General features: G+C 65.0%; 50 protein-coding genes (1 of these 50 cut by a window edge). 22 read left to right on the top strand and 28 right to left on the bottom strand.

What is annotated here, in order from left to right:
• Positions 1–122: 122 nt before the first annotated feature.
• The 5 genes from ACZBJS_RS17280 to ACZBJS_RS17260 form a co-directional block, all read right to left on the bottom strand.
• Positions 123–3,356 carry a bifunctional cytochrome P450/NADPH--P450 reductase gene (locus ACZBJS_RS17280; RefSeq protein ID WP_463438925.1) on the bottom strand — a complete coding sequence of 1,078 codons (3,234 nt, stop codon included), beginning with the start codon at positions 3,354–3,356 and terminating at the stop codon, positions 123–125.
• 115 nt (positions 3,357–3,471) lie between these two features.
• On the bottom strand, positions 3,472–4,467 hold the full coding sequence (locus ACZBJS_RS17275; protein ID WP_463438924.1) for an alpha/beta fold hydrolase: 996 nt from the start codon (positions 4,465–4,467) through the stop codon (positions 3,472–3,474).
• 12 nt (positions 4,468–4,479) lie between these two features.
• Positions 4,480–6,030, bottom strand: a complete 1,551-nt coding sequence (locus tag ACZBJS_RS17270) for a WS/DGAT/MGAT family O-acyltransferase (protein ID WP_456814131.1) — start codon at positions 6,028–6,030, stop codon at positions 4,480–4,482.
• A 59-nt stretch (positions 6,031–6,089) separates the two neighbouring features.
• On the bottom strand, positions 6,090–6,881 hold the full coding sequence (locus ACZBJS_RS17265) for an alpha/beta fold hydrolase (protein WP_076827229.1): 792 nt from the start codon (positions 6,879–6,881) through the stop codon (positions 6,090–6,092).
• 8 nt (positions 6,882–6,889) lie between these two features.
• On the bottom strand, positions 6,890–7,138 hold the full coding sequence (locus tag ACZBJS_RS17260) for a DUF6489 family protein (RefSeq protein WP_141340837.1): 249 nt from the start codon (positions 7,136–7,138) through the stop codon (positions 6,890–6,892).
• Between the two features lie 372 nt (positions 7,139–7,510).
• On the opposite strand from ACZBJS_RS17260, the gene ACZBJS_RS17255 reads away from it, so the two are divergent.
• The 12 genes from ACZBJS_RS17255 (at position 7,511) to ACZBJS_RS17200 (ending at position 21,253) form a co-directional block, all read left to right on the top strand.
• A complete protein-coding gene (locus ACZBJS_RS17255) occupies positions 7,511–9,109 on the top strand; it encodes an ABC transporter substrate-binding protein (protein WP_463438923.1) in 1,599 nt (532 codons plus the stop codon).
• A gap of 103 nt (positions 9,110–9,212) precedes the next feature.
• Positions 9,213–10,193 (top strand): ABC transporter permease, encoded by a 981-nt coding sequence (locus tag ACZBJS_RS17250; RefSeq protein WP_028331828.1) that lies wholly within the window; start codon positions 9,213–9,215, stop codon positions 10,191–10,193.
• A gap of 11 nt (positions 10,194–10,204) precedes the next feature.
• Positions 10,205–11,164: an ABC transporter permease gene (locus ACZBJS_RS17245; RefSeq protein WP_463438922.1), complete on the top strand. Its 960-nt coding sequence runs from the start codon at positions 10,205–10,207 to the stop codon at positions 11,162–11,164.
• Positions 11,161–12,144 (top strand): ABC transporter ATP-binding protein, encoded by a 984-nt coding sequence (locus tag ACZBJS_RS17240; RefSeq protein ID WP_141340834.1) that lies wholly within the window; start codon positions 11,161–11,163, stop codon positions 12,142–12,144. The genes ACZBJS_RS17245 and ACZBJS_RS17240 overlap by 4 nt, the downstream gene beginning before the upstream one ends.
• Positions 12,141–13,133: an ABC transporter ATP-binding protein gene (locus ACZBJS_RS17235; protein WP_456815838.1), complete on the top strand. Its 993-nt coding sequence runs from the start codon at positions 12,141–12,143 to the stop codon at positions 13,131–13,133. The genes ACZBJS_RS17240 and ACZBJS_RS17235 overlap by 4 nt, the downstream gene beginning before the upstream one ends.
• 111 nt (positions 13,134–13,244) lie before the next feature.
• Entirely contained in the window at positions 13,245–15,050 is a 1,806-nt protein-coding gene (locus ACZBJS_RS17230) for a gamma-glutamyltransferase family protein (RefSeq protein WP_456816640.1), read from the top strand.
• 15 nt (positions 15,051–15,065) lie between these two features.
• A complete protein-coding gene (locus ACZBJS_RS17225; RefSeq protein WP_141340832.1) occupies positions 15,066–15,776 on the top strand; it encodes a DUF1028 domain-containing protein in 711 nt (236 codons plus the stop codon).
• Positions 15,773–16,762, top strand: coding sequence for an ABC transporter ATP-binding protein (locus ACZBJS_RS17220; RefSeq protein ID WP_141340831.1), 990 nt, complete (start codon positions 15,773–15,775; stop codon positions 16,760–16,762). Before ACZBJS_RS17225 ends, ACZBJS_RS17220 begins: the two co-directional genes overlap by 4 nt.
• The gene (locus tag ACZBJS_RS17215; protein WP_141340830.1) at positions 16,759–17,856 is read left to right on the top strand and encodes an ABC transporter ATP-binding protein; all 1,098 of its coding nucleotides are present in this window, start codon (positions 16,759–16,761) and stop codon (positions 17,854–17,856) included. Before ACZBJS_RS17220 ends, ACZBJS_RS17215 begins: the two co-directional genes overlap by 4 nt.
• Positions 17,857–17,873: 17 nt before the next feature.
• Positions 17,874–19,385, top strand: a complete 1,512-nt coding sequence (locus ACZBJS_RS17210) for an ABC transporter substrate-binding protein (protein ID WP_456815836.1) — start codon at positions 17,874–17,876, stop codon at positions 19,383–19,385.
• A gap of 31 nt (positions 19,386–19,416) precedes the next feature.
• Positions 19,417–20,358: an ABC transporter permease gene (locus ACZBJS_RS17205; protein ID WP_016842919.1), complete on the top strand. Its 942-nt coding sequence runs from the start codon at positions 19,417–19,419 to the stop codon at positions 20,356–20,358.
• A gap of 4 nt (positions 20,359–20,362) precedes the next feature.
• On the top strand, positions 20,363–21,253 hold the full coding sequence (locus ACZBJS_RS17200) for an ABC transporter permease (protein ID WP_456814126.1): 891 nt from the start codon (positions 20,363–20,365) through the stop codon (positions 21,251–21,253).
• A 274-nt stretch (positions 21,254–21,527) separates the two neighbouring features.
• Here ACZBJS_RS17200 and cnbZ read toward each other — a convergent pair whose 3' ends face one another.
• The 6 genes from cnbZ to ACZBJS_RS17170 all read right to left on the bottom strand — a co-directional run bounded on the left by cnbZ (position 21,528) and on the right by ACZBJS_RS17170 (position 28,668).
• The gene (gene cnbZ, locus ACZBJS_RS17195) at positions 21,528–22,271 is read right to left on the bottom strand and encodes a 2-amino-5-chloromuconate deaminase CnbZ (protein WP_456815835.1); all 744 of its coding nucleotides are present in this window, start codon (positions 22,269–22,271) and stop codon (positions 21,528–21,530) included.
• Between the two features lie 132 nt (positions 22,272–22,403).
• Positions 22,404–25,505 (bottom strand): multidrug efflux RND transporter permease subunit, encoded by a 3,102-nt coding sequence (locus ACZBJS_RS17190; protein WP_057017603.1) that lies wholly within the window; start codon positions 25,503–25,505, stop codon positions 22,404–22,406.
• Between the two features lie 81 nt (positions 25,506–25,586).
• Positions 25,587–26,780 (bottom strand): efflux RND transporter periplasmic adaptor subunit, encoded by a 1,194-nt coding sequence (locus ACZBJS_RS17185; RefSeq protein WP_076827115.1) that lies wholly within the window; start codon positions 26,778–26,780, stop codon positions 25,587–25,589.
• 1 nt (position 26,781) lies between these two features.
• Complete coding sequence (locus tag ACZBJS_RS17180) at positions 26,782–27,483, bottom strand: TetR/AcrR family transcriptional regulator (RefSeq protein ID WP_076827113.1); 702 nt, start codon at positions 27,481–27,483, stop codon at positions 26,782–26,784.
• A gap of 64 nt (positions 27,484–27,547) precedes the next feature.
• Entirely contained in the window at positions 27,548–28,138 is a 591-nt protein-coding gene (locus tag ACZBJS_RS17175; protein ID WP_463438921.1) for a thiamine pyrophosphate-dependent enzyme, read from the bottom strand.
• Entirely contained in the window at positions 28,135–28,668 is a 534-nt protein-coding gene (locus ACZBJS_RS17170; RefSeq protein WP_463438920.1) for a phosphonopyruvate decarboxylase, read from the bottom strand. The genes ACZBJS_RS17175 and ACZBJS_RS17170 overlap by 4 nt, the downstream gene beginning before the upstream one ends.
• A 204-nt stretch (positions 28,669–28,872) precedes the next feature.
• On the opposite strand from ACZBJS_RS17170, the gene ACZBJS_RS17165 reads away from it, so the two are divergent.
• Complete coding sequence (locus ACZBJS_RS17165) at positions 28,873–30,096, top strand: cytochrome P450 (protein ID WP_253609676.1); 1,224 nt, start codon at positions 28,873–28,875, stop codon at positions 30,094–30,096.
• Positions 30,097–30,221: 125 nt separating this feature from the next.
• The gene (gene rocD / locus ACZBJS_RS17160; RefSeq protein WP_168857811.1) at positions 30,222–31,436 is read left to right on the top strand and encodes an ornithine--oxo-acid transaminase; all 1,215 of its coding nucleotides are present in this window, start codon (positions 30,222–30,224) and stop codon (positions 31,434–31,436) included.
• Positions 31,437–31,961: 525 nt separating this feature from the next.
• Here the strand turns inward: rocD and ACZBJS_RS17155 are convergent.
• Complete coding sequence (locus tag ACZBJS_RS17155) at positions 31,962–32,417, bottom strand: hypothetical protein (RefSeq protein WP_233475670.1); 456 nt, start codon at positions 32,415–32,417, stop codon at positions 31,962–31,964.
• A 51-nt stretch (positions 32,418–32,468) separates the two neighbouring features.
• On the opposite strand from ACZBJS_RS17155, the gene ACZBJS_RS17150 reads away from it, so the two are divergent.
• Complete coding sequence (locus ACZBJS_RS17150; protein WP_463438919.1) at positions 32,469–33,392, top strand: Spy/CpxP family protein refolding chaperone; 924 nt, start codon at positions 32,469–32,471, stop codon at positions 33,390–33,392.
• Between the two features lie 144 nt (positions 33,393–33,536).
• Entirely contained in the window at positions 33,537–34,214 is a 678-nt protein-coding gene (locus ACZBJS_RS17145; protein WP_225160765.1) for a potassium channel family protein, read from the top strand.
• A 42-nt stretch (positions 34,215–34,256) separates the two neighbouring features.
• Here ACZBJS_RS17145 and ACZBJS_RS17140 read toward each other — a convergent pair whose 3' ends face one another.
• The 9 genes from ACZBJS_RS17140 to ACZBJS_RS17100 form a co-directional block, all read right to left on the bottom strand.
• Positions 34,257–35,120 (bottom strand): sugar phosphate isomerase/epimerase family protein, encoded by an 864-nt coding sequence (locus ACZBJS_RS17140; RefSeq protein WP_168857796.1) that lies wholly within the window; start codon positions 35,118–35,120, stop codon positions 34,257–34,259.
• Complete coding sequence (locus ACZBJS_RS17135; RefSeq protein WP_463438918.1) at positions 35,120–36,313, bottom strand: dihydrodipicolinate synthase family protein; 1,194 nt, start codon at positions 36,311–36,313, stop codon at positions 35,120–35,122. Before ACZBJS_RS17135 ends, ACZBJS_RS17140 begins: the two co-directional genes overlap by 1 nt.
• Positions 36,314–36,327: 14 nt before the next feature.
• Complete coding sequence (locus tag ACZBJS_RS17130) at positions 36,328–37,479, bottom strand: Gfo/Idh/MocA family protein (RefSeq protein ID WP_463438917.1); 1,152 nt, start codon at positions 37,477–37,479, stop codon at positions 36,328–36,330.
• Entirely contained in the window at positions 37,476–38,882 is a 1,407-nt protein-coding gene (locus ACZBJS_RS17125; RefSeq protein ID WP_316397738.1) for a hypothetical protein, read from the bottom strand. Before ACZBJS_RS17125 ends, ACZBJS_RS17130 begins: the two co-directional genes overlap by 4 nt.
• Before the next feature lie 14 nt (positions 38,883–38,896).
• The gene (locus ACZBJS_RS17120; RefSeq protein WP_253587456.1) at positions 38,897–39,742 is read right to left on the bottom strand and encodes an ABC transporter ATP-binding protein; all 846 of its coding nucleotides are present in this window, start codon (positions 39,740–39,742) and stop codon (positions 38,897–38,899) included.
• Positions 39,743–39,866: 124 nt separating this feature from the next.
• Positions 39,867–40,865 (bottom strand): ABC transporter substrate-binding protein, encoded by a 999-nt coding sequence (locus tag ACZBJS_RS17115; RefSeq protein WP_463438916.1) that lies wholly within the window; start codon positions 40,863–40,865, stop codon positions 39,867–39,869.
• A 136-nt stretch (positions 40,866–41,001) separates the two neighbouring features.
• A complete protein-coding gene (locus ACZBJS_RS17110; RefSeq protein ID WP_057017593.1) occupies positions 41,002–41,811 on the bottom strand; it encodes an ABC transporter permease in 810 nt (269 codons plus the stop codon).
• A 284-nt stretch (positions 41,812–42,095) separates the two neighbouring features.
• The gene (locus tag ACZBJS_RS17105; protein ID WP_057017592.1) at positions 42,096–42,752 is read right to left on the bottom strand and encodes a TetR/AcrR family transcriptional regulator; all 657 of its coding nucleotides are present in this window, start codon (positions 42,750–42,752) and stop codon (positions 42,096–42,098) included.
• A gap of 218 nt (positions 42,753–42,970) precedes the next feature.
• The gene (locus tag ACZBJS_RS17100) at positions 42,971–43,819 is read right to left on the bottom strand and encodes a VOC family protein (RefSeq protein ID WP_316397733.1); all 849 of its coding nucleotides are present in this window, start codon (positions 43,817–43,819) and stop codon (positions 42,971–42,973) included.
• Between the two features lie 226 nt (positions 43,820–44,045).
• Between ACZBJS_RS17100 and ACZBJS_RS17095 the strand changes: the two genes are divergently transcribed.
• On the top strand, positions 44,046–44,939 hold the full coding sequence (locus ACZBJS_RS17095; protein WP_463438915.1) for a sugar kinase: 894 nt from the start codon (positions 44,046–44,048) through the stop codon (positions 44,937–44,939).
• Between the two features lie 21 nt (positions 44,940–44,960).
• Positions 44,961–45,896 (top strand): ribokinase, encoded by a 936-nt coding sequence (gene rbsK / locus ACZBJS_RS17090; protein WP_168857803.1) that lies wholly within the window; start codon positions 44,961–44,963, stop codon positions 45,894–45,896.
• A 102-nt stretch (positions 45,897–45,998) separates the two neighbouring features.
• On the opposite strand, the gene ACZBJS_RS17085 is transcribed toward rbsK, so the two are convergent.
• Complete coding sequence (locus ACZBJS_RS17085) at positions 45,999–47,222, bottom strand: NAD(P)/FAD-dependent oxidoreductase (protein WP_463438914.1); 1,224 nt, start codon at positions 47,220–47,222, stop codon at positions 45,999–46,001.
• A 250-nt stretch (positions 47,223–47,472) separates the two neighbouring features.
• Here ACZBJS_RS17085 and ACZBJS_RS17080 point away from each other — a divergent pair, with 250 nt between their 5' ends.
• Positions 47,473–48,267: an enoyl-CoA hydratase/isomerase family protein gene (locus ACZBJS_RS17080; RefSeq protein WP_057017572.1), complete on the top strand. Its 795-nt coding sequence runs from the start codon at positions 47,473–47,475 to the stop codon at positions 48,265–48,267.
• 8 nt (positions 48,268–48,275) lie between these two features.
• Here the strand turns inward: ACZBJS_RS17080 and ACZBJS_RS17075 are convergent, their stop codons facing one another.
• From ACZBJS_RS17075 to ACZBJS_RS17060, 4 genes are all read right to left on the bottom strand, one after another.
• Positions 48,276–49,616 carry a TRAP transporter large permease gene (locus ACZBJS_RS17075; protein ID WP_316397731.1) on the bottom strand — a complete coding sequence of 447 codons (1,341 nt, stop codon included), beginning with the start codon at positions 49,614–49,616 and terminating at the stop codon, positions 48,276–48,278.
• Entirely contained in the window at positions 49,613–50,197 is a 585-nt protein-coding gene (locus tag ACZBJS_RS17070) for a TRAP transporter small permease (RefSeq protein WP_076826996.1), read from the bottom strand. The genes ACZBJS_RS17075 and ACZBJS_RS17070 overlap by 4 nt, the downstream gene beginning before the upstream one ends.
• Before the next feature lie 153 nt (positions 50,198–50,350).
• On the bottom strand, positions 50,351–51,352 hold the full coding sequence (locus ACZBJS_RS17065) for a TRAP transporter substrate-binding protein (RefSeq protein ID WP_057017493.1): 1,002 nt from the start codon (positions 51,350–51,352) through the stop codon (positions 50,351–50,353).
• Between the two features lie 154 nt (positions 51,353–51,506).
• Positions 51,507–53,210 carry an IlvD/Edd family dehydratase gene (locus tag ACZBJS_RS17060; RefSeq protein WP_316397730.1) on the bottom strand — a complete coding sequence of 568 codons (1,704 nt, stop codon included), beginning with the start codon at positions 53,208–53,210 and terminating at the stop codon, positions 51,507–51,509.
• A gap of 172 nt (positions 53,211–53,382) precedes the next feature.
• Between ACZBJS_RS17060 and ACZBJS_RS17055 the strand changes: the two genes are divergently transcribed.
• Both ACZBJS_RS17055 and ACZBJS_RS17050 read left to right on the top strand, forming a co-directional pair.
• Entirely contained in the window at positions 53,383–54,075 is a 693-nt protein-coding gene (locus tag ACZBJS_RS17055) for a GntR family transcriptional regulator (RefSeq protein WP_057017495.1), read from the top strand.
• Between the two features lie 34 nt (positions 54,076–54,109).
• Complete coding sequence (locus ACZBJS_RS17050) at positions 54,110–54,676, top strand: invasion associated locus B family protein (RefSeq protein WP_141340326.1); 567 nt, start codon at positions 54,110–54,112, stop codon at positions 54,674–54,676.
• Here the strand turns inward: ACZBJS_RS17050 and ACZBJS_RS17045 are convergent, their stop codons facing one another.
• Positions 54,677–55,498, bottom strand: coding sequence for an NAD-dependent epimerase/dehydratase family protein (locus ACZBJS_RS17045; protein WP_316397727.1), 822 nt, complete (start codon positions 55,496–55,498; stop codon positions 54,677–54,679).
• 113 nt (positions 55,499–55,611) lie between these two features.
• Between ACZBJS_RS17045 and ACZBJS_RS17040 the strand changes: the two genes are divergently transcribed.
• Positions 55,612–56,574, top strand: coding sequence for an SMP-30/gluconolactonase/LRE family protein (locus ACZBJS_RS17040; protein ID WP_076827002.1), 963 nt, complete (start codon positions 55,612–55,614; stop codon positions 56,572–56,574).
• 219 nt (positions 56,575–56,793) lie between these two features.
• Here the strand turns inward: ACZBJS_RS17040 and ACZBJS_RS17035 are convergent, their stop codons facing one another.
• A protein-coding gene (locus ACZBJS_RS17035) for an aldehyde dehydrogenase family protein (protein ID WP_076827004.1) crosses the window boundary here: on the bottom strand, positions 56,794–57,065 show its 3' end. It continues 1,162 nt past the right edge of the window; the window shows 272 of its 1,434 coding nt (coding positions 1,163–1,434); the start codon falls outside the window, past its right edge; the stop codon is at positions 56,794–56,796.

The raw sequence follows: 57,065 nt of genomic DNA, 5'->3' as shown, positions 1-57,065 counted from the left end.
TGAACACCATCAGTTTGAGGGACGACCGCCTTCCAACCAACAGGCCGCTCGCGAGCGCGCTTCCAAATTGCGCCGTAGCGAGCGGGCGGCCGGCCCGTTACCCCATCTACGAAGGCGTGAGCCTACCCACCTGCCCAGACGTCGAGCACGTAGCGGTTCCTGGTGCCCATTTCCTCGATCCAGCGCGCGGCGGCGTCAGTGTCGACACCGGTGCGCTCGCGATAGATCGACATCAGGGTCGCCTTGACGTCGGGCTCCATCCTGCCGCCGTCGCCGCAGACATAGACGATCGCGCCCTTCTGGATCAGCTCCCAAACCCGGTCCTTCTGCGCGGCAACGAGGTGCTGCACATAGGTCTTCGGGCCATCGGCACGCGAGAAGGCGGTGTGGAGTTCACTGACGCCGTCGGCTGCGAACGCCTTCAGCTCATCCGCATAGATGAAGTCCTGCTCGGGGTGCCGGCAGCCGAAGAACAGCATCGCCGGGCCCAGCGTCGCGCCCTGCGCCTTGCGCGCGGCGCGCTCCTGCAGGAAGCCACGGAACGGTGCGAGCCCGGTGCCCGGCCCGATCATGATGATCGGCACGGCGTTGTCGTCCGGCAGGCGGAAGCCGGCCTTGGTCTCCTTGATGGTGGCGTGGACGGTGTCGCCGGCGCGGCGGCGCGCCAGGTAGTTCGAGCAGACGCCCTTGTAGATGCCGCGGCCGGAACTTGCCGGCGCCTCCACCACGCCCACGGTGACGCTGCAGCGCTGCGCCTCGCCGGCCGGAGACGACGAGATCGAATAATAGCGCGGCGCCAGCAGCGACAGCATTTCGAGATAGAGGTGGAACGGCAGCTCGCAGGCCGGATATTCCTCGAGCAGGTCAAATACCGATTTGCGCTTCGCCAAGACGTCGGCGCGATAGCGCGCGGCCGAGGCATCGTCGTCCCCGACATAGGCCATCAGCTTCGGCTTGGTCACCGGGCAGCGAGTGTGCTCGGCCATGATCTGGATCTGCTTGCGGGTCGCGACCTGCTGCAGCTCGACGAACTCGGTGAGCAGCCGTCCGACCGACACGGCGTTGCCGATCGGCAGTTGCGCGCGGCGGCCTTCCGAGACCTGCAGACGGATCTGGTCGGCCGGCAGGAAGCCGAAGCGGCGCGCAACGGAATCGACCAATGTAGGATCGTTGCGCGGCACCACGCTGAGATGATCGCCGACGCGGTATTTCAGACTGGACGGCAGCTCGACCTCGATATGCCGGGTCGAACGCTCCGACGGATGAGCGCCTGCCTTGGTCTGCAGCTCGCTGTTGGCGAGCACCTTCATCGGCACCGCGCCGCCTTGCGTCACGATGGTGTTGACCGCACCCTGCGCCACCGGCTCGATCGCATAGAGCGGCTCGTCCTCGGCGGTGCGGGTGAAATTCCAGTCGATGCCGAATTCCTTGGTCGCGACCTTCGCCGCCTCCGGGAACCATTTCTGGAACTGGCCGTCGAGATCGCTGCGCGCATCGCCCTCGCCGCGCGGATAGACCGCGCGCGCGCCATGTTTGGTGAGCTGCTCGTCGATGAAGCGCGGCACCGACTGGTAGGTCGCCGCCCAATCGCTGTTGCCGCAGCCGAACACCGCGTAGCGGACCTTGGCGAAGGCATCCTTCGGCAGGTCGCTGTCGAGCCATTTGACGAACTGCGTCGCGTTGTCGGGCGCCGCGCCATTATAGGAGGCGCAGATGATCAGCACGCCGCCCTCCTCCGGCAGCTTGCCCACATAATCGTCCAGCGGACCCAGCCGCGTCGCGAAGCCGTTGATCTCCGACAGATCGGCCATGCGGGTCGCCAGTTCCTCGGCGGAGCCGAGATTGGAGCCGTAGAGCACCAGCATCGGCGTGTTGTGGCCGGGACGCGTGGTCGGCGCGCGCGGAGCCTTCGGCGCGGCCGCAACCGCGCCCGTGCTGCCGGCGAACGCGCCGCGGTCCTTGTCGTCGCGCGGCCGCACCTTGATCCTGAAGCCATCCGGCTTGACGGTCAGCGTCTCCTTCAGATGCATCTGGTAGCGATGCACGTCGATCAGCTTGAAGCGTTGCAGGATCATCCCCATCGCCAGCGCCGCCTCGTGCATGGCAAAGCCGCGGCCGATGCAGGCGCGCTGGCCGTTGCCGAACGGCTTCCAGGCATTGATCGGGCGCTTGGCCTCCGCCTCACGGCTGAAATTCTCGGGATCGAACACGTCGGGGTTCAGGCCCCAGACGCTGGGATCGCGATGCAGCGCCATCACCAGGATGGTGATGAAGGTGTTCTTCTTCAGCTTGTACTTGCCGCCGATCATCTCATCGTTGAGCGGCGCGATGCCGTAGGCCGGCGCCGGCGGCCACAGCCGCAGCGCCTCCTTCAGGCATTGCGTGATGTAGGTGAGTTGGGTCACCTGCTGATAGGTCGGCCGCGCATTGACGTCGGGACCGAGGACGCGATCGACCTCCTCATAGGCCTTCTTCAGCACCTCCGGGTGCTTCAGCAGCGCGTAGATCGTGCACGACAACAGGCCGCTGGTGGTCTCGTGGCCGGCGATCAGGAAGGTGTTGATCTGGTAGCGGATGTTGACGTCGTCGAGCTGCTCGCCGGTGGCGCGGTCGACGCCGGTCATCATCGCCGCCAGCATGTCCTTCTTGTCGTCGGTCGCGGCGGTGCTGCCGCGCCGCTCGGCGATGATCTCGTCGACCATCTTGTTCATGAAGGCGACGTCGTCGGCGAGCGTCCTGCGCCGCTTCTGCATCCACAGACCCTCGAGCGGCAGGCCGCGGGTCATCATGATGGTTTCGAGCGAGCGCACCAGCGATTCCACGAACGGGTGGTAGTCGCGGCGGTAGAATGAATTGAAGCGGTAGTCGAAGCCGCAGAGGCCGATGGTGTCGAGGGTGAGCGCCGTCATGTCGTGGACGACCTCGATCTCCTCGTCGGCGTTGAGGCGCTCCCATTTCTTGACCAGCTGCTCGGCGATGTCGACCATGCTCGGGTGGTACGACTGCATGGCGCGGTTGCCGAACGGCTGCATCAGGATGTTGTGCGCCTTGCTCCAGTTCGGCTCCTTAGTGTCGGCGGTGAACAGGCCGTCGCCGCCGACCGCACGCACCCGGCGCAGCGAGCCGCGCACCGCCTTGTCGAAGCGCTTCTCGTCGGAGAGCTCGTCGACGAGATCGTGGCCGGACACGATCACGAGCGGCGCGCCCATCATGTCGAGCCAGAAGATCGGTCCGAACTCCTTGGAGAGCTTGACGAGATGCTGCACCGGCGCGGTCGAGTCCAGCGACAGCATATTGCCGACCACCGGCTTCGTCGGCGGATGCGGAATCGGACTCAGTCTGTTGCCGGACGCCATTTTCGAAGTGCCCCCTCTAACCTCAGTCATTCCGGGATGGTCCGAAGGACCAGACCCGGAATCTCGAGATTCCGGGTTCGATGCTGCGCATCGCCCCGGAATGACGACGCCGTCGTCAGCCAAACCGCTTTCTGCGCCATTCGATCAGCTTCGCGCTGACTTCGTCAGGCTTTTCCTGCTGCGTCCAATGGCCGCTGTCCTTGACCAGGTACTTCTCGAGGTCCGGCACCAGCCGCTCCATGCCGTCGGCGGCCGAGGGCGGCAGCACCGCGTCGTTCTCGGCCATGATCATCAGCGACGGCACCCGGACGTGATGGTCCAGGCCGGCCGAGCGCTCCCAGTTGCGGGTGAAATTGCGATACCAGTTGATGCCGCCGGTGAAGCCGGTCTTGATGAAGGTGTCGACGAACACCTTTTTTTCGTCCGCGGACAGGACCGGCGTGCGCGGGTCATGCTTGGCGTCGTAGTTCGCGATCATCTGCGGAAACGCCAGGTTGAGCCGCGCCGAGGCGCCGACGCCGGCGATCGGCTGTTCGGGCGGCGCGTCCGCCGGACGCGGCACCGGCTTGCGCATGAAGGCGTCGAAGGTCTGCTCGACGCGGCTGCCGAAGATGCGGTCGGGCTCGCGCGCCGGATCCTGGAACTGGACGATGTACATGTGATCGCCGAAGCGCTGGCGGAACAGCGCGATCGGGTCCATCGGCGCGCGGTCCCAATGCGGCGTGTTGACGCCGACGACGCCGGCGACCCGCGCAGGATGCCTGAGCGGCATCTGCCAGACGACAAAGCCGCCCCAGTCGTGACCGACGAAGATCGCCTTGTCGATCTTGAGATGGTCGAGCAGGCCGACGAGGTCGCCGGTCAGGTGCTCCATGTCGTAGGCCTCGACCGGCTCCGGCCGGTCGGTCGCGCCATAGCCTCGCTGATCCGGCGCAATCACCCGGATGCCGGCCTCGCCCAGCGCCTTGACCTGGTGGCGCCAGGAGAACGCCAGTTCAGGCCAGCCGTGGCACAGCACCACCGGCGGCGTGTCGGTCTTGGGGCCTGCTTCATAAAACCCCATGCGGATGCCGTTCGTCTCGGCGAACTGCAGCGGTGGCATCTCAATCATCGACAGGGATCCTTATTCGGCTGCGCCCTTGATGTCCGCGGGCGGGGGAGCGAACGCCGCCTCGAGGACATCGAACTCGAGCGGCAGCATGTCGCACATCACCTGCACGTGGGGAATGATGTTGGCGCCCACGATGAAGCCGAAATCGAGCTGATCGCGGTAGCTCTGCACGGTGATGTTGAGCGCCACGCCGTGGGTCGAGATCGAAACCGGGAAGATGTGCAGCAGCTCGGCACCGGCCGCATACAGCGTCTGCCGCGGCCCCGGCACATTCGAGACCGTGATGTTGGTGGCCGGCGGCAGCACGTTGGAGAGGTCGGAGCGGCTGTAGAGCAGCGCCATGATCTGCACCAGGATCGGCGCGCCCAGCAACGAGATGTTGGTGACCTGCGGCACCAGGGCGCGCAGCGGATGCGACATCTCCTTGGACTTGGTCGACTGCGCGATGATGGTTTCGAGCCGCTTCCTTGGGTTTTCGATGTCGGTCGCGATCGAGCAGATCATGCCGAACACCTGGTTGTTGGATTCGGCGTTGCCCTCCTCGCGCAGCGAGATCGGAACGCCTGCCGTCAGCGACTTGTTCGGCAGCGCGCCCTGGCTGATCAGATAGCGCCGCACCACGCCGGAGGCGAGCGCCAGCACGACGTCGTTGAGCTTGCCGCCGGACGCCTTCGCCAGTGCCTTGGCACGCGACAGCGAGATCGAGGTGCCGGCAAAGCTGCGCTCGGACGAGATCGCCTTGTTGAGGATGGTCGGCGGCGAGGACATCGCCTGCAGGCTTTCGCGCGACCTCGGATCGGCGACCTTGGCGACGACGTCGGACAGGCTCTTCATGACCGTCGGCATGGAGCCGGCGAACTTCACCGCGCTCTCGATCTGGAACATGGCGTTGTCGAACAGGATCGAGCCGAGATCGCTCTTGCCGGAACGCGGCAGCTCCAGGCTCTTCTGCGCGGCGGCGGCCGCCTCGAACGGCTGGGTCCAGAGTTGCTGATAGGCGTCGATCAGATTGGCCGCGATGTCGCGCGGCTCCTGCGCGACTTTCTTCGCGCTCGGCGGCTCGATCTCGCGCGGCACCGGCGTCAGGTCGTAGATCATGCTGGTCAGCGCCGCGCCGGCGCCGCCGTCGATGCAGGCATGGTGCATCTTGGAATAGAGCCCGATCTCGTTGTCCTTCATGCCCTCGAAGACGTAGAACTCCCAGAGCGGGCGGGCGCGGTTCAACAGCTTGGCGTGCATCCAGCCGACGATGCGCTCCAGTGTCGCGCGATCGCGCGGCGCCGGCAGGCTGGCGCGGAAGATGTGCCGGTCGATGTCGAACTGATCGTCCTCGACCCAGGACGGGTGATCGATGTCGAGCGGCGCCTTCTGCAGGCGTGCCTTGAGGATCGGCGCGATGTGCAGCCGCGAGGCGATCATCGCCTTGAACTCCTCGAAGAAGTCGCCCTTGTAGCCGTCGGGCAGGCGGAAGATCGCCATGCTGCCGACATGCATCGGCATTTCCGGCGTTTCCAGATAGAGAAACGATGCGTCCAGCGAGGACAGCTTCTTGGCGTCGCTCATGGTCTCCTCCCGAGAGCCTACTTACGCGGGCGCCTTGGGCGGCGCTTCTCGTCGTTTGGTCAGGATAGTGCCTGTTCTGCCGGCCCGTAGGCAATGGCAAAGGGGCCCGAGCGGTCAAAATGCCGGAACTCCCCTTCCGGCTGGGCCAGCCGGTCCGCAATCGCCCACAGCGCCGCAGGATTGACGCCGAGGCCGATATGGCTGGCGAAATGCACCTCGATGTTCTCGGCGGTGGCCGACGGCCGCACGCGCGAGGTCCGCCAGTTCACGATGCCATCGGTGCGGGAATAGATCGAGGTCGTCGGCACCGGCATGTCGCCGGCGATCGCGGCGCGGATCTCAGGGATGTCGTCCACAGCTTCGCCGGACAAGAGCTCATAGAGCCGCGTCGCATTGGTGGCGCGGATGTCGTCGGCGAACGGGCTGCCCAGCGTCATGATGGAGCGCACCAGCTCCGGCATCTGCGACGCCAGGTCGCGCGCATAGACGCCGCCGAGGCTCCAGCCGATGATCGAGACCTTGCGCCCGGTCGCCTCATGGACCCGCTTCAGCAGGTCGCGCAGCGCAGCCCGCCTGCTGGAAATCCCGCCGAAATTGCGGCCCATGTTCCAGGCATAGGCATCGTAGCCGAGCTCCTTGAGATAGCGCCGCATCGGCGCCATCGAAAGGTCGCTGGCAAGGAAGCCCGGCAGCGCCAGCACCGGATGACCATCGCCCTTCGGCGCCTGCATCAGGAGGGGCGACAGCAGCAGGCTCGAATTGAGTTCGAGCACGCCGCGCGCCTCCGCCAGCATCAGGAACAGGCTCGGCGGGCGCAACCGGCGTTCGGTCCCATCAACGCTCCTGTCCATGTCGGTCACTATTTCTTCTTGCTCGTGCCGCCGAAGCCGGCCATCGCCACGAACATGTCCTGGAAGCGTTCGGCGAGCTTGGGATCGAAGGTGAACCAGCTCTGCATGAGCGATTCCGGTGAGATCTTGTCGATGTTCGACGTCATCTGCTGCTGCAGCTTGTCCATCACCGCCGCCTGCATCGGCCCCACATCGGGCAGGCCGAAGAATTGCCGCGCTTCGAGGGGCGTACAATCTATCTCGACGTTGACTTTCATATCCGCCTCCTCAAATGCGCCTTGGCCCGCCACAGTATCGCCGGGACGGGGCGAGTTGCGCAAGCGAGCCGTACCTGCCCCGGGGGGCAGTCGGCCTCAATCATCCGTTATGGTCAACCAAACCGTTTGGAGCGGTTGCTCGAGGCGCGCCGGTGATCATTCCCGTGACCGACAAGCGGCACTCCGAAAGTCGAATGTCACGCGTTCGCGCCAACAGCCTACTCTCCAAGCCGGTTCATTGCGCTGCACCCGCGCGGATGGGTTAACCCTTTGGCAGATCGCGCTTGCGCGGCCGGTAAACTCTGGCAACATGGATCAATAATACCAGCCGGACAAAGCAGCCGGCGGACAAAAACGGGGACGCGGGATTACATGTCGGGACGTTGGAGTTTGTTTGCGGCCACTGTCGCCGCACTCGTCGCCTTTGCTTTGCCGGCATCGGCCCAAACGTTGAAGTATGCGAACCAGGGCGAGTTGAAGTCGCTGGATCCCTACACGCTGAAGGAAACCACGACGATCGCGCACCACGCCCACGTCTACGAAGGCCTCACCGCGCGCGACAAGGACCTCAAGATCATTCCGGCCCTGGCGGAAAGCTGGGAGACGCTGAGCCCGACCAAATGGCGCTTCCATCTGCGCAAGGGCGTGAAATTCCACAATGGCGATCCCTTCACCGCCGACGACGTGCTGTTCTCGGCCGAGCGCGTCCGCGCCAAGGGCTCCAACTTCCTCAGCAACGTCCCGGCCGACGCCAAGTTCAGTAAGGTCGACGACTACACCGTCGACGTAACGCTCGACTCGCCCAATCCCATCCTGATCTCGCAGTGGGATAGCTGGTACATCATGGACAAGAAGTGGAGCGAGGAGAACAACTCGGTTGCACCGACGCCGGCCTCCGCGACCACGCCGAGCTACGCGGCGCTGCACGAGAACGGCACCGGCCCCTTCACGATCGAGAGCCACCAGCCCGGCGTGAAGACCGTGTTCAAGGCGTTTGCCGGCTATTGGCGCAAGCCCGAGCATAATCTCAAGGAGATCATCTTCACCCCGATCGGCTCCGACGCCACCCGCGTTGCCGCGCTGCTCTCGGGCGAAGTCGACGTGATCGAACCGGTTCCGCTGCAGGACATCCAGCGCGTCAATTCCAGCGGCGTCGCCACCGTCATGACCGCGCCGGAGATTCGCACCATCTTCATCGGCATGGATACGGCGCGCGACGAGCTGCTGTATTCCAACGTCAAGGGCAAGAATCCGTTCAAGGACATCCGCGTCCGCGAAGCCTTCTACAAGACGATCGACGTCGATCTGATCAAGACCCGCGTCATGCGCGGCATGTCGACCCCTTCGACGTTGATGATCGCCCCCGAGCTCTATCCGCTGTCGAAGGAATTCACCCGGCCGAAGCTCGATCCTGATGGTGCCAAGAAGCTGCTGGCCGACGCCGGCTATCCGAACGGCTTCGAAGTCACGATGGACTGCCCGAACGACCGCTATGTCAACGACGCCGCGATCTGCCAGGCGGTGGTCGGCATGCTGGCCCGCATCGGCGTCAAGGTGAACCTGCTGGCGCAGCCGAAAGCGCAGTATTTCGCCAAGGTGCTGAAGCCCGGCGGCTACCAGACCTCGTTCTTCATGCTGGGCTGGACGCCCGCGACCTCCGACTCGCACAACGTGCTGCACGACATCCTCGGCTGCCGCGACGATCCGAAGGATGCCACAAGGGGCGAGGCCAATCTCGGCGGCTATTGCAACAAGGAAGTCGACGCGCTCAGCGACAAGGTCCTGGTCGAGGGCGACACTGCCAAGCGCGACCAGTTGATCCAGCAGGCCTACGACATCGTCATCAAGGATTACGGCTACATTCCGCTGCATCAGCAACCGCTGGTGTGGGGCGTGTCGAAAAAGGTCAAATTGACCCAGCGCGCGGACAACCAGGTGCTGCTCTACTGGGCGACCAAGCAGGGTGAATAGTGGCTTTGGCGAATTGGGTCCCGAAAGCGCAGGCTTCCGGGACCTCGCGTTTTCCGGCCGCGCAAAGCCGCGCGCCGAATGTCAAAGGCAGTGAAAGGTAGAGATGCTGGCTTTCACTCTTCGCCGCTTCCTGCAGGCGATCGGCGTGATGCTCGCCGTGGGCGTGATCGCGTTCGCGATGTTCCGTTTCGCCGGCGACCCGGTGAACCAGATCGTCTCGATCGACACCTCGGCCGCGCAGCGCGCTGAGATCCGGCACTCGCTCGGCCTTGACGATCCCGTGCTGGTGCAGTTCGGCCGCTACTTCATCAATGCGCTGCAGTTCAAGTTCGGCGTGTCCTACCAGTTCCGCCTGCCGGTCTCCTCGCTGCTGGCGGAGCGGCTGCCGGCGACGCTGGAGCTTTCGATCTGCGCCACGCTGTTCGCGATGGTGGCCGGCATCCTGATGGGGGTCTATTCGGCGCTGCGCCGCGACACCGTGCTTGCCAAATTATTCCAGGCGGTATCGCTGATCGGCATTTCGCTGCCGACCTTCCTGATCGGCATCCTCCTGATCTATCTGTTCGCGGTGACGCTGGGCTGGCTGCCCTCCTTCGGCCGCGGCGAGGTGGTGAAGCTCGGGTGGTGGACCACCGGACTGCTGACCGTCTCGGGCCTGAAGGCGCTGATCATGCCGGCGATCACGCTCGGGCTGTTCCAGATGACCCTGATCATGCGGCTGGTGCGTGCCGAAATGCTGGAAGTGCTGCGGACCGACTATATCCGTTTCGCCCGCGCCCGCGGGCTGACCACGCGCGCAATCCATTTCGGCCATGCGCTGAAGAACACCCTGGTTCCCGTGATCACGGTGGCCGGCCTGCAGTTTGGCTCGGTTATTGCTTTCTCGATCATCACCGAAACCGTGTTCCAATGGCCGGGCATGGGACTTCTGTTCGTGCAGGCCGTGCAAAATGTCGATATCCCGATCATGGCCGCGTATCTGTTGATGGTCTCGCTGATCTTCGTCACCATCAATCTCGTGGTCGACATCCTCTACACCGTGGTCGATCCGCGCTTGCGCTCGACCGTCGGCCGCGCGGCGTGAGGGGCTGACCGATGTCCGATGCCGTCGTGCCCCATCGCTCCCAAGACCACCAGGCCCCTGCCGGCTGGTTCAGGCGCGGGCTCGACAGCGACATCTTCTATTCGTTCCGCCGCTCCAGGCTGACGATGGTCGCCGCCGTGATCACGCTGCTGTTCTTTCTGCTCGCAATCCTCGCGTCGTGGCTCGCGGTGCAGAACCCGTTCGACCCGGCACAGCTGCAGCTGATCAACTCGCGGATCGCGCCGCTGTGGACCGCCGATGGCCAAAGCCCGTTCCTGCTCGGCACCGACGAGCAGGGCCGTGACGTGCTCTCGGCGATCCTCTACGGCCTGCGCATCTCGCTTGCGGTCGGCCTGGCCGGCGTGGTCTTTGCCGGCGCGCTCGGCATCGCCCTCGGGCTGATCGCAGGTTATTTCGGCGGCGTGGTGGACACCGTGATCATGCGGATCGCCGACGTGCAGCTCACCTTCCCCGCGATCCTGATCGCGCTGCTGGTCAATGGCGTCGCCAAATCGGTGCTCGGCAACCGGCTCGACGAGATGAGCACGCTCGGCGTCCTGATCATCGCGATCGGCCTCAGTTTCTGGGTGCAATATGCCCGCACCGTGCGCGGTTCGGTGATGGTCGAGAAGAACAAGGATTACGTGGCCGCGGCGCAGCTGATCGGCCTGCCGGCGCCGAAGATCATGCTGCGGCACGTGCTGCCCAACACGATGGGCCCGATCCTCGTCATCGCCACCATCAACCTCGCGCTCGCGATCATCACCGAGGCGACGCTGTCGTTCCTTGGCGCCGGCATGCCCGACACCATGCCCTCGCTCGGCACCCTGATCCGGATCGGCAACAACTATCTGTTCGCCGGCGAATGGTGGATCGTCGCCTTCCCCGGCATTGCGCTGGCCGGCCTGATCCTCTCCATCAACCTGCTCGGCGACTGGCTGCGCGACGCCCTCAATCCGAAGCTCCGATGACCAAGCCTGTTCTTTCCGTGCGCAATCTCGAGGTGGAATTCGTCACCCGCCGTGCGACCTTGCGCGCCATCAACGGCGTGTCATTCGACATCGCCAAGGGCGAGGTGCTCGGCGTGGTCGGCGAGTCCGGCGCCGGCAAATCGGTCACCGGCCTTGCCGTGATCGGGCTGATCGATCCGCCCGGGCGGATTTCTGGCGGCGAGATCGAGCTCTCGGGCACGCGGATCGACCATCTGCCGCCGGAGGAGATCCGCCGCATCAGGGGCAGGCGGATCGGCATGATCTTCCAGGATCCGCTGACCAGCCTCAATCCGCTCTACCGGATCGGCGACCAGATCATCGAGACCATTCGCACCCACAGCAATCTGAGCGAGAGCGCCGCGCGCAGGCGCGCCATCGATCTGTTGGCCGAAGTGGGCATTCCAGCGCCGGAGAAGCGCATCGACGGCTACCCGCACGAATTCTCCGGCGGCATGCGCCAGCGCGTCGTCATCGCGCTTGCGATCTGCGCCGAGCCCGAACTGATCATCGCCGACGAGCCGACCACCGCGCTCGACGTCTCCGTGCAGGCGCAGATCATCGCGCTGATCAAGCGCCTCGGCCGCGACCACGGCACCGCGGTGATGCTGGTGACCCACGACATGGGCGTGATCGCCGAGACCTGCGACCGCGTTGCGGTGATGTATTCCGGCCGCATCGCCGAGATCGGCCCGGTGCAGGAGGTGGTGCGCAATCCGCTGCATCCCTACGCCAGGGGCCTGATGGGCGCGATCCCGACGCTTGCCGGCGAGGACAAGCGCCTGGTGCAAATCCCCGGCTCGATGCCGCGGCTGTCGGCGATTCCGCCGGGCTGCCCGTTCAATCCGCGCTGCGCGTTTGCCTTCGATCGCTGCCACGTCGAACGCCCCGAGCCGATCCGGCAGGGCACGCAGTTCGTTGCCTGTCATCTGTTCGAGCCGGCGAAGGAGACGGCGGCATGAGCGGGACATTGATCGAGGTCAGGAACCTGCGCCGCGTCTTCGACGTCTCCAAGCCGTGGCTCAACCGCGTGATCGAGGGCGGCCATCTCGAATTCCTGAAAGCCGTCGATGGCGTCTCTTTCGACATCAAGCGCGGCGAGACCTTCGCGCTGGTCGGCGAATCCGGTTCCGGCAAGACCACGGTCGCGCGCATGGTGGTCGGCCTGCTGCCGCCGAGTTCGGGCGAGGTCGTCATCGACGGGGTCTCGATGACCGATCCGCGGCAGGGCCAGGCGCGCCGCCGGCTGCGCCGGCGCATCCAGATGGTTTTCCAGGATCCCTATGCGAGCCTCAATCCGCGCTACCGGGTCGCCGCCATCGTCGCCGAGCCGATCCGCGCCTTCGACCTGATCCAGGGCGAGCGCGACATCAAGGCCCGGGTCGACGAATTGCTCTCGCTGGTCGGCCTGCACCCCGACGACGGCCAAAAATTCCCGCACGAATTTTCCGGCGGCCAGCGCCAGCGCATCGCGATCGCCCGCGCGCTGGCATCCGAGGCCGAGTTCATCGTCTGCGATGAGCCGACCTCGGCGCTCGACGTCTCCGTGCAGGCGCAGATCCTCAACTTGATGCGCGACCTGCAGGACAAGTTCGGCCTCACCTATCTCTTCATCAGCCACAATCTCGCGGTCGTCCGCCACATGGCGAGCCGGATCGGCGTGATGTATCTCGGCCGCATCGTCGAGATCGCCGAAGGGCGAGAATTGTTCGAGAACCCGCGGATGCCCTACACGAAGATGCTGCTCGGCGCGGTTCCGGATCTTGCGATGTCCGGCCGGCAGCGTATTCCGGTGAAGGGCGAAATTCCCAACCCGATCGATCCGCCGCCGGGCTGCTCGTTCAACCCACGCTGTCCCCTCGCCTTCGATCTCTGCCGCCAGAAGACGCCGGAACTGATCGACGGCGTCGCCTGCCATGCCGTCAACAGTCCCGCCGTCGTTCCGGCATGATCACGAGGATGGGAGCGGCCATGTGCACCAAGCGGTTGGCATACCAGCCGGCCTGTGATCAAGTGCGGCCGCCAAAGAGGCCCAACAACAAACGACGAACGGTCAATCGCCATGAGCAACATCAACCCCGATCCGTTCACAACCCGGCCCGAGATCGAAGGCACCTTCGGCGTCGTCACCTCGACGCACTGGATCGCCACCGCGGTCGGCATGGCAACGCTGGAGAAAGGCGGCAACGCCTTTGACGCCGGAGTAGCCACCGCCTTCACGCTACAGGTGGTCGAGCCGCACCTGAACGGACCCGGCGGCGACGTGCCGATCATCGTGCACGACGTCAAGCGCGGCAAGAGCGAGGTGATCTGCGGCCAGGGCCCGGCGCCGGCGAAGGCAACCATCGCGCATTATCGCAGCGAGGGTCTCGAGATGGTGCCCGGCACCGGCCTGCTTGCGGCCTGCGTGCCCGGCACATTCGAATCCTGGATGCTGCTGCTGCGCGACTACGGCACCATGAAGCTGCGCGACGTGCTGGAGCCCGCTATCGCCTACGCGCGCGACGGCTACCCGCTGGTCGAGCGTGCATCGGCCACCATCAAGACCGTCGAACAACTGTTCCGGAAATACTGGACCACATCGGCCGACGTCTATTTGCCTGGTGGCGAGGTGCCGAAGCCCGGCACCATCTTCACCAACAGGAAGCTCGCGGAAACTTACACACGCATCCTGACCGAGGCGGAGAGCGCAGGCCACGACCGCGTGGCGCAGATCGAGCGCGCGCGGCAGGCCTGGTCGAAGGGCTTCGTCGCCGAGGCGATCGACAAGTTCTGCCGCACCCAGGAGGTGATGGACGTCTCCGGCTCGCCGCATCGCGGCGTGCTGTCGGCCGACGACATGGCGCGCTGGCAGCCAACCATCGAGGCGCCCCTCACCTACGACTACGGCCGCTACACCGTGCAGAAGGCCGGGGTCTGGAGCCAGGGTCCGGTGATGCTGCAGCAGCTCGCGCTGCTGAAGGGTTTCGAGCTCGACGGGCTCGATCCCGCAGGCCCCGACTTCATCCATCTGCAGATCGAAGCCGCCAAGCTCGCCTATGCCGATCGCGAGACGTTCTACGGCGATCCGAAATTCACCGAGATCCCGATCGAGACGCTGCTGTCCGATGCCTATAACAACGAACGGCGCAAGCTGATCTCAAAAGACAAGGCGTCGCTCGACTTCCGCCCCGGCTCGGTCGAGGGCTTCGGCGGCGTCGTGAAGTTGCGACACGCAGAAGGGCATCGCGAAGCGGTCGGCGCCATGGGCGCGGGCGAGCCGACCGTCGGCCGGTTCGGCGAAGTGCGCGGCGATACCGTGCATTTCGACATCATCGACACGGCCGGCAACATGATCTCGGCGACGCCGTCCGGCGGCTGGCTGCAGTCCTCGCCGGTGATTCCCGAGATCGGCTTCTGCCTCGGCAGCCGCGCCCAGATGTTCTGGCTCGAGGAGAACCACCCTGCTTCGCTCGCGCCGGGCAAGCGGCCGCGCACCACACTCTCGCCGACCATGGCGCTGCGCGACGGCGAACCGTATCTCTCCTGGGGCTCGCCGGGCGGCGATCAGCAGGACCAGTGGATCACGCAGTTCTTCCTGCGCCATGTCCACGCCAGGCTCAATCTGCAGGAGGCGATCGACGCGCCGGCCTGGCACTCCGAGCATTTCCCGATCTCGTTCTGGCCGCGCACCTCGCGGCCCGGCGTCCTGGTGCTGGAAAACCGCGTGCCGAAATCGACCATCGACGAATTGAAACGCCGCGGCCATGTGGTCGAGATTGGTCCCGATTGGTCGGAAGGCCGCCTCACCGCGGCCTCGAAGGTCGGTGCCCGCCGCCGCGCCGCCGCCAATCCGCGCGGTATGCAGGGTTACGCCGCAGGCCGCTAGACACGAAGGTTTGAGATGACCTGGTCGATCATCGCCCGTGACAGCGCCACTGGCCAGCTCGGCATCGCCGTCGCGACGCGGTTCTTCGCGGTCGGCGCGCTGGTGCCGCACATCGCACCCGCAATCGGCGCGGTGGCGACGCAGGCGCTGGTCAATCCTTATTACGGCATCGACGGCCTCGCGCTGTTACGCAGCGGCGACAGCCCGCATGAGGTGATCGCGGCGCTGATTGCGCCCGACAGCGGCCGCGAAAGCCGGCAGCTCCATGTCATGGACGTCAGGGGCCGCATCGCGGCGCATTCCGGCAAGGACTGCATCGACTGGTTCGGCCATATCGCCGGCGACGGGTTTTCGATCGCCGGCAACATGCTGGCCGGCCCCGCGGTGCTCGACGAGACCGCGCGCGTTTATGTCGAGAACGAGAAGCTGCCGTTCGCGGAGCGGCTGATCAAGGCGATGTTCGCCGGCGAAGCGGCCGGCGGGGACAAGCGCGGCAAGCAATCGGCGGCTCTTCTGATCCACGGCGCGGAGGAATGGCCATTGCTCGACCTGCGCGTCGACGACCACGCCGATCCCCTGCGCGAGCTTGAGCGGCTGGAGGCCGTCAGCCGAGAGCACTGGGTGCCATTCCGGAGCTTCATGCCGACCCGCGACAACCCGGCCGGAACCAGCGATCGCGCCACCATCGACGCCGGCATCGCGGCGGCAACCACGAGCCGTAAATGACAGCAGGCCCGCTGATCGAGATCGAAGGCCTGCGCGTCACCTTCCAGGGCGATGACGGCCGCACCACGCATGCCGTCGACAGCGTCGATCTCTCCGTCGCCAGGGGCGCCACGCTCGGCCTGGTCGGCGAGTCCGGCTGCGGCAAGAGCGTGACCTCGCTCGCGATCATGGGGCTGTTGCCGAAGCAATCCGCCGCGGTGTCCGGCGCGATCCGCTTCGACGGCTTCGACCTGCTCGAGGTGCCGGACGAGACGTTGCGCGACCTGCGCGGCGATCGCCTCGCGATGATCTTCCAGGAGCCGATGACCTCGCTCAATCCGAGCTTTACCATCGGCGACCAGATTACGGAGACGATTCTGCGCCATCGCGGCGGCTCCCGCCGCGCGGCGCGCGAACGCACCATCGAGCTGCTGCGCCGCGTGCATATTCCCTCGCCCGAGAAACGCATCGACGAGTTTCCGCACAAGCTGTCCGGCGGCATGCGCCAGCGCGTGATGATCGCGATGGCGCTGGCCTGCGATCCGCAGCTTCTGATCGCCGACGAGCCGACCACCGCGCTCGACGTCACCTTGCAGGCGCAGATCCTCGATCTGATGCGGGAGCTGAAGGCTGCGAGCGGCGCCGCGATCATCCTGATCACCCACGATCTCGGCGTCGTCGCCGAAGTCTGCGACGAGGTCGCGGTGATGTATGCGGGCGAAATCGTCGAGCGCGCGCCGGTCGACGAGCTGTTCGCCAATCCGCAGCATCCCTATACGGTCGGCCTGCTCGGCTCGATCCCGCGGCTCGATCGCCGCACCAGCCATCTCGCCACCATCGTGGGCATGGTGCCGAACATGGCGAACCCGCCCGCCGGCTGCCGCTTCGCCGCGCGCTGCCCGTTCGTGGAACTTGCCTGCACCCAATCGCCGCCGCCGCTCGCGATGCTGAGCCCAACCCACGCCTCGCGCTGCCTCCGCGCGCCGCTGGAGCGGCTGGTGTCATGACGGCGCTGCTCGAGGTCGAAGGGCTGGTGAAGCATTTCGTCGCCGAACGCTCGCTGTTCGGCCGGCCGACCGCCCATGTGAAGGCGGTCGACGGCGTCAGCTTCACGGTCGAGGCCGGCAAAACGCTGGCGCTGGTCGGCGAATCCGGCTGCGGCAAATCCACCGTCAGCCGGCTGGTGCTGCGGCTGATCGAGCCGGATGCCGGACGGATCCGCTTCGAGGGCCGCGACCTCGGCACGCTCAATGCCGAGCAGCTCCGCGCCTTCCGCCGCGACGCGCAGCTGATCTTCCAGGACCCCTACGCCTCGCTCAACCCGCGCATGACGGTGAGCCAGATCCTGACCGAGCCACTGGCGCTGCACAATCTCGTCCCGGCCGCGGACCGCCGCGCGCGGGTCGAGGACCTGCTGCGTCTGGTCGGGCTCGAGCCGCGCTTTGCGCGGCGCTATCCGCACGAATTCTCCGGCGGCCAGCGCCAGCGCATCGCGATTGCCCGCGCGCTCGCGGTCGAGCCGAAGCTGATCATCTGCGACGAGCCGGTGTCGGCGCTCGACGTCTCGATCCGCTCCCAGATCCTGAACTTGCTCCGCGACCTGCAGGACCGCCTGAAGCTTGCCTACATCTTCGTCTCGCACGATCTCGCCGTGGTGAAGCACATCGCCGACCGCGTCGCGGTGATGAATCTCGGCACCATCGTCGAGACGGCGGATGCCCAAGCGCTGTTCGCCGCGCCGCGCCATCCCTATAGCCGCGCGCTGCTGTCGGCGATCCCGGTGCCGAAGCCGCGTGCGAAGCGCAGCCGCATCGTGCTGGAGGGCGAACTGCCGAGCGCGCTCAATCCGCCCTCCGGCTGCCGCTTCCATACCCGCTGTCCCTATGTGATCGCGCGCTGCCGCAGCGAGGTTCCGCAATTGCGCGAAGATGGCACCGGTTATGCATCGGCCTGTCACCGGACGGGCGAGCTGCCCGACGCGGAGGCGATCGTGCCCTCCGATGGCGGGTTCTCGCCGACACTGGAAAAGCTGGTGGCGGCGTTCAATGCGGCGGAAGCCTCGGCGCAGCCCGGGGTTATTTCACAGGGAACAGAGGCGTAGGGAATAAGGGGTTGGCGATGAGATTTTGGCGCTTGGCGGTCCTGATGGCGGCCCTCGTGACATGGTGCGGAACGAGCGCGCGTGCCGAGACGACACTTCGCATCGGGCTCGCCGAGGACCCCGACATCCTCGATCCTTCAATCGGACGCACCTATGTCGGCCGCATCGTCTTTTCAGCCTTCTGCGACAAGCTGTTTGACATTGACGAGAAGCTGAACATCGTTCCGCAGCTCGCGCTGTCCTACGAGAACTCGGCCGACGGCAAGGAGATGACGATCAAGCTCCGGCCGGGCGTCAAGTTCCACGACGGTGAGCCGTTCGACGCCGAAGCCGCCAAATTCTCGCTGGAGCGCCATCTGACGCTGCCGACCTCGTTTCGCAAACCGGAATTGGCTGCGCTCGACCACGTCGACGTCGTTGATCCCCTGACCATCAAGCTGGTGCTCAAGACGCCCTACTCGCCGCTGATCGCCCAGTTGACCGACCGCGCCGGCATGATGGTTTCGCCGAAGGCGGTGAAGGAAGCGGGCGACAAATTCGGGCTGCATCCAGTCTGCGCCGGACCCTACAAGTTCGTCGAACGCGTGCAGCAGGACCGCATGGTGTTCGAGAAATTCGGGGATTACTGGAACAAGGACAACGTCTTCATCGATCGCATCGTGTTCCTTCCTATCGTCGATGCCACGGTGCGGCTCGCCAATCTGAAATCCGGCGGGCTCGATCTGATCGAGCGCGTGCTCGCCACCGATATCAAGGACGTCCGAAGTGACAAGCGGCTCGTGCTGTCGACCGCACCTGAACTCGGCTATCTCGGCCTCACCATCAACATCGGCAATGACAAGAGCAAGGGGCCGCTCAGCCAGTCGGAAAAGGTGCGCCAGGCGCTCGATCTGTCGATTGACCGCGAGGCGCTCAACCAGGTCGTCTTCAACGGCGAGTTCACGCCGGGCAATCAGTGGGTCAGCCCGACGCACCCTTACTATCAGAAAGCGTTTCCGGTTCGGGGCCGCGACATTGCCAGGGCCAAGGCGCTGCTGAAGGAGGCCGGTGTCACGCTGCCCGTCGCCATCGACTACATGGTCCCCAAAGGCGCCGAGAACGAAGCCGTAGCCCAGGTCGTGCAGTCGATGGCGGCCGAAGCAGGCTTTGACATCAAGATCCGCGTGGTCGAATTTGCGACGACTTTCAAGCAGGCCCAGGCCGGCGAATTTCAGGTGTTTCAGATCAACTGGAGCGGCCGGATCGATCCCGACGGCAATTCCTATGTCTTCCTGCACACCAAGGCGCCGCAGAACGATGGCGGCTATTCTAACGCGGAAGCCGACAAGCTGATGGAAGATGCACGGCTGATCAACGATCCCGCCCAGCGCAAGGCAATCTACGAGAAGATGACCAGGATCGTGCTCAATGACGAGCCGATCATCTATCTCTATCACCGCACACTCCTGATCGCGCATTCCACAAAAGTCGCGGGTTACCGGCAGATGCCGGACGGATTGGTGCGCGTGGTCGGGCTGAAATTGAAATGATCGCCACAGCGCAGGACACGCGGGGCCGACAATGCTGAACTTCCTCGCCAAGCGGCTGGTTCAGCTGGTCCCGACGCTGTTCTTCGTCTCGCTCCTGATCTTCTCGCTGCAACATTTGCTGCCCGGCGATCCGGCACTCGTCATGGCCGGCGAGGAGCGCGATCCGGCCGTCATCGAACAGATCCGCCAGCAATACCATTTGGATCAACCGATCCCGGTGCAATACGCCTATTGGGTCAAGGGCGTGCTCACGGGCGACCTCGGCGAGTCACTGCGCAACAAGATGCCGGTGTCGAGCCTGATCGCGCAGAAGCTGCCGGTTACGATGCAAATCGCCGGCATGGCGATCGTGGTCGCCTTCCTGATCGGCATTCCCGCCGGCATCATCTCGGCGGTGAAAATCGGCACGGCGTGGGACTATGGCGCCAATTTGTTCGCGCTGTGGGGTATCTCGACGCCGAATTTCTGGCTCGGCATCATGCTGATCTTCCTGTTCTCCGTCGAACTTGGCTGGCTGCCGGCCTCCGGCTACGTGCCGCTCAGCGAAAACTGGCGCGCGAGCCTCGCCGCATCGGTCATGCCGGCCTTCGTGCTCGGCAATGCGATCGCGGCGATCCTGATGCGGCATACGCGAAGCGCGATGCTGCAGGTGCTGGAGAGCGACTATGTCCGCACCGCGCGCGCCAAGGGCCTGTCCGAGCGCACCGTGATCCTCAAGCATGCGATGCGCAACGCGCTGACGCCGATCATCACGCTCGGCGCGCTCGAGCTCGGCACGCTGCTGTCGGGCGCGGTGCTCACCGAGCAGATCTTCTCGATCCCGGGCTTCGGCAAGCTGATCGTCGATGCCGTGTTCAACCGCGACTATGCGGTCGTGCAGGGCGTGGTGCTGACAACGGCGACGATCTACATCACGCTCAATCTGATCGCCGACATCGCCTACATTCTCGTCAACCCGCGGCTGAGGGGCTGATCGGATGACCGACGCTGCACTCAGCCCCCTCGCTCCGCTTGCCGCCGCCGAAACGCTCGAGAGCCCGGCGCGGCGCGCCTGGCGGCGGCTGATCCGGCGCAAGGGTGCCGTGCTCGGGCTCACCGTGATCGCGCTCTTCATCCTGCTCGCCGTGTTCGCGCCGTTGATCGTGCCCTATGATCCGGTCGCGACGAGCTGGTCGCTGGTACGCAAGGCGCCGTCGGCGCAGCACTGGTTCGGCACCGACGAGCTCGGCCGCGACGTGTTCGCCCGCGTCGTGTTCGGCGCCCGCGCCTCGCTGCTTGCCGGCGTCATCTCGGTCGGCATCGCGCTTGCGGTCGGCGTGCCGCTCGGCCTCTTCGCCGGCTATCGCGGCGGCTTCATCGACGCGCTGATCAGCCGCATCACCGATGCCATGCTGGCCTGCCCGTTCCTGATCCTGGCGATCGCGCTCGCAGCGTTCCTCGGCCCGAGTCTTAGCAATGCCATGATCGCGATCGGCGTCTCGGCGACCCCGATCTTCATCCGCCTGACCCGCGGCCAGGTGATGAGCGTCAAGGTCGAGGATTATGTCGAGGCGGCGCGCGCGATGGGCAATCCGCGCTGGCGCATCGCGCTGGTCCACATCCTGCCCAACATCCTGCCGGCGCTGCTGGTGCAGGCGACGCTGTCGATCGCGGCCGCGATCATCGCCGAGGCCGCGCTGTCGTTCCTCGGCCTCGGCCAGCAGCCGCCGGCGCCGTCCTGGGGCAGCATGCTCAACGCCGCGCAACGCTTCCTGACCAGCGCGCCATGGATGGCAGTCTGGCCTGGTCTTGCGATCTTCCTGGTCGTGTTGTCGTTCAATCTGGTCGGCGACGGCCTGCGCGACGCGCTCGATCCGAAGGCGCGGTAGTGGATTCGTGCCACAGCGAGCGCCTATGCTCTTTCCGTCACCCCCGCGCAACGGCTTCGCCATTGTCGCTGGAGGAGCGCGCATCTTGCGCGCGTCGCGAAGGGTCGACGGCCACCGACCGGGCCGTTCATCCTTCGAGACGCGCCACGCGCTCCTCAGGATGACGGGACACCAAGTTCTCGTCATTGCGAGCGAAGCGAAGCAATCCACCATCACCGCGCATGCGGAGCTATGGATTGCTTCGTCGCTTCGCTCCTCGCAATGACGGCGGAAGCTAAATCACCACTTCCCTGAGCACCCTGCGGCAATCCATCTCGTATTCGAGATCGACCACCGGCGGGCGGCAGAAGTGCCAGGTCAGGCCGGAGCGGGTGGCGCCGCGGCGGACCAGCTCGTCGACGAGCACCGGATGGATGTCGTGCACGGTGTAGGCCTGCACCGCCGTCGTCTCCTGCCAGCCGAAGCTGAACTCGGCGAGACGGCGTTCCATCTCGCCGGCGGTGAAGCGGACCTTCTCCCGCCACGCGCCGGGACTGAGATCGCGATAGCAGACGATGCGGTCGGGATAGCTCGCGGTGCCGCCGCGCGCCTCCGCACCGCCGGCGATCACGAAGGATGGCGACGTCGTCGTGCTCGGCCGCGTGAACGAGAACGCATGGAACGACGGCTCGGCCGGCGGATCGATCTCGGGACAGACGTTGCTGCGCGCCACCGGATTTATGGTGCCGTCGAACAGGCCCCATTCGGCGAGCGTCTTGACGTAGTGCTGGTTGAAGGCGCGGAAGCCGTCCTCGGTGAAGGCGGCCGGCGAACGCAATTCGCAGGCGCAGATCGCGGTCAGCGGCCGGCCGGCGTCGCGGATGTAGGCCGCGATCCGCGCAAAACCTTCCGCGAGCGGCAGCAGGCGATCGAAGCGCACCCGTTCGATCTCATAGCCCGCGTTCGCCTGCACGCCGCTTGAATATTGGAACACGGCCGGAATGAACCGGTAATTGCCCGCCGCAAACTCGCTCGCCATGCCTGTTTCCTCCGGATTTCCTTGAGGCGAGTATTTTCTGCCCGCCGTCGGCAAAGGCTATCACGAGACAAAGAAAAGGCGGCAGTGGCTTTTGCCAGTGCCGCCTTCCCTGCGAGCATGGGCTTGGAGGGCTCAGGTCGGTTTCAGCGCGCCGCCGCGACGGTCGAGCTCGTAGTCGGCGATCTGCTTGGCGCGATCGGAATGGGCCGCGGCCTGGTGGTCGGTCGCAATCACCGTGTAGACCATCGGCAGCACGAACAGCGTGAACAGCGTGCCGATCGTCATACCGGCGACGACCACGAGCCCGATCGAGAAGCGGCTGGCAGCGCCGGCGCCCGAGGCCGTGAGCAGCGGCAGCAGGCCGGTGACCATGGCCGCCGTCGTCATCAGGATCGGACGCAGGCGGATCCGGGCGGCCATCTCGATCGCCGCGCGGCGGTCCAGTCCCTCGTTGAGCTGCAACTCGTTGGCGAACTCCACCATCAGGATGCCGTGCTTGGTGATCAGTCCGACCAGCGTCAGCAGGCCCACCTGGGTGTAGATGTTCATGGTGGCGACGCCGAAGAACAGCGGGATCAAGGCGCCGACGATCGCCATCGGCACGGAGATCATGATCACGAACGGATCGCGCAGGCTCTCGAACTGCGCCGCCAGCACCAGGAAGATGATGATGATGGCGAACGCGAAGGTGACCAGCAGCTGGTTGCCTTCGTGGACGTATTGCCGGGAGTCGGCCAGGAAGTCGTAGCTGAAGCCGGACGGCAGCTTCTTGGCTTCACCCTGCAGGAACTCGACCGCCTGGCCCATCGAGACGCCGGGCATCGGCACCGCCTGGAAGGTCGACGAGTTGAGCTGGTTGTAGTGGGTCAGCGCGTTCGGATCGACGCCGGTCTCGACCGAAACCACGGTGGACAGCCGCACCAGCTGCCCGGTCGCGGTCGGGACGTAGTAATCGTTGAACGCCTCAGGCGCGAGCCGGCTGGCGCGCGGCACCTGCGGAATCACCTGGTAGGAGCGTCCTTCCAGATTGAAGCGGTTGACATAGTTGCCGCCCAGCAGCGTCGCCAGGGCGCCGCCGATCGACTGCATGGTGATGCCGAGGTCGCTCGCCTTCGAGCGGTCGACCTTCACCCGGACCACCGGCTGGTTGAAGTCAAGGTCGCTGTCGGTGACGATGAACAGGCCGCTCTTACGCGCCGCATCCTTCAGCTTGCTCATCTGGTCGAACACCTGCTGGAATCCGGCCGTCGAAGAGATCACCATCTGTACCGGCAGACCGCCGGGGCCGCCGGGCAGCGGCGGCAGGCTGAACGCGAACGCGCTGATGCCCTCGATCTTGGACAGCTCGGCCTGAACCAGCGGCTGCAGCGCCTGCGCGCTGCGCTTGCGCTCATCCCACGGCTTGAGCAGCATGCCCGCGAAGCCGCCCTGCGGACCGGTGATGCCGTTCAGGATGAACCGCAGGTCGGTCTCGGGAAACTTCTGGAACTCCTTGTCCATCTTGTCGCCGTAGAAATCGATGTAGTCGATGTTGGCGTATTTCGGCGCCTTGGTCACCGCGAACACGATGCCCTGGTCCTCCTGCGGCGCCAGCTCCTTCTGGATGTGCATATAGAGGAAGCCGACCAGACCGAGGATGGTCACAGCGAACAGCGCCGTAATCGGGCGGTAGTCGAGCGAACGGTCGAGCTGACGGCCATAGGCCCGCGTCAACGCGCCGAACACGCGATTGACCACCTTGGCGAAACGCCCCTCCTCCGCGCTCTTGAGGAACACCGAGCACATCATCGGCGACAGCGTCAGCGCGATCACGCCCGACACGATCACCGAGCCCGCCAGCGTGAAGGCGAATTCGCGGAACAGCGTGCCGGTCACGCCGCCGAGGAAGCCGATCGGCGCGTACACCGCCGCCAGCGTGATCGTCATGGAGACGACGGGACCGACGATCTCCCGGGCACCCTTTAGCGATGCCTGCACCGGTGGCAGGCCCTCCTCGAGATGTCGATGGATGTTCTCCACGACCACGATCGCGTCGTCGACCACGAGGCCGATCGCCAGCACCATCGCCAGCAGCGTCAGCAGGTTGAAGCTGAAGCCGGCGGCCAGCATCAGGATGCAGACGCCGATCAGCGACAGCGGGATGGTGACGACGGGAATGATCACCGACCGCAGCGAGGCCAGGAACAGGAAGATGACGACGACGACGATCAGGACCGCTTCAGTGAGCGTCTTCTCGACCTCATCGATCGACGATTGAATGAACTTCGTGGAATCGTAGGCCACCTTCATCTTCATCGACGGCGGCAGGTTGCGCTCGAGGTCGGGGAACAGCGCGCGCACGCCCTTCACCAGGGTCAGCGGGTTGCCCTGCGGCGTCGCCTTGATGCCGATGAAGATCGCATGCTCGCCGTTGAAGGCGACGCTGGCGTCCGTGCTTTGCGCGGCGAGCTCCACCGTCGCGATGTCCTCGATGCGCACGAAGCCGCCGTCCTTCGCCTTCACGATCATCCGCTTGAACTGATCGATGTTCTGAAGGTCGGTATTGGCCGAGACGTTGGAGACGATGAAGAAGCCCTTGGTCTGGCCGGCGGCCGCCTGGAAGTTGTTGGCGGCGATCGCGGCGGCGACGTCGTTGGGCGATACGCCGCGTCCGGCCATGCGGGTCGGATCGAGCCAGACGCGCATCGCGAAGGTCTGGCCGCCGAGGATGTCGGCCGAGGCGACGCCATCGACCGTCGAGAGCACCGGCTGCACGACGCGGGTCAGATAGTCGGAGATCGACGATCCGGTCAGCTCCTCGCTGGAGAAGCCGAGATACATCACGGCGATGGTGTCACCGGTCGCCTTGGTCACGACGGGATCGAAGGCTTCCTTCGGGATCAGGTATTTGACCGAGTTGACCTTGGCGAGCACCTCGGTGAGCGCCTGGTTCGGATCGTGATTGAGCTTGACGTAGACCTGAATCGTCGAGGTGCCGAGCACCGAGTTCGACGTCATGTAGTCGACGCCTTCGGCCGACGCGACGGCCTGCTCGATCGGCGTGGTGATGAAGCCGTTGATCAGCTCGGGCGACGCACCGGGATATGACGTGGTGATCGTCACGACGGTGTTCGAAAGATTCGGATATTGCCGGATCGGCAAAACCATCGCCGCGCGCAGGCCGATCAGCAGGATCAGCAGACTGACGACGACCGACAGCACCGGGCGCTTGATGAAAATATCAGTGAAGGCCATCGCCAACTCGATTCGTGTTCTGCCGGCTTGCGGCAAGATGTGGCGGAGGGCCGATGGCCCTCCGAGTTCGATGAATGAAGATCAGTAGCGCGGCGGTTCGGCCGGAACCGGCGGCGGCGGATCGGTCGAGATCGCAACCGGCATGCCCGACTGCAGCTTGATCTGGCCGACTGCGACGACCTTGTCCCCCGCCTTCAGACCCTTGAGGATCTCGACACGGCCCTCGACGCGGTTGCCGGTCTTCACGAAGGTGCGGTCCGCGGTCAGGGTGGTCTTGCCGTCGTCGCCCTTCTTCTCGGTGATCAGGAACACCGAGTCGCCGTACAGCGTGTAGTCGACCGCGGTTTCGGGAATGGTCACGACCGGCGGCTTCCCGGGCAGCACGATCGTGGTGGTCGCGAACATGCCGGGCTTGAGGATGCTGTCCGGATTCTGGATCGTGGCCTGCACCCGGATGTTGCGGGTGTCGGTCGCGATCTGCGGCTCGATGGTCGTGATCTTGCCCTCGAAGGTGCGGCCCGGATAGGCGTCGACCGAGACCCGTACGGCCTGGCCGACCTTGATCTGAGAGCTCTGCTTCTCGGTGACGGTCAGGTTGGCGTACAGCACCGACAGATCGGTCAGCGACACGATCTGCGTGCCGGCCGTCAGATACTGGCCGACTTCGACCTGGCGCACGCCGAGATCGCCTTCGAACGGTGCGCGCACCAGCTTCTGCGAGATCAGCGCTTCGGTCTTGGCAATGCCCGCCTTGGCCTGGTCGTAAGCCGCCTGCGCCGTATCGACGGTCGACTGCGGACCGAACTGGCGCGACGCGAGTTGCTTGGCGCGGTCTAGCTGCAGCTCGCCCACGGTCGCCTGCGCCTTGTAGTTGGCGAGGTCGCCCTGCTCCGGTGCGTCGAACAACTGCACCAGCGGCGTACCGGCCTTTACGTGGCTGCCGGCGGTGAACTGGATCTCGGTGATGCGGCCCGGCACGTCGGTCGTGACGTTGACCTGGTGCACGGCGACGAGATCGCCGACAGCGGTCAGCAGGTTCGGAATCACCTCAGTCTTCGCCTCGACGGCCGACACGTTCGCCGGCGGCGGCTTATTGTTGGCAAAGAACTGCGCGATCATGTGGCTGCGGAAGGCGTTGAAGCCGACCAGCGCACCGACGAGCAGGGCCAGCAACAGGCCTACGATGATGAACCAGCGCACCATGCGGACGGGACGCTTGGCTTGCTTCTCCTTGATCGGTTGCCCCGAGATGTGGCTTTCGGTCTGAATATTCATGTCATGCACTTTCTGCAGTTACCGACGGTCCTGCGATCGGCGACGGCTGGCGGCCCAAATGAGTTGAAATTGCGGCTTCGGTAAGTCCGATGCCGCGAAGGATGAATTGGCAAAGCTGCCGCTCGGCCGCAGCGGCATCGCCGTAGGGGAGACATGGTGTCGCAGGCAGCTGGGTCAGCGCACCCATCAGCACGGTATGGTGCGCAAACCAGAATAGGTTGAGCGGCTCGTCGCCGATCTTCGTGGCCTCGCCGGCGGCGATCGCCCGCTCGAGCGAGGCGGCGAAGGTCGGGCCGATCAGCTTGCCGACCTTGTCGTAGAGCAGGCGCGCAAACTCGCCGTCGTCGAGATGGCTCGTCACCATCAGCCGCATCCGCTGCGTCTCTTCCTGGTCCGGCGCATCACGCAACTGCATGAAGTGATCGACCATGCCTTGCACCAGCTCGACCAGGGTCGCGGTCGAGGGCTCCTGGCCGAGCAGATGCGCGAGATCGGGATCCGCCTCGCACTCCTCGGCAAGGATCTCGGCATAGAGCGCCGCCTTGGACGGGAAGTGCTTGAACAGCAGCCCTTCCGAAATGGCAGCCGCGGCCGCCACGCTCTTTGTCGTGGTGCCGGCAAAGCCGCTGCGGGCGAAACACCGCTTGGCGGCGCTCAGGATCAACTGACGCCGCAAGTCACTCGTCATGCGTAAGGTAGACATTTGGGTCGTGAGTAATCACTCACTTTACCAAAAGTCAAGGTTCTATTGCACCGCGAAAGCCACTTTAAATAGGAGTGTGGCCGATCGACCCTCTGATGCGGTTCACGAGGTAGGTGCCGTCGCGGCTGGACAGCACGCGCTCCAGATTGGCCCCGTCGATCTTCGCGCTGGCGAACCGCGGCCCCGCCGTAACGTATTGCAAAGACGAGGCAAAAGCCTCGACCTCAGCCATCGTGCTGATCGCCCGGCTATCCCCGATTCCGCAGGCTTTGGCAACACCCACGAGGTCGGCGGTTCCGCCGGTATGGCTGGCCTGGCCGCCGGTCTCGCCGTACGCCTCATTGTCCAGCACGATGATCGAGAGATTTTTCGGCTGCTGCAGGCCGACGGTGGCGAGGCTTCCCATCCCCATCAGCATCTCGCCGTCGCCGGTGATCACGACGACCGGCAGCGTCGGCTGGGCCAGCGCGAGGCCGAGCCCGATCATCACGGCGCCGCCCATGCCACCCCAGAGATAAAAGTTGCGGTCGTGGTCGCCGGCAGCGGCGATGTCATAGGTCGAGGCGCCGAGGCCGCCGACGGCGAACGCGCCCTTGCGATCTTTCAGCAGTTCGGAAACGACGGCACGGCGGTCGAGGAGATTGGCTTTGCTCATTTGGTGAAGACCTTTGCCCCGATCAGGCGCTGCGACAGCAGGACGGCGGTGGGCGTGCAGGCGTTAAAGGCCTGCGCTGCGCCGGCCTCGACGACTTCGCGGACTTCTTCAGGGTGCGAGGCGCGCAGCACCTTGATCCCGGACAGTTCGAGTATCCCTTGCGTGTTCGAGCCCATCGGCACCTGCCAGGGATTGAACTCGCCCCATTCGCCGCGCATCGTCACCAGCGTCAGGAACGGCAGGCGGAAGATCAGCACCAGCGACAGCATGTTGATGCAATTGCCGACCCCGCTCGACTGCATCAGCAGCACGCCGCGCTGGCCGCCGGCCCAGGCGCCCGCGAGCAGCGCCACGCCCTCTTCCTCGGTGGTCAGCGCGATGCCGCGCATCGAGGACGACCCCAGCACCCGCTCGATCAGCTCTGAATGGCCGGCGTCGGGCACGTAGGGCACCTGACGCACCTCGAAGCGCTGCAATATCGAGAAGATCTCCTCGGGCCAGGAGGCCGCAGTGTCGGCACGGGCATGCATTGGCGTTTCCGGTCTTGTTGTTTGGTCGCGACTGTAGAGGGGCGCGCGCGCTTCATCAAAGCGCAAAACCGCATATGGCTCTGCGATTTGCTCGCACCACGCGACGCCCCGGCGCGCTGTTCCCGGCCCCAGCAAATTGTGTTGCGCGGCCGCCGCCCGCGGCTTACGATAGTTGCAAATGAAACTAATTGGGTTGGATGCGCCATGAACGGACACGCGCGCGAGCTGGCTGACGGCTTCGACCTCGAGAAGCTGACGCCGGAGTTCTATGCCGACCCCTACCCGACCTATCGCGCGTTGCGCGAGAGCGCGCCGGTCAAGCGGCTGCCGAACGGCTGCTATTTTCTCACCCGCTACGACGACCTCATCGCCGCCTACAAGAACACCAAGGCATTCTCCTCCGACAAGAAGAAGGAGTTCTTGCCGAAATACGGCAACTCGCTGCTCTACGAGCATCACACGACCAGCCTCGTCTTCAACGATCCGCCGGCGCATACCCGCGTGCGGCGGCTGATCATGGGCGCATTGTCGCCGCGGGCGATCGCCGGCATGGAGCCTGACCTGATCGCGCTGGTCGACAGCCTGCTCGACCGGATCGAGACCCGCGACCGCTTCGAGCTGATCGGCGACTTCGCCTCGGCCATTCCGGTCGAGGTGATCGGCAATCTGCTCGACGTGCCGCACGACGAACGCGAGCCGCTGCGTGACTGGTCGCTGGCGATCCTGGGCGCGCTGGAGCCGGTGATCGGCAAGGAGGCGTTCGATCGCGGCAACAATGCGGTGAAGGATTTCCTCGCCTATCTCGAAACGCTGGTTGAACGCCGCCGCAAGAAGCCGGGCAACCCCGAACGCGACGTGCTGACAAGGCTGATCCAGGGTGAGGACAATGGCGAGCGGCTGACCGCGAAGGAATTGCTGCACAACTGCATCTTCCTGCTCAACGCCGGCCACGAAACCACGACCAATCTGATCGGCAACGGGCTGGTGACGCTCAGCCAAAATCCGGATCAGAAGCAACGGCTGATCGCGCAACCCGAGCTGATCAAGACCGCGGTCGAGGAGATGCTGCGCTACGAAAGCTCGAACCAGCTCGGCAACCGCATGATCGTGGAAGAGACCGAGCTCGGCGGCATCAAGCTGCCGGCGGGCACGCTGGTCACGCTCTGCATCGGCGCGGCCAACCGCGACCCCGCGCAATTCCCCAACCCCGAAGCTTTCGACGTCGCGCGCACGCCGAACCGCCACCTCGCCTTCGGCACCGGCGCGCATCAATGCGCCGGCATGGCGCTGGCGCGCCTCGAAGGCGCCATCGCGATCTCGCGGTTCCTCAAACGCTTGCCGAACTACGCGCTCGACGGCGCGCCGGTGCGCGGCGGGCGGGTGCGCTTCCGCGGCTTCCTCAGCGTGCCCTGCAGCATCAGCGCATAAGACGACACATTGTCGCCTGCGAATTTGGCTGGCGACACACTTGCCTGTGGAGGAACTGATGCCCAAATCAACTGCAGGCACGATTTGATGTAGTCTCTCGTACGCTGCAGCGGGAGTGACGCATGATGAATGCATCGGTCACTGATTTCCTCGCAACCGAAGCGCAGTTCGGCACCTACAACTATGAGCCGATCGGGGTCGTGCTGTCGCGCGGCGAAGGCGTCTGGGTCTGGGATACCGATGGCAACCGCTATCTCGACTGCCTCTCCGCCTATTCGGCGGTGAGCCAGGGCCACTGTCATCCGAAGATCCTCGCAGCCATGATCGAGCAGGCGCATCGGCTGACGCTGACCTCGCGCGCCTTCCACAACGACCAGCTTGCTCCCTTCTACCGCGAGCTCGCGGAGCTGACCGGCTCGCACAAGGTGCTGCCGATGAACAGCGGCGCCGAGGCGGTGGAGAGCGCGATCAAGTCGGTGCGCAAATGGGCCTATGAGGTCAAGGGCGTGCCGGACGGGCAGGCCGAGATCATCGTCTGCGCCAATAATTTCCACGGACGCACGCTCGGCATCGTCGGCTTCTCGACCGACCCCGGCTCGCGCGATCATTTCGGCCCGTTCGCGCCGGGCTTCAAGATCATCCCGTTCGGCGATGCCGCCGCGCTCGAGCAGGCGATCACGCCGAACACCGCGGCCTTCCTGGTCGAGCCGATCCAGGGCGAAGCCGGCGTCGTGATTCCTCCGCCAGGCTATTTCGCCCGCGTGCGCGAGCTGTGCACCACGCATAATGTGATGCTTGTGCTCGACGAGATTCAGACCGGGCTCGGCCGTACCGGCAAGCTGCTCGCCGAGCAGCACGAAGGGATCGAGGCCGACGTGACGCTGCTCGGCAAGGCGCTGTCGGGCGGCTTCTATCCGGTGTCGGCGGTGCTTTCCAACAACGCCGTGCTCGGCACGCTGCGGCCCGGCCAGCACGGCTCGACCTTCGGCGGCAATCCGCTGGCCTGCGCGGTGGCGCGGGCGGCGCTGCGCGTGCTGATCGACGAGGGAATGATCGAGAACGCCGCGCAACAGGGCGCCCGCTTTCTCGCCGGATTGCAGGACATCCGCGCCAACGTGATCCGCGAGGTGCGCGGGCGCGGGCTGATGTTGGCGATCGAGCTGCATCCCGAAGCCGGCGGCGCCCGTCGCTATTGCCTGGCGCTGCAGGCGCGCGGCATCCTCGCCAAGGACACCCATGAGCACACCATCCGGATCGCTCCGCCGCTGGTGATCACGGCCGATCAGGTCGACTGGGCGACGGAGCGGATCGCGGCGACCCTCACGCAGGACGTTTCCTGACGGTTCCCCTCGCCGGAAGACCGTAACGCCGGCCGTAGCCACAACGAACGAATCCGACGTCGGTGCGTTAAAGTACTGCGGGCGACTGTTGAACGGAGAGCTAAGCTCATGCTTTCCCGCAGCGCTTTGTTTGTTGTCTTTTCGATTGGCAGCTCGATGCTCGTGCCGCACGGCGGCGCGTCCGCCCAGCCACACGGAAAGGGCCCACCGGCGGCAAGGCCGGCTGCACCGGCCGCAATGGCGCGTCCCGCCGCGCCGATGGTACACGCCGCCCCTCCCGCAATGGCCAGGCCGCCCGCAATGGCGAGACCGCCTGCAATGGCTCGGCCACCCGCGATGGCACGGCCGGCAGCACCCGCGTTCCACGCCCCGCAGCGACCGGCGATGGCGCCGCGCCCGGCCCCGCATTTCGCCGCCCCGTCGGTGCGCCAGGCCCCCCATATCGCCGCGCCGCGTGTCGCAACGCCACGCCCCGAATTCCGTCGAGGAGCACCGCAGCGCCAGGCTCCGCATATCGCGGCGCCATCACGCCCGAGTCCACCTTCGCGCTTGAGCGAGCGGCCGTCGCCGACGGAGCGCGTTCAACAGCGCGCGCAGCAGCATCAGCAGATGATCCAGCAACGCCAGCAGGCGGCGCAGCAGCGGCAGCGTGACGCGCTCTCGCGCCAGACCACCGAGCGGCAGACCCGGATCGATCGCCTGCAGCAACGCGTGCAGCAATTGCAGTCGCAAAAGGTCCAAGGTGCACGCGCGCAACGCGTCCATGACCGTGCCCTGCAGGCGCAGAGCCGTCTGTTGCAGCGCGAGCAGCGTGCGCAGCAGGCCGACGTTGCCCGCCAGCAGAGATTGGCGCCGGCAGCAACGGTTGGAGCCGCGGTCGCGACCACAGCCGCGACGCAGGCGGCGCAGCGCGAGCGGTTTGCCGCGCACTTCCGCGAGCAGGCAGGCGCGCAAGGCCAGGCAGGGCTTGCGGCGCGCCAAGGCGGCTGGGCGCCCCGACATGCCTGGCGACGCGGCAGCCACGCGGCCTTCGTGGCGTGGCTTGGGCCGGTGTTCTGGCCCTACGCCTATTCGGACATCTTTGACTACACGTTCTGGTCCTATGCCTACGAGCCCGGCTATTGGGCCTACGCCTATGACGACTTCGTCGACACCGTGTTCTGGGACACCAACAGTCCCTACTCCGCCTATGCCAGCATCTATCCTGGCGACTATCCGGCGACCGCGGGCCGCGATCGGTCCCGTCAGCGCACCGACACGAGCCCGCAGGCAGTCAAGCAGCTCTGCGGCGAACCGGACAAGGGCGTCACGGCCTGGCCGCTTGCCGACATCGCGCGGGCGGTACGGCCGGACCAGCAGCAGCGCGCCCTGCTCGACGAGTTGAAGACATCAGCGGCAAAGGCCGCCGATATCTTCAAGGACTCCTGTTCGGACAGCTATGCCATGACGCCCACCGGCCGCTTGCGGTCGATGCAAAACCGCATCAGCGCGACGCTCGAGGCGATCAAGATCGTGCGGCCTGCGCTGGAGAATTTCAACAGCTCGCTCAGCGACGAGCAACAGGCCCGCTTCAATGCGCTCGGTCCACATGTCGGCGAGCGTTCGCCGCAGCAGGAGGCGACCGCGCAAGCCGGCAATTGCGGCGATTCGAAATCCGACCTGGCGCACCTGCCGATCAACCGGATCGCGGCCTCGCTTCATCCAGCCGGCAAGCAGAAGGAGGCGCTCGACCGCCTGAGCGATGCGACCACAAGAGCCATCGCGGACCTGCAGGCGGCCTGCCCGAACGACGTGCCGCTGACGCCGGTCGGCCGGCTGGAGGCGATGCAGCACCGGCTCGAAGCCATGCAGAAGGCCGCGAAGCTGATCGAGCCCGCACTGGACGAGTTCTATACGATGCTGAGCAGCGAGCAGAAAGCCCGCTTCAACACGCTGCAGCGGGTCGCGAGCCCCTGAGACGGCCGGACGGCGATCCGGATCGCCGGGCGCGCCACAGAATGCCAGCCCCCCATCTTGCCTTTGCGGCCGGCGCGCAGCAATGTCTGGTACCGGCATCCCGATGCAATGCCGAATGACGGGGCGGGAATGAAGCGCGGCTGGATGAGCACTGGCGAGCTACGCGAGCGCTGGGGCGATTCCTTGTTGACGGTGCTCACTGTCCTGCTCCTGGTCATGATTTTCGTGGTGGCGCCGTTGCAGGCGTTGGGGCTGTTCGAGTTCCAGATTTTTGAGCTCCTGCTCGCGCTGGTCCTGGTCGGCGGCGTCTTCCTGATGTCAGGCAGCACGCTGGCGGTCGTCACGATGCTGGTCGCGCTCGTCATGATCGTCACGGGCGGGATCCTGAGACTACGCTCACCTTCAATTTTCGATCTCAACCTGTTCGCCGCATCCTGGCTGCTCGTCGGCCTCACCATGGCCGTGACGGTGGCGCGCGCGACGTTCGCGCCAGGCCGCGTCACCTATCACCGTGTGATCGGCGCGGTCCTGCTCTATCTCACGGTCGCCGTGATCTTCGCGGCGCTCTACACCTTTGTCGGCACGCTGAGGCCCGATGCATTTCCCGGCATGAAGGTGGAAGACAGCCCGACATTGGCGAGCCGCGTCCTCTATTTCAGCTTCGCCACGCTCACGACGACAGGTTATGGCGACGTCGCTCCGCTGCATCCGATCGCGCGGAGCCTGTGCAATCTCGAGGCGATCTTCGGCCAGCTCTATCCGGCAACGCTGCTGGCGCGGCTCGTCACGCTTGAGATCGAGCACCGCAACGAGGAGTCCTGACGGGGCGGGAAGCATGCAGCGCCGTGCCCACCTGACGGCGTACTAGACCACCGTCCGGTGCCGCTCGATGCAGGTTCGCAGCACTTCGTCCAGCGGACGGCCCCACCAGTCATTCGAGAAGATCTCAATCTCCGAATAGCCGTCAAAGCCCTGCGCCTCGACGGCGGCGCGCACCGATCTGATGTCGATGACGCCGTCACCCATCATGCCGCGGTCGTTGAGGATGTCCTTGGTCGGCACCAGCCAGTCGCAGACATGGAACGCGAGCAGGCGATCCTGGCCGGCGCGCGCGATCTGGCGCATCAGCTCCGGATCCCACCAGATGTGATAGACGTCGAGCGCGACGCCGATCGCGCCGGTTCTGCCGGGATCGAGTGCGTCGCAGATATCGAGCGCATGCCTTGTGGTGTTCACGCAGGCGCGGTCGGCGGCATAGGCCGGATGCAGCGGCTCGATCGCGAGCGGCAGCTTTGCTTGTTTCGCATAGTCCAGCATCTCGGCGATGCCGTCATGCACCTGCGATCGTGCCAACGCAATATCCTTCGACGCCGCGCTGCCCGGCCGCGAATATTGCGGCAGGCCGCCGACCACCAGCACGATGCAGGAGGCGCCGAGCGCGGCCGCCTCGTCGACCGCACGGCGATTGTCGTCGCGCGCTTCGCTGCGATGCACGCCATCTGCCGTGAACATGCCGCCGCGGCAATAGCCCGACAGATCGAGCCCGGCATCCTTGACCGCACGGACGGCGCGATCGAGGCCGACGGCTGCAACCTGGTCGCGCCAGGGATCGATGGCGCGGATGCCATGGCGCGCGCAGGCCTCGACGATGGCGAGAAGATCGCCCTGCTTGCGGACGGTCGCCGTGTTCAGCGACAGCCAGCGGTGGTCGTTGGAAAAGTCGCGCATCAGGCGTCGATGCCGCGCGTGGCCAGGATCGTCGCCATCCGGCGCGTCGCGAGCTCCGGATTGGCGAGCAGACCAGCCTTGTCGGCGAGCCGGAACAGCTCGGCAAGATGCAAGGTCGAGCGCGCGCTCTCCTGCCCGCCGACCATCGTAAAATGATCCTGGTGCCCGTTGAGATAGGCCATGAACACGATGCCGGTCTTGTAGAAGCGCGTCGGCGCCTTGAAGATGTGGCGCGACAGCGGCACCGTCGGTCCAAGCACATCGTGGAAGCTGGCCTCATCGCCGGCCGCGAGCCGCGACAGCGCGTAGGACGCCGCCGGTGCGATCGCATCGAAAATGCCGAGCAGCGCGTGGGAAAATCCCTTGTCGTCGCCGGCGATCAGTTCGGCATAGTTGAAGTCGTCGCCGGTGTACATCTTGACCCACGGATCGAGCCGGCGCCGCATGTCGATCTCACGCTGCCTGTCGAGCAGCGACACCTTGACGCCATCGACCTTGGCCGCATTGGCGTTGATGATGGCAACCGCCGTATCCATCGCCTTGTCGAGATCGGCCGTGCCCCAGTAGCCTGACAGGGCCGGATCGAACATGTCGCCGAGCCAATGGATGATCACGGGCTCACGAACCTGCGACAGCACGCGGTCGTAGACCCTGGCGTAATCCTCCGCGCTCTGGCCGAGCTTTGCCAGCGCGCGCGAGGCCATCAGGATGATGCGACCGCCGGCCTTCTCGACTGCCGCGATTTGTTCCTCATAGGCACGGATCACATCGTCGATCGACCTGGCGTCCTCGACCGCGAGATGGTCGGTGCCGGCGCCGGAAAACACCAGCGCGTTGCCCCTGGCCTTCGCCGCCTTCACCGAGCGCTGGATCAGTTCGAGCGAGGTCGCCCAGTCCAGCCCCATGCCGCGCTGCGCGGTGTCCATGGCTTCGGCGACGCCGAGGCCGAGGTCCCAGACGTGCTCACGAAACGCGATCGTCCTGTCCCAGTCGATCGCCGCGGCCAGCCAGGGATCGACGTCGGCGCGCGGATCGGCCACCACATGCGCGGCCGAGAATGCCACGCGGTTCAGCGTACCCTCGAGCTTCGCCGGAAAGGTCCGCGACGCCGCCAGGCGATAGGTCTCGAGGCCGCCGCCAGCGGTCGGCAGCTTCAGCGACAGCGATGACATCGGTCGGACAGGCTTGTTCATGACAAAGTCCCTTCTCAGACTGATATCGGGGCGACGTCGATCCAGCGCCGCTCCTTCCAGCTCTTCAGCGCGCATTCGGCGAGCTGCACGCCCTTGGCGCCTTCGAGCAGGGTGTATTTGTAGGGCGCGTCCTCGCAGACATGGCGGATGAACATCTCCCACTGTTCCTTGAAGCCGTTGTCGTAGACGACGTTCTCAGGCAGCTTCTGCCAGTCGGCATAGAAATCATGCATCCGCTTCTCGTCCGGATTCCACACCGGCCGCGGCGTCGCCTGGCGTGCCTGGATCACGCAGTCGGTCAGGCCCGCCACCGCCGAGCCATGGGTGCCGTCGACCTGGAAGGTGACGAGGTCGTCGCGGTAGACCCGCGTCACCCAGCTCATGTTGATGTGCGCAATGACGCCGCCCTTCAGGCGGAAGGTGGCGTAGGCGGAATCATCGGCGGTCGCCTGGTATTTCTTGCCCTTCTCGTCATAGCGCTCGGGGATGTCAGTCGTGCCGAGGCAGGTCACGCTCTCGACCTCGCCGAACAGATTGTCGAGCACGTAGCGCCAGTGGCAGACCATGTCGAGGATGATGCCGCCGCCATCCTCGACACGGTAATTCCACGACGGCCGCTGCGCTTCCTGCCAACCGCCCTCGAACACCCAGTAGCCGAACTCGCCGCGCACCGAGAGCATGCGGCCGAAGAAGCCGGAGTCGCGCAGGAAGGCCAGCTTCTTCAGGCCCGGCAGGAACAGCTTGTCCTGCACGGTGCCGTGCTTGAGGCCCCTGGCATTGGCGAGCTTCACGACCGCAACGGCCTCCTCGAGGTTGGTCGCGATCGGCTTCTCGCAATAGACATGCTTGCCGGCGTTGATCGCCTTGGTCAGCAGCGAGGGCCGCGCCTGCGTGGTCGCGGCGTCGAAGAACACGGTGTCGCCGTTGCCCGCGAGCGCACGATCGAGATCGGTGGTGTGGCGTTCGATGTTGTAGCGTTTTGCCAACGCGCCGACCTTCTCGGCGTCGCGGCCGACCAGGATCGGATCGGGCATGACGCGGTCGCCGTTCGCAAGCTGCACGCCGCCCTGCTCGCGGATCGCGACGATCGAGCGGATCAGATGCTGGTTGAGCCCCATTCGGCCGGTGACGCCGTTCATGATCAGGCCGAGGCGTTTGGTCGTCATACTGCTTGCTCCTGCGAAACGCGTGGTGTTGGCCGCTTGAGCGGCTGCATGGTGGACCAGTCCGGATGGATCGAACTGGCAAAGCCCGGTGCGACGGCGATCGATCCGGTCAGCAGATCGCCGTCATGGATCGCGAGGCGGACCTTGCCGCGCTCGCGCGTGTAGAGATCGGGATGCGCGGTGAGGAAGGCGTCGGCCTCGTCAACCGGGGTGTCGGCAAAGCCATCGACATAATGATGTCCGTTGCGCTCGGCATGGGTGACGCCGATCAGCGCGCCGAGCGCGAGGTCCTGCTGCACGCCGAGCCCGGCCTGGCAGGTCAGGTCCTCGCCGCTGACGAAATACCGCTCGCCGTCCGCGCTCCACGCCGCCGCGCGGGTGGCGTTGATGATGGACTTGTAGATGCCCTTGCAGGATTTCGAGGAGATGCCGCGATAGCCGAGCACGCGGGCCTGCGGGAATGCGTCATAGGAATCGTCGGCCTCGTCGATGATGAAGCCGTGCGCCGCCAGCTTCCCGAGCGGCGAGGCTCTTGTGATATCGCGCGGCATCGGCTGCTCGATATAGAGCAGGTTTGCCCTGATCGGCTGCAGCGCCGCGTCATGGTCGAGCCGGTCGACCAGCGCGTTCAGCGCGGCAAGGTCGGCATATTGCTCGTTGGCGTCGAGCGTGATCCTGGTTGCGTAAGGCAGCTTTGCGAGCTCGCCGCCGATCCGCGCCAGCCGCGCCGCGTCATGTGCGGGATCGCCGTTCAGCTTAAGCTTGAAATAGCGCGCACCGGCGTTCTCGTTGCGGTCGGCGACGCCGCCCTCGCCTTCAACCTTGTCGTCCATTCCGACCGTGTGCCTGACGGCGACACGCTCGAGCCGTTGGCGCGTCGACAGAAACCGCGCGATCGCCGCGTCGTCTAGATCAGGCGTCAGCCGCGCGTCGATGCCGGCGATATTGCCGGCCATGCCGTCGAAGAAGTTCGCGCCGGCGGCGCGGAGCAGCGCATCCAGGATCGCCTTGTCGATCTCGGCCGGGCCAAAGCCGGCGGCAAGCGGCGGAATGTCTTCAGCTGCGCAGGCCGCAACCTGCGGGCCGATACGTTCGGCGTGGAGGCCAAACGCGGTCTCAAGACCCTTGTTCGCCAGATAGAGCCCGCGCGCGATCGCAAGCGAGCGGCGAAGCCCGTCGAGCGACTGCGCTTCGGTGAGATGCGGCCGCTTGTCGAACCATTTCGGCGCCAGCATCTCGGCGCTGGCGCCGGTGGCGCGGCCCTTGCCTTCCACCTCGATCTCGACCCGCACGAACATCTGCGTCGATGCGGTGATCGTCACCGCGCCGAAGCGGAACGGCCGGGCGAACACCAGCGGCCGTTCGAAAAACGCGATATTGTTGACTTTGAGGCGAAGCGGCATTGACGGCTCGGGTGTTAGTCCAGCGACCCCTGTGAGAAGAAATGCTTCCGGATCCGCTGCACCAGTTCGTTGAAGACAGGATCGGACATCGTCTCGAGCGAGCGCGGCCGTGGCATCGGCACGTCGTAGATCGCGGCGATCGCGCCGGGCCGCTCGGTCATCACGAGCACGCGGTCGGCGAGGAACACGGCTTCCGGGATCGAGTGCGTGATCAACAGGACCGTCTTGCCGGTCTCGCGCTGGATCCGCATCAATTCGACATTCATCCGCTCGCGCGTCATGGCGTCGAGCGCGCCGAACGGCTCGTCCATCAGCATGATCTTGGGGTCGTGCACCAGGGCGCGACAGATCGAGGCGCGCTGCTGCATGCCGCCGGACAGCTGCCAGGGCAGCTTCTTCTCGAAACCTTCGAGGCCGACCAGCTTCAGCAGATCCTTGGCGCGCGCGAGATACTTGTCCCGCGGCAGCTGCTTCATGTCGATCGGCAACATCACGTTGGAGAGGATGTTGCGCCACGGCAGCAGCAGCGCGTTCTGGAACACGATGCCGACATTGCCGTGCGGCCTGGTCACCGGCTCGCCGTCGACCAGCACCTCGCCGGTCGTCGGCGGCAGCAGGCCCGAGATCATCTTGAGCAGCGTGGACTTGCCGCAGCCGGAGGGCCCGACCACGACAAAGAACTCGCCGTCGTTGATGGTGAAGTCGAGCGGCCGCAGCGACGGCACATCACCGTCGCGTGACCGGTAGGTCTTCGAGACGCCGGAGAGTTTGATACCCGGCGTGGCATCCGCGGCGCGGTCCGACACCAGGCGCAGATGCGCGGCGGGCTGAACATCGGCTGGTTTGGTTGCAGGATTCATTCGGTCGAATCCACTGGGATGTAGAATGCTGTCATTCCGGGATGGTCCGAAGGACCAGACCCGGAATCTCGAGATTCCGGGTTCGATGCTTCGCATCGCCCCGGAATGACGGTGTTTGTTGCGCTCACGAGTCACCCTTCGGCAGATAGTCGTTGGTGTAGAACGCCTTCGGATTGGCCTTGGCCTTGGCGTCGAGGCCGCCATACTCGACCATCAAATTGACCGACTCGGTCATGTTCTGGTCGGTGACCTGGAACGGCCGCTTGGTCCTGGTCTCCGGCGTACGATAGAGCGGGATCGTCAGCTCGAAGCCTTGCGTCAACGTGTCGATCTTGCCGCCCTTCGGGTTGGCGTCGAGGATCGACTGCGCAGCCGCCTTGGGGTCCTTCTCCGCGGCTTCCACCGCCTTTGTCGTCGCCGACATGAAGCGGCGGACCAGGTCGGCATTGGCCTTCACATAGTCGGAGTTCGCGATGATGCCCGACGACACCATGTTGATGCCGTAGTCGGCGAACTTGATCGGATAGACGTCCTTGCCGGTGGCGTCCTTGATCTTCATCGACTGGTCCATGACGTAGCCGAGCAGCAGGTCGGCCTGGCCGTTGATCACGGCGTTGAGCTTGGTCTGGCCGTCGCCGGCGACGGTGTTGAAATCGCTTTCCTTCAGACCGATCTTCTTCAGGAACAGCGGCCAGATCTGCGTCATCGAATCCGCCGGCGTGATCGCGACCGTCTTGCCCTTGATGTCCTCCGGCTTCCTGATGTTCTTGTCGGCAAGGCTCATCGCCGACATCGGGCTGGTCTGCAGCAGCACGCCGGTGGCAATCACCGGCGCACCCTTCACGGCCGCGCGCATCATCGTCGGCACGTCGACATAGCCGAAATCGGCGGTCTTGGCGGCCACCGCCTGCGTGGTCGCGGCCGAGCCGCGGCCTTCCTGGATCTCGAGGTCGATGCCCTCAGTGGCATAGATGCCCTTGGCCTTGCCGTAATAGAACGGCGCGTGCTCGCCGTAGACGTACCAGTTCAGCATCAGCACGACCTTGTCGGCCGCAGATGCAGGGGCCACCGCAAGCGCGGTCCAGGCCAGTGCGGCAACGACAGCAGTAATCAATCGCATCACGTTCTCTCCCTGTTTTTCGTCATTGCGAGGAGCCAGAGCGACGAAGCAATCCATTTCTCAGCTTGTGGCGCGATGGATTGCTTCGCTTCGCTCGCAATGACGGTTTCCCTTTTCGTTAGGTGGCTCTGCGATATCCCTAGGAAGCAAAAATGATGTCATCGCGCTGGCTGACGTGCCAGGGGATCACCAGCCGCTCGATGCGGTCGACGATCCAGAACAGGATGACGCCGAGCAGCGCGAGGATCACCAGCGCGGCGAACATCGTCGGCAGGTCGAAGGTGCCGATCGAGCGCTGCATCACATAGCCGATGCCGGAATTGGAGCCGACGAACTCGCCGACGACGGCGCCGACCACGGCGAGCGTCACCGAGACTTTCAGGCCGGAGAAGATCGCGGGCATCGCGTGCGGCAGGTTGACCGCACGGAACACCTGGAAGCGGCTGCCCTGCATCGCGCGCGCCAGATCGACCATATCAGGGTCGACCGACTTGAAGCCCTGCACCGCCGACACCACCACGGGGAAGAAGCCGAGCAGGAACGCGGAGATCACCTTGGGGATGATGCCGAAGCCGAACCACACCACGAACAGCGGCGCGATCGCGATCTTCGGCACGGATTGGGAGAACACCAGCAGCGGATAGACGTAGCTCTCGATCGTCTTCGAGCCCGCGATCAGCATCGCAACGGGAATGCCGAACAGCGCCGAGAGCAGGAAGCCGCAGATCGTTGCATAGGTTGTCGGCCAGGACTGCCGCAGCAGTTCCGGCCAGTCGCTCCACAGCACCGCGACGACGTCGCCGGGCGAGGGAATTTGGTAGGCGGGAATATGGAACAAGCGGATCGCGAGGTCCCAGGCCGCCACGATGACAACCAAAAACAGGAACGGACGTACCCACGCCGCATTCAGCACCTTCGACAGGCCCGAAGGGCTCTTTGCCTCCGCCACGTCACGCTCCCTTTGCAGTCTCTCTGTTCGTTCAGAAATTAACCCGTTGGATAAATACTGTCCAGCCCCAAGCGCGCGGCAAAATCGCGCCGAAATACGCGACTTTCGTCAGGTGAGAATTTTTGTCGGATGAGACTTCGTAGCCCGGATGAAGCGCAGCGAAACCCGGGACCGCTATCCGCGCATGCAACTCCCCGGATTGCGCGGAGCCTGTCATCGGGCGCGCGTTCGCGCGACCCGTTGGCTCCATCCGGGCTACGGATCACCGCAATGATCGCAAGACCTCACACCACGCGGTGCTCGGCCGCGCGCAGCACCGGCATCGCGCCGCCGAACGCCGCCGTGGATTTGCCGGTCAGCGCCGCCAGCACCAGCGCGGTCATGTGCTCGAGGCGCTCGTCGCGGGCGTCCTTCTTCAAGAGGTCGCGGCCGAAGATCACGCTCAGCGTGGCGCTGTTGGAGAGATAGAAGAATGCGAGCCCGGCGATCGAGATGTAGAGCTGCACCGGATCGACCGCGACGCGGAAATCGCCGCTCTCGACCCCGCGCGTCACCACGGTGCGGATCATCTCGACAAAGGGCGAGTGCATCGACTTGACCTTGGTCGAACGCTTCAGGTGTTTTGCCTTGGCGAGGTTTTCGGTGTTCAGCAGCGCCAGGAACTCGGGGTTGCGCAGAAAATAGTTCCACGTGAAGTCGATCAGGCGCCCGATTGCCTCGGGCGGATCGAGATGCTCGAGATCGAGGGTGCGTTCCTCGGCACGGATCTTCTCATAGGCGCCTTCCAGCACCTCGAGATAAAGATCCTCTTTGTTGCCGACGTGGTAGTACAGCATACGTTTGTTGGCGTCGGCATTGGCCGCGATGCGATCGACCCGCGCCCCGGCGAGGCCATGGGCGGCGAATTCCTGCTTGGCCGCCTCGAGAATCCGCAGCCGCATCCCCTGGGGGTCGCGCTGCCATCTCTGTATTCGCTTTGCCTTGGCCAAATCGATCGCCCGTGATGCTGAATTGATGAATGTAGCATGACGAACGACGTTTGAGAACGAATGTTGTCGTGACGGCCATGCGGGAATATTTCTCGCAGACGCGGCATGCAGCGTCCTCCCTGCCATTCCCGGATGCACGCTGTCGTGACGACGCGCGCATGAAACGCGGCCTAGTCCGGCTTTCCTTGTGAAGGCTGCACCAGAAGCGTCGGCACACCGCATGTGCTGTTGCGCACCGTCATCACGCGCGTGCCGGGCTTGCGGCCGGTACGAACCTCGGAGACGTCGACGCCAGCGGCGATCAGCCGCGCACGTGTGGCGTCGATATCGGTGACGCGCCAGCAGATGCCGCGCAGCCGGTCCGGCGCGTCCGTCTCCGATTTGCCCGGCCGGTGCGTGACCTCGACCACGAGGTCGCCGCAGCGGAAGAACATCAGCCGGCCCCACTCCGGATGCGACCGGTCGAGCGCCATGTCGAGCCCGAGCCGCGCGCCATAGAGCGCGGCGGCGCGTTCCGGGTCGGCGGTCGAAACCACCACATGATCCATCGCGGTGATCGATGCGGTCGTGGTACGCACCGACAACGGCCGCTCCTGCTCGCGTTCCAGGAAGAACATGCGCACGCCGCGCGTCGCATCGGTCGCGGCCCGCGTACGCTTCCACGACAGCACGGCGCCGCTGGTCTCGTCGCGGCTTTCGACTTCAGTGACGGGTTCGGGCTTCAGCGTCAGCCGGTCGAGCCGGCGGTGTGTCCTGGCGATGTCGCTGGTGCGGAAGCAGAGGCTCGCAAGCCCCTCACCTTGCGTAACGAGCGCGCTGCGGATGCGCTGGGCTGCGTCATCGTCGCCGAGCGGCGCCACCAATTCCAGCGTGGTGTTGTCGAGCGTGAACAGCGTGCGGTTCGCACCACCGCCACTGTAGCGCCAGGAAGGCGTCCGCGCGAACAGCGCCTCATAGGCCGCGCTGGCAGCAGCGATGTCACTGGTCAGGACGACGATGTGATCGAGACCGGTAATCATGGCTGCAACCTCCCCGAATCTGCCGTCATTGTGTTTCTCCCTTAACCCAACCCGGAACCACGGACTGCCGCCGGCCGTTATGCCGCATGCCAGAACGGCCTGGCGCAGCCATCATCTCTACCTGTAAACCAGGCAGGGTTGCGAATATTTTCAGCGATATCGGCCGATCAGCAATGCTAGTCTGGAACCGCCGGCCGGGACCACACCAAGCCACGACGGAAAGCGAATGCAGGCCCTCTTCATCGGACAGACCTATATCGACGTCACCTTCATCACAGATCACATGCCTGTTGGCGACGAAAAGCACGTCGCCGACGCCTATGCGGTGTCGTTCGGCGGCAACGCCGTGACCGCAGCATTCTGCTGCGCCAAGCTCGGCGTCCCGCCGGACCTGATCGCCACCATGGCCAATGACTGGCTGGGACGGATGTTCTGGGACATGGCCGACAGGTACGGCATCTCGTTCCACCCCCGCAAAGTCAACTCCTCCTCGCTGTCCTTCATCATGCCGAACGACGGCAAGCGCGCCATCGTCCGCTGCCGCGACGACCAGCACATCCATCCTTTTCCGCTGCTGAACATCAAGGGCTGCCGCGCGTTGCACATCGACGGCCACCAGCCGGACGCCGCGATCCATTATGCGAAGCTGTGCCGCGAGGATGGCATCCTGACCTCGCTCGACGGCGGCGGCCTGCGCACCAACACCCACGAGCTGCTCGCATTCATCGACATTGCGATCGTCGCCGAACGCCTGTGCGAGCAGATGGACAAGACGCCGGAGCAGATGCTCGACTATCTCAAGGGTCGCGGCTGCAAGGTCGGCGGCGTCACCATGGGCGAGCGCGGCCTGCTCTGGTATGACGAGGCCGGCACAGTGCGCACGCTGCCGGCTTTCCCGATCCCGCGCGCGCGCGTGATCGACACCAACGGCGCCGGCGACGTCTTCCACGGCGCCTACATCTACTCTTACCTTTCGAACCCGAGCAAAGGCTGGCATGAGCACTTCAAGTTCGCGCGTGCAGCCTCGACCTTCAAGATCCAGATGCTCGGCAACGAGGCCGGCTTGCCGACACTCGCCGATATCGCAGCGGTCAAGCAGGAATTTCGCGCCGAGGCCTGATATCGGTGAACGGGGCTAGTCATGAGGCACGTCTTCGTCGCCGGCAGCATCAATATGGACGTGGTGGCGACCGCCGAGCGCCATCCGCGGATCGGCGAAACCGTCGCCGGCGAGGCCGTGCTCTATTTTCCCGGAGGCAAGGGCGCCAACCAGGCGGTGGCTTCGGCCAAGCTCGGCGTAGCGACCACGCTGATCGGCCGGCTCGGCACCGATGCGTTCGGCAAGGAGCTGCGAGCGTTCCTTGCCGCGCAAGGAGTCGATCTCACCTCGGTCAAGACCACGCACGGCACGCATTCCGGCACGGCGATCATCACGCTCGCCAATGCCGACAACACGATTGTCGTCGTGCCAGGCGCCAACGGGCTCGTTGACGCTCATGATGTCAAGGTCCCCTCACTTATGAAGGGTGACGTCGCGGTCAGCCAGTTCGAGATCCCGCTGCCGGCGATCGCTGCCTTCTTCCGGCGCGCCCGCGCCGTCGGCGCCACCACGATCCTCAATCCGGCACCGGCAAAACAGGCCGACAAGGCTCTGCTCGATCTCGTCGACATCCTCGTTCTGAACGAGACCGAACTCGGCTACCTGACTGGCACGGGGCTGCGCGACAGCGACACGCCGGAGCGCTTCTCCGAGGCGGCCCGGGCGTTGGGGCAAGGCAGGATCGTCTGCGTCACGCTCGGAAAGCGCGGCGTGCTGGCGCTGGTCGACAACCAGCCGCTGCTCGTGCCGGGACGCGAGGTCAAGGCCGTCGACACCACAGGCGCCGGCGATTGCTTCGTCGGCGCCCTCGCCTCACAGCTCGCCATCGGCAAGCCGCTCGGCGACGCGCTGGCCTACGCCAACGCCGCCGCCTCGATTTGCGTGCAACGGATGGGAGCCGCGCCGTCGATGCCGACGGCGGATGAGGTGGAGGACGCTCTCTCCCCAAGTCGTCCCGGCGAAGGCCGGGACCCATAACCACCGGCCACAGTTTGGGGGCACACGCATGGCAACTGCGTTCGTCTCCGCCAACGACTGCCGCGGAGTATGGGTCCCGGCTTTCGCCGGGACGACGCTTGCTTATATTTGCGCCAGCGCACTCTTCAGGTCGAAGCTCGCATCCGCCGCCTGCTCCGGCGTGATCGAGCCGCCGGCGCCGAGCAGCCGGCGGCCGAACATGTGATCGCCGGCGCGATTGATCGATTCGATGCCGAGCAGCTTGTCGCCGCGATAGCAGAACGCCGAGAACGCGCCCTGCGCGCGGTCGCCGCGCACTACGACGCGGTCGTAGCCGGTGGTGAGACCCGCCATCTGCAGCTTGTCGGGGCCCTGGTCGCTCCAGAACCACGGCAGACCGTCATAGACCTCGGTCTTGCCGGTCAGCCGCGACGCCACGCAGCGCGCATGGTCGGTCGCATTCTGCACCGACTCCAGCCGCAGCGACCCGCCGAAGCGTTTGCTGGTGTAGAGCGCGCAATCGCCGATCGCGGAGACATTCGGATCGGCGGTCAACAGATGCTCGTCGACGATGATGCCGGATGCCACCGGCAGCCCGGCCTCCGCCGCAAGCTCGACATTCGGCAGCACACCGACGCCGACCACGACGAGGTCGGCCGGGATATGCGTGCCGTTGCTCAGGCTGACACCGGTAACCTTGCCGCCATCGGCCTCGATCGCCGTGACCTGCACCCCGAGGTGAATCCGGATGCCGGCCGCGCTGTGGCGGGATTGCGAGAACTCGGAAATCTCCGCGGTCACCGCCCGCGCCATCACGCGGGAGGCAAGCTCGACCACGTCGACCTCGAGGCCCTTGGCCCGGGCAGTGGCGGCGAATTCGAGCCCGATGAAGCCCGCACCGATCACGACGACGCGCATGCCGGGCGCGATCAAGTCGCGCAGCGCCTGGCTCTCATCCAGAATGCGCAGGTAGCGGACTGCGTCGAGCTTGGCGTTGGGGATATCCAGCAGCCGGTTCCGCGCGCCGGTTGCGAACACCAGGTGTCCGTAATCGAGCGACGCGCCGGAGGCGAGCGCCACCTTCCGCGCATTGCGGTCGATCGCATGGGCGCGATCGGTGATCAGCTCGATCTTGTTGTCCTGGTAGAACTTGTCGGGCCGGAACATCAGGCTCTCGGGCCCGCCGGTCCCTTTCAGATAGGCCTTCGACAGCGGCGGCCGCTGATACGGCAAATGGCCTTCGTCATTGATCAGGGCGACGCGCTCGGCGAAGCCGGCCTGGCGCAGCGACGCCGCGAGCTGGAAGCCGGCGTGTCCGGCGCCGACGATGATGACCGAGCCTGTCATCGGAACAACCCAAATACGCGCGAGCAGGAGTGACCCATGCCGTTTCCTCTTGTCGATGTTAGCTTGCTTGCCCCGTCCCCACAGCGCTCGTGTCTGCGTACCGAAGGCGCACGCCATTTGGCCTCATGGCTCGTACCGATGCAAGGGGGTCCCAGGCGATTCTGGGCGCGCCCGCGGCCCCCGGGCCGGATTGCCACGGCTCCCGCCAAGGCCTTAAATGTCCGGAACCAACAAGCCCAAGGTCTTCAATATGCCAGCACCCGCCCCCTCCGCCACCGACCCCGCTTTGCTCCGCATCGACGGCGCCATCGCGACCATCACACTGAACCGGCCGGCCGCGTTCAACGCGATCGACATGACGATTGCCAAGAAGCTCGAGCAGCTCAGTGCCGAGGTCGAAGCCAACAAGGACGTTCGCGTACTGGTCATCGAGGGCGAAGGCCGCGCCTTCTGCGCCGGTGGCGATTTGCAGACCATCGGCGCCGCGACCGAAGCCAACAATGTCGCCCCCGTGGTCGGCGAGATGCTTCACCACTACCATGCCTTCATCGAGACGGTCCGGCGGATGCCGAAGATCGTGCTATCCAGCGTGCATGGTTCGGCGGCCGGAGCCGGCATGGGCCTCGCGTTCGTGACCGACCTGTGTATCGCCGCAGAGGATGCCCGCTTCACGCCCGCCTATGCCAAGATCGGCGTATCGCCGGATGGCGGCAGCACGGTCGGCATCGTCGGCACGGTCGGTACCCGCCGCGCGCTGCAGATTTTCCTGGCCGAGGATGGGTTCACCGCGCAGCAAGCCTATGAATGGGGTCTCGTCGTCAAGACCGTCCCCGCGGCCGAGCTGAAGGCGGCGACGCGGCAGCTCGCCGAGCGTCTGGCGCAAAATCCGCCCGCCGCAATCGCGGGGACCAAATCACTGGTCTATCAGGCCGCCACCACGCCGACCAATCAGCAGCTCGACGCCGAGGAACACAAGATCATCACGGCGATGCATACCGACGATTTCCGCGTCGCCGTGAAGAAGTTCACCAGCAAGTCGAAGTAGAGGTTTGGCTAGTTCGGGCAAATGTACCCCGTGCCGCCGGGTGCCTTGAAGCAGCCGACCGATTCCGGGATCACCTGCTTGGGCAGCCACAGCACGACCTTCGGAAAATAGATCGTGAAGCAGATCGTGACCAGGAACACGACATAGATCGGCAACGCCGCCCGCAACGCTTTTGCAAAACTGATGCCGACGAATTTCGAGGCCATCAGCAGCACGAGCCCGTAGGGCGGCGTGATCAGGCCGAACGCCAGCGTTGCGATCAGCACCACGCCCATGTGCACGCCGTTGATGTCGCCGGCCTGGGTCAAGGCGTTGACCAGCGGCATGAAGATGATGATGGTCGGCACCGGCTCGATGAAGTCGCCGACCACGGTGAACAGCAACACCATCAAGAGCATGATGAGGTGCGGGTCGTTACCGGCGATCGAGGTGATCCAGTCGGCGATGTAGATCGCGCCGCGCAGATAGGCCAGCATCCAGCCGAACGCGTTCGCCGCGCCGATCGTGATCAGCGGCAGCGAGAAGATCAGGCCGGCGAGGCAGAAATCATACGGGATCTTCTTCAGGTGCCCGCGGTTCAGCGCCGGGATCACCACGACGATGATGTAGGCGACCGCGACCACGCCGGCCTCGGTCGGCGTGAACCAGCCGGTCAGGATGCCGCCCAGCAGGATCACCGGGATCATCATCGGCAGCGCCGCGTCACCGGCGGCGAACGCAACCTGGCGCGGCGGCGCACGCGGCTTGCGCAGGCCCGAGGGACCGAAGAAGTAGCAGTAGATCATCAGCCCGAAGCCGATCATCAGTCCGGGGACCACACCGGCCATGAACAGCCCGGCGATCGAGACATTGCCGACCGCGCCATAGACGACCGCCGTGATGCTCGGCGGCACCAGCGCTGCGATCGTCGACGCCGAGGCGATGATCGCGGCGATGAAGGCCGGCTCGTACCCTTCCCGCCGCATCGGCCCACCGAGCGCCCGGCTCATGACCGCGACGTCGGCGGTGGTCGAGCCGGACATCTCCGAGAAGAACATGCTGAAGACGACGACGACCTGCGACAGCCCGCCCCTGATATGGCCGACCAGCGAGACCGAGAGATTGGCGATGCGGACCACGACATTTGCGGAGCTCATGAGCTCGCCGACCAGCAGGAAGAACGGGATCGCAAGCAGCGCCTCGGAATCGACGCCGTCGAAGACCTTCTGGATGATCGCCGCCAGCGAGACGTCTGATAGCACTGCGCCGACGAACACGCCAGCCATCAGCGAGAACGGCACGGGCACGCCGAGATAGCCGAAGAACAGGAAGCAGAACGACATCAGCGCAAGCACGACCGGTGCGCTCACGGCTGCACTCCCGTCGTCGCGCGGGTATCGATCGCAGGAATCGGAAGGTGGTCATCCGGCGGCTCCGGATGGTCGAAGCCATTGCGGATCCCATTGACGAGCTGCTCGATCGTGAACAGGCCGATCAGGATGCCGGACAGCGGGATCACCGCATAGAGCGAGGCGATCGGCGTACCGGACGGCAGGCGGAAGCTGCCGAAGCCTCGGAGGTAATTTTGATAGCCGTACCAGACCAGGCAGAAGGCGACACCCAGCACCACCAGACGGATGACGATCTCGACGATCAGCCGCGACCTGCCATGCAGCGCTTCGGAGATCGCGGTGAGATAGAGATGGTCGTTGCGCCGTGTCGCGACCGCGGCCCCGATGAAGATCGCGTAGATGAACAGCGTCGAGGTCACCTCCTGCAGCCACAGCCAGGGATGACCGATGGTGCGGGTGACGATATCGGCGGTCACCGACAGCGAGAAGCCGAAGCACAGCAGGCCGCACAGCATCATCAGGATCAGCTCGAGCCGGTCGAGCGCCCGCCATTTCAGATGCCGCTGCCGTTGCAGCACCAGTGTGTCGGCGATGGCCATCGAATGCTCCGTCCTCGTATGTCGTCCCGGCGAAGGCCGGGACCCATAACCACCGGCGCCTGATGCTTTGAGAAAGAACGGCCGCCCGGTGCTTCAATGGACGAGCCGCGGCGTATGGGTCCCGGCCTTCGCCGGGACGACGCAGGAAGTGGGCTAGTTGACCGCGCGGATCAAATTCTTAATCTTCTCCGCATGCGGCCCGAGATCCTTGGCGAGCTTGTCGAGATAGGGATCGGCGATCGCGGTAAAGCTCTTCTTGTCCACATCCTCGACCACCTTGACGCCGAATGACTTCAGTTTTGCAGCCGCATTCTTCTCCAGTTCGAACGCCTTCGCCGGCTCCTTGGCGCTCACCTCGGCGGCCGCTGTCGTCACCCAGGCCTTCTGCTCGGCTGAAAGGCTCTGCCACAGCCTGTCGCTGATGAACAACAGCGCATTGTTGGCCTCATGCTCGGTCATCGAGAGCACCGGCGCGACTTCGTAGTGCTTATTGACGAGGTAAACATTCACGCTGTTTTCCGCCGCCTCGACGACGCCGGTCTGCAGCGACGTGTACACGCTGCCGAACGGCATATGGACGGTTTGCGCGGCGTAAGCCGGGAAGATCGTGTCTTCCGTAGCCGTCGCCTGAACGCGAATCTTTACACCCTTGAGGTCGCTGACGTTGTGGATTTCCTTCCTGGCGTAGATGCTTCTTACGCCTTGGCTGCCCGTCGCGATGACATGAAGGCCTTGCGACGTGTCGTCGATCATCGCCTTGATCGCGTCAATCACCTTCTGATCGGCAAGGGCCTTCACCACATGGTTGGCGTCGCGGAATAGGAAATGCAGCGACATCACACCGGCCTGCGGCGAGATAGTCGCGGTGTTCGCCGACGAGATGATGGCGAATTCAATGTCTCCGGATTTCACGAGCTGCAGCAGCTGCGGCTCCTGTCCGAGCTGCGCTCCCGGATACTGGTCGACGATCATGGTCCCCTTGCTCAACTCCTTGAGCTTGGCGGAGAACATGTCGTAGGCCACGCTGTATCCGGTGTTGAGCTGCTGATCGTGCGCGAAGCGGTAGTGCTTGACTTCCTGCGCGCCGGCGCCCGCGGAAAGCAGCAGCGCTGCCGCGGCCATGGCAATCCCGACGATCCTGGCTGAATAGCCCATCGCGACGTTCCCCCTGTTTTTAATTGAGGGGGATCATCCCACCAGTCGCGCAGGATTGTCAATAAAACAGAGGCAATCAGCTCGTCGTAGGCGACAACGAGCACCACATCGCAGAAATTATCGACAATTCAGCAGATGCGCCTAACTTTGCAAGCTACTTCCCCTTGGCGCGCATGAAGTCGAAATCGCAGCCCTCGTCGGCCTGCAGGATGGTGTCGTTGAAGAGATGCGCGTAGCCGCGCTTGGCCCAATCGGGCGAACCGGCCGGCGCGAGCGCGTCGCGGCGCTTCTGCAATTCGGCCTCGTCGACCAACAGATCGATGCTGCGCTTGGCGACATCGAGCCGGATCATGTCGCCGTTCCGCACCAGCCCGAGCGGACCGCCGACCGCGGATTCCGGCGTGATGTGCAGCACGATGGTGCCGAACGCGGTGCCGCTCATCCGCGCATCGGAGATGCGGACCATGTCCTTCACGCCGGCGCGCGCGAGTTTCTTCGGGATCGGCAGGTAACCCGCCTCCGGCATGCCCGGCGCGCCCTTCGGGCCGGCATTGCGCAACACCAGCACGTCGTCGGCGGTGACATCGAGCGCGGGATCGTCGACCCGCAGCGTCATGTCCTCGACCGATTCGAACACCACGGCGCGGCCGGTGTGCTGCAATAGTTTCGGACTCGCCGCCGACTGCTTGATGACGGCACCGCGCGGCGCGAGATTGCCGTGCAGGATCGCCATCGCGCCTTCGGATTTGATCGGGTTCGCCTTGGAGCGGATCGCGTCCTGCCCCGGCACATCCTCGGCATTGGCGACGACCTCGCGCAAGGTCTGGCCGGTGATGGTTTTGGCATCGAGATCGATCAGGTCGCCGAGCTGCGCCATCAGCTTCGGCACGCCACCCGCGTGATGGAAATGCTCCATGTAGTGTTCGCCCGACGGCTTGAGGTCGACCAGCACGGGGACCTCGCGGCCGAGCTTGTCGAACGCCTCGAGGTCGATCTTGTGCGGCGAGCGGTTGGCGATCGCCGTGAGGTGGATCAGCCCGTTGGTCGAGCCGCCGATCGCCTGCATGACGACCTGGGCGTTGCGGAACGACGACGGCGTCAGGATCTCGCTCGGCTTCGGTCCCTTGGTCTTCGCCATCTCGGCGGCGACGCGGCCACTGGCCTCCGCAGAGCGGAAGCGTTCGGCATGCGGCGCCGGGATCGTCGCGCTCATCGGCAGCGACAGGCCGAGCGCCTCGGTAATGCAGGCCATGGTGGAGGCTGTGCCCATCACCATGCAGGTGCCGACCGACGGCGCGAGGCGGCCGTTCACCGCCTCGATCTCGTTGTCGTCGATCTCGCCGGCGCGATACTTGCCCCACAGCCTGCGGCAGTCGGTGCAGGCGCCGAGCACCTCGCCCTTGTGATGGCCGACCACCATCGGGCCGACCGGAATCACCACGGTCGGCAGATCGGCGCTGATCGCGGCCATGATCTGCGCCGGCAAGGTCTTGTCGCAGCCGCCGATCACGACCACCGCATCCATCGGCTGGGCGCGGATCATCTCCTCGGTATCCATCGCCATCAGGTTGCGCAGATACATCGAGGTCGGATGCGCAAAGCTCTCGGCGATCGAGATGGTCGGGAACACGAACGGCATCGCACCCGACAGCATCACGCCGCGCTTCACGGCCTCGATGATGTCAGGCACGTTGCCGTGGCAGGGATTGTAGTCGCTGTAGGTGTTGGTGATGCCGACGATCGGGCGATTGAGCGCATCGTCCGAATAACCCATCGCCTTGATGAAGGCCTTGCGCAGGAACAGCGAGAAGCCGGCGTCACCATAGCTTGTCAGTCCCTTGCGAAGTCCGTCGGCCATTTTCTTCTCGTCCCGTGGTTGTTCGGCCGCACTTAAGGAGCGGCAGGAATTATTGTCAATATGAGATAATCCGGTCGCGGCGGGTGGCTGGTCCGCGGCAAAATCGCCCCCATTATTGACAATAACCGTGGCGCTATGCTGACCTCAGGCACCGATCCAAAGCCGAGAGCGCATGACAGCCGAGCCCACATTGCCCGAACTCCAGGCCCCCTCGCGCGAGGAGGAACAAGCGGAGGTGATCCGCCGGCTGGAGGAGGACATCATCTTCGGCCGCTTCGCGCCCGGTTTGCGCCTGGTCGAGGATAACCTGATGCAGCGCTACGGCGCGAGCCGGCATTTCGTCCGCCAGGCCCTGTTCCAGCTCGAGCGCCAGGGCATCGTGCTGCGCGAGAAGAATGTCGGCGCCACGGTGCGGTTCTATTCGGCCGAGGAAGTGCGGCAGATCTATGAGGTGCGCGAGATGCTGACGCGGCAGGCCGCGCTGATGATCGCCCTGCCCGCGCCGCAAAGCCTGATCGACCAGTTGAGCGAGCTGCAACGGCACTACTGCATCAAGGCCGAGGCGCAGGACATGCGCGGCATTCACGAGACCAACGATGCGTTCCACCTCGCGCTGTTTTCCGCCTGCGGCAATCCTTACCTCGTCCGCTCATTGCAGGACTACATGAACCTGACGCTGCCGATGCGCGCCAAGAATCTCGCCGACAGCGAGGGCCTCGCATTGTCGCGCCGCCAGCACGAATTGATGATCGAGCTCTTGAAGGGCCGCGACAGCTGGGCGCTGGCGCAGCTTTGCGTCGATCACATGCAGTACAGCAAGGCGGATTATCTCGTCCGCATCTCCAACGACAAAAAGCCGCAATAGCGCGATACGCGGCCTCCTCGTGAAGGAGACGGCGATGCGCTATGTGGCTATATTCCTTGGATCGTTCACCGTGCAGCTTGCGCTCGGCGGCGTCGGCGAAGCGGCCGATCCGCGCGCGACGCAGCTCACCTACGAGCCCTGGACCAAGACGTGCCTGACAGAGGCGAGCTGCTTCGTCGGCGCCGCCGCGCGCGGTCAGTGTTCACCATCGGGCGGCACACTCAGCGTCTCGCCGCAGAGTAGCAAGCGCGCGATCGTGAGCGCCAATGTCGGAACGCGGACCATGCTGGAAGGCACGATCAGCCTCCGCATCGATCAGGACGAGCCGATCCAGATCGCGAGGCCGCATTGTTACACGCTCGGCTGCGGCGGCACGCTCGAGGCCGACGGCGAAATGATCGAGCGGCTGAAGCACGCGCAGACGATCGCTGTCGAAGCCAAGAACCTCACCGGGCAGACCATAAGCCTCGCCTTTCCCCTCACGCACTTCGCCGAGACCTTTGACGGGCCCGGCAGCCCGCCCAAGACATCCGGGCAAGGTTCGAAGGAGGCGCAGCAGCACACCGAATCCGTGAAGCAACTGCCGCAATGCGAGGATTGATCACTTCTTCCAGTCGATCACCCTCTCCTTGTCGCCGTCGAACTCCATGCTGCAGAACGCGCCGCCCTGGTAATAGTCGCCGACCGGATCCGGCGGCAGCTTGGCCTGCTCGGCCATCGCGTGCTCGCGGAAATCTTCAGCCCTTCCGGTCGGACGATAGCCGAGATCGTAGGCGCAGTGATTGTCCCACCACGAGCGCTCATTGTAGGACGCGCCGTACAGCACCTCGAAATGGATGTCGGGATGCTCGAGCCCGATGCGGCAGAGCTGCACGAGGTCTTCCGGCTTGAGCCAGATCGAGAGCCTGCGGTGGTCGAGCGGCGCCTCGCCGAAATTGCCGATCCGGAGGCACGTGACCTTGATGCCGTGCTTGTCGGCATAGAGCGCGCCGACGCCTTCGCCGAACACCTTGCTCACACCATAGCGACTGTCCGGCCGCGCGGTGACGTCGGTGCCGATGCGGTGATGACGCGGATAGAACCCGACCGCGTGATTGGATGAGGCGAAGATCACGCGCTTGACGCCCTTTTTGCGCGCCGCCTCGAACAGATTGTAGCAACCGATGATGTTGGACTGCAGGATCGCGTCCCAGGGGCCTTCGACCGAATAGCCGCCGAAATGCAGAATGCCGTCGACGCCTTCGCAGATCGCCTCGACCTGTGCGAGGTCGGCGAGATCGGCCGCCTTGAACTTTTCGTTGCTGCCGAGATCGGAGGGCTGCTTGATATCGCTCAGCAGGAGATCCGGATAGATCGGCGGCAGCAGCTTGCGCAGGCTCGTTCCGATTCCCCCTGATGCGCCGGTCATCAATATGCGTGGCATGCCGTCCCTCTTCTTTCCTGATTGCTGCGATCGAATTGCGGTCGCAGGCCGACAATGATAGCAAACCAGGCGCTCAAGGAAACACCATCGAAACACAACAACGAGAACAGCAAATGTCCGATGTTCATTCCGCCGGCTGGCGTCCCGCGACCTGCTATCCCGATCCCGCGATCCGCGCGCTCGATCCACGTTTCGAGAAATACTGGCTGAAACTCTCCGCCGTCGAGCGCATCGCGACCGGCCTGCGCTGGGCCGAAGGTCCGGTGTGGTTCGGCGACGGCCGCTATCTGTTGTGCAGCGACATCCCGAACCAGCGCATCCTCAAATGGGAGGAAGAGACCGGCGCGGTCAGCATCTTCCGCAAGCCGTCGAACTTCGCCAACGGCAACACCCGCGATCGCCGGGGCCGGCTGATCACCTGCGAGCATGGCGGCCGCCGCGTGGTGCGCACCGAATATGACGGATCGATCACGGTGCTGATCGACTCCTTCGGCGGCAAGCGGCTGAACTCGCCGAACGACGTCGTGGTGAAATCCGACGGTTCGATCTGGTTCACCGATCCGATCTTCGGCCTGCTCGGCAACTACGAAGGCTACAAGGCCGATCCCGAGATCGAGCCCAACGTCTACCGGCTCGATCCCGAAACCGGCAAGGCCACCATCGTCGCCGAGGGCGTGCTGGGGCCGAACGGGCTGTGCTTCTCGCCGAACGAGAAGATCCTCTACGTCGTCGAATCCCGCGGCGAGCCGAACCGCAAGATCCTCGCCTATGACGTCGCAGCCGACGGCAAGACGATCTCCAACAAGCGCGTCTTCATCGACGCCGGCCCGGGCACGCCCGACGGCATGCGCTGCGACATCGACGGCAATCTGTGGTGCGGCTGGGGCATGGGTGATCCCGAACTCGACGGCGTCGTCGTGTTCGCGCCCGACGGCGTCATGATCGGCCGCATCGCGCTGCCGGAGCGCTGCGCCAACCTCTGCTTCGGTGGCGTCAAGCGCAACCGCCTGTTCATGGCGGCGAGCCAGTCGATCTATGCGCTCTACGTCAACACCCAAGGCGCGCTCGGCGGTTAGCCCGGCCGTCATTGCGAGGAGCGAAGCGACGAAGCAATCCATCTGTCCGCCCGTGAGGAGAGATGGATTGCTTTGCTTCGCTTCGCTCGCAATGACGGCGAGACTGCAACCTTCATCTTCGCAAGATTCGCACTCTTCAAGACCTTGCGCCCCCAAAATGGCTGACGCCGGAGCAGTTGCCTGCCCCGGCGCCAAAAGTCGCGTCTCTCGTGGCTCGGCTTACGCGGCGTTGTAGCCGGCGACCGCCTTGGCCTCGAGATATTCTTCCAGACCGTAGCGGCCCCATTCGCGGCCGTTGCCAGACTGCTTGTAGCCACCGAACGGCGCGGTGCGCTCGTTCGGCACGCCCTGCAGGTTGACGTTGCCGGCGCGGATCTGGCGGCCGACGCGGCGCGCGGTTTCCACGGTGTCGGCGGAGACGTAACCGGCGAGACCATACGGCGTGTCGTTGGCGATCTTCACCGCGTCGGCTTCGTCCTTGGCGCCGAGGA

Source organism: Bradyrhizobium sp. KZN70725 (genome assembly GCF_055264925.1).
This window is presented reverse-complemented; position numbering and strand designations above follow the sequence as displayed.

Excerpts from the sequence above, each read along its gene's own strand:
- ACZBJS_RS17280 (WP_463438925.1), bottom strand. The coding sequence starts at position 3,356 with ATGGCGTCCGGCAACAGACTGAGTCCGATTCCGCATCCGCCGACGAAG.
- ACZBJS_RS17275 (WP_463438924.1), bottom strand. The coding sequence starts at position 4,467 with ATGATTGAGATGCCACCGCTGCAGTTCGCCGAGACGAACGGCATCCGC.
- ACZBJS_RS17270 (WP_456814131.1), bottom strand. The coding sequence starts at position 6,030 with ATGAGCGACGCCAAGAAGCTGTCCTCGCTGGACGCATCGTTTCTCTAT.
- ACZBJS_RS17265 (WP_076827229.1), bottom strand. The coding sequence starts at position 6,881 with ATGGACAGGAGCGTTGATGGGACCGAACGCCGGTTGCGCCCGCCGAGC.
- ACZBJS_RS17260 (WP_141340837.1), bottom strand. The coding sequence starts at position 7,138 with ATGAAAGTCAACGTCGAGATAGATTGTACGCCCCTCGAAGCGCGGCAA.
- ACZBJS_RS17255 (WP_463438923.1), top strand. The coding sequence starts at position 7,511 with ATGTCGGGACGTTGGAGTTTGTTTGCGGCCACTGTCGCCGCACTCGTC.
- ACZBJS_RS17250 (WP_028331828.1), top strand. The coding sequence starts at position 9,213 with ATGCTGGCTTTCACTCTTCGCCGCTTCCTGCAGGCGATCGGCGTGATG.
- ACZBJS_RS17245 (WP_463438922.1), top strand. The coding sequence starts at position 10,205 with ATGTCCGATGCCGTCGTGCCCCATCGCTCCCAAGACCACCAGGCCCCT.
- ACZBJS_RS17240 (WP_141340834.1), top strand. The coding sequence starts at position 11,161 with ATGACCAAGCCTGTTCTTTCCGTGCGCAATCTCGAGGTGGAATTCGTC.
- ACZBJS_RS17235 (WP_456815838.1), top strand. The coding sequence starts at position 12,141 with ATGAGCGGGACATTGATCGAGGTCAGGAACCTGCGCCGCGTCTTCGAC.
- ACZBJS_RS17230 (WP_456816640.1), top strand. The coding sequence starts at position 13,245 with ATGAGCAACATCAACCCCGATCCGTTCACAACCCGGCCCGAGATCGAA.
- ACZBJS_RS17225 (WP_141340832.1), top strand. The coding sequence starts at position 15,066 with ATGACCTGGTCGATCATCGCCCGTGACAGCGCCACTGGCCAGCTCGGC.
- ACZBJS_RS17220 (WP_141340831.1), top strand. The coding sequence starts at position 15,773 with ATGACAGCAGGCCCGCTGATCGAGATCGAAGGCCTGCGCGTCACCTTC.
- ACZBJS_RS17215 (WP_141340830.1), top strand. The coding sequence starts at position 16,759 with ATGACGGCGCTGCTCGAGGTCGAAGGGCTGGTGAAGCATTTCGTCGCC.
- ACZBJS_RS17210 (WP_456815836.1), top strand. The coding sequence starts at position 17,874 with ATGAGATTTTGGCGCTTGGCGGTCCTGATGGCGGCCCTCGTGACATGG.
- ACZBJS_RS17205 (WP_016842919.1), top strand. The coding sequence starts at position 19,417 with ATGCTGAACTTCCTCGCCAAGCGGCTGGTTCAGCTGGTCCCGACGCTG.
- ACZBJS_RS17200 (WP_456814126.1), top strand. The coding sequence starts at position 20,363 with ATGACCGACGCTGCACTCAGCCCCCTCGCTCCGCTTGCCGCCGCCGAA.
- cnbZ (WP_456815835.1), bottom strand. The coding sequence starts at position 22,271 with ATGGCGAGCGAGTTTGCGGCGGGCAATTACCGGTTCATTCCGGCCGTG.
- ACZBJS_RS17190 (WP_057017603.1), bottom strand. The coding sequence starts at position 25,505 with ATGGCCTTCACTGATATTTTCATCAAGCGCCCGGTGCTGTCGGTCGTC.
- ACZBJS_RS17185 (WP_076827115.1), bottom strand. The coding sequence starts at position 26,780 with ATGAATATTCAGACCGAAAGCCACATCTCGGGGCAACCGATCAAGGAG.
- ACZBJS_RS17180 (WP_076827113.1), bottom strand. The coding sequence starts at position 27,483 with ATGTCTACCTTACGCATGACGAGTGACTTGCGGCGTCAGTTGATCCTG.
- ACZBJS_RS17175 (WP_463438921.1), bottom strand. The coding sequence starts at position 28,138 with ATGAGCAAAGCCAATCTCCTCGACCGCCGTGCCGTCGTTTCCGAACTG.
- ACZBJS_RS17170 (WP_463438920.1), bottom strand. The coding sequence starts at position 28,668 with ATGCATGCCCGTGCCGACACTGCGGCCTCCTGGCCCGAGGAGATCTTC.
- ACZBJS_RS17165 (WP_253609676.1), top strand. The coding sequence starts at position 28,873 with ATGAACGGACACGCGCGCGAGCTGGCTGACGGCTTCGACCTCGAGAAG.
- rocD (WP_168857811.1), top strand. The coding sequence starts at position 30,222 with ATGAATGCATCGGTCACTGATTTCCTCGCAACCGAAGCGCAGTTCGGC.
- ACZBJS_RS17145 (WP_225160765.1), top strand. The coding sequence starts at position 33,537 with ATGAGCACTGGCGAGCTACGCGAGCGCTGGGGCGATTCCTTGTTGACG.
- ACZBJS_RS17140 (WP_168857796.1), bottom strand. The coding sequence starts at position 35,120 with ATGCGCGACTTTTCCAACGACCACCGCTGGCTGTCGCTGAACACGGCG.
- ACZBJS_RS17135 (WP_463438918.1), bottom strand. The coding sequence starts at position 36,313 with ATGAACAAGCCTGTCCGACCGATGTCATCGCTGTCGCTGAAGCTGCCG.
- ACZBJS_RS17130 (WP_463438917.1), bottom strand. The coding sequence starts at position 37,479 with ATGACGACCAAACGCCTCGGCCTGATCATGAACGGCGTCACCGGCCGA.
- ACZBJS_RS17125 (WP_316397738.1), bottom strand. The coding sequence starts at position 38,882 with ATGCCGCTTCGCCTCAAAGTCAACAATATCGCGTTTTTCGAACGGCCG.
- ACZBJS_RS17120 (WP_253587456.1), bottom strand. The coding sequence starts at position 39,742 with ATGAATCCTGCAACCAAACCAGCCGATGTTCAGCCCGCCGCGCATCTG.
- ACZBJS_RS17105 (WP_057017592.1), bottom strand. The coding sequence starts at position 42,752 with ATGCGGCTGCGGATTCTCGAGGCGGCCAAGCAGGAATTCGCCGCCCAT.
- ACZBJS_RS17100 (WP_316397733.1), bottom strand. The coding sequence starts at position 43,819 with ATGATTACCGGTCTCGATCACATCGTCGTCCTGACCAGTGACATCGCT.
- ACZBJS_RS17095 (WP_463438915.1), top strand. The coding sequence starts at position 44,046 with ATGCAGGCCCTCTTCATCGGACAGACCTATATCGACGTCACCTTCATC.
- rbsK (WP_168857803.1), top strand. The coding sequence starts at position 44,961 with ATGAGGCACGTCTTCGTCGCCGGCAGCATCAATATGGACGTGGTGGCG.
- ACZBJS_RS17085 (WP_463438914.1), bottom strand. The coding sequence starts at position 47,222 with ATGACAGGCTCGGTCATCATCGTCGGCGCCGGACACGCCGGCTTCCAG.
- ACZBJS_RS17080 (WP_057017572.1), top strand. The coding sequence starts at position 47,473 with ATGCCAGCACCCGCCCCCTCCGCCACCGACCCCGCTTTGCTCCGCATC.
- ACZBJS_RS17070 (WP_076826996.1), bottom strand. The coding sequence starts at position 50,197 with ATGGCCATCGCCGACACACTGGTGCTGCAACGGCAGCGGCATCTGAAA.
- ACZBJS_RS17065 (WP_057017493.1), bottom strand. The coding sequence starts at position 51,352 with ATGGGCTATTCAGCCAGGATCGTCGGGATTGCCATGGCCGCGGCAGCG.
- ACZBJS_RS17060 (WP_316397730.1), bottom strand. The coding sequence starts at position 53,210 with ATGGCCGACGGACTTCGCAAGGGACTGACAAGCTATGGTGACGCCGGC.
- ACZBJS_RS17055 (WP_057017495.1), top strand. The coding sequence starts at position 53,383 with ATGACAGCCGAGCCCACATTGCCCGAACTCCAGGCCCCCTCGCGCGAG.
- ACZBJS_RS17050 (WP_141340326.1), top strand. The coding sequence starts at position 54,110 with ATGCGCTATGTGGCTATATTCCTTGGATCGTTCACCGTGCAGCTTGCG.
- ACZBJS_RS17045 (WP_316397727.1), bottom strand. The coding sequence starts at position 55,498 with ATGCCACGCATATTGATGACCGGCGCATCAGGGGGAATCGGAACGAGC.
- ACZBJS_RS17040 (WP_076827002.1), top strand. The coding sequence starts at position 55,612 with ATGTCCGATGTTCATTCCGCCGGCTGGCGTCCCGCGACCTGCTATCCC.